The 54,363-nt window shown below is 67.3% G+C and carries 55 protein-coding genes and 1 pseudogene; 30 read left to right on the forward strand and 26 right to left on the reverse strand.

Annotated elements, in window-relative coordinates; translation table 11 throughout:
- Positions 1-234, reverse strand: a pseudogene (locus IPV08_RS20025) (PQQ-dependent dehydrogenase, methanol/ethanol family); the annotation flags it as partial.
- A gap of 364 nt (positions 235-598) precedes the next feature.
- Here IPV08_RS20025 and rpsF point away from each other — a divergent pair.
- The 12 genes from rpsF (at position 599) to IPV08_RS20085 (ending at position 13,122) form a co-directional block, all read left to right on the forward strand.
- Positions 599-1,066, forward strand: a complete 468-nt coding sequence (gene rpsF, locus IPV08_RS20030) for a 30S ribosomal protein S6 (RefSeq protein ID WP_018045048.1) — start codon at positions 599-601, stop codon at positions 1,064-1,066.
- Between the two features lie 3 nt (positions 1,067-1,069).
- Positions 1,070-1,357, forward strand: coding sequence for a 30S ribosomal protein S18 (gene rpsR / locus IPV08_RS20035; RefSeq protein WP_056432380.1), 288 nt, complete (start codon positions 1,070-1,072; stop codon positions 1,355-1,357).
- Between the two features lie 197 nt (positions 1,358-1,554).
- Positions 1,555-2,619: a hypothetical protein gene (locus tag IPV08_RS20040; protein WP_207413175.1), complete on the forward strand. Its 1,065-nt coding sequence runs from the start codon at positions 1,555-1,557 to the stop codon at positions 2,617-2,619.
- Between the two features lie 67 nt (positions 2,620-2,686).
- Entirely contained in the window at positions 2,687-3,250 is a 564-nt protein-coding gene (gene rplI / locus IPV08_RS20045) for a 50S ribosomal protein L9 (protein WP_056140488.1), read from the forward strand.
- 405 nt (positions 3,251-3,655) lie between these two features.
- Positions 3,656-5,143, forward strand: coding sequence for a replicative DNA helicase (locus tag IPV08_RS20050; RefSeq protein ID WP_056254796.1), 1,488 nt, complete (start codon positions 3,656-3,658; stop codon positions 5,141-5,143).
- A gap of 323 nt (positions 5,144-5,466) precedes the next feature.
- Positions 5,467-6,576, forward strand: a complete 1,110-nt coding sequence (alr, locus tag IPV08_RS20055; protein WP_207413176.1) for an alanine racemase — start codon at positions 5,467-5,469, stop codon at positions 6,574-6,576.
- A gap of 188 nt (positions 6,577-6,764) precedes the next feature.
- Positions 6,765-8,201 (forward strand): DNA repair protein RadA, encoded by a 1,437-nt coding sequence (gene radA / locus IPV08_RS20060; RefSeq protein WP_207413177.1) that lies wholly within the window; start codon positions 6,765-6,767, stop codon positions 8,199-8,201.
- A 130-nt stretch (positions 8,202-8,331) separates the two neighbouring features.
- Positions 8,332-8,931, forward strand: coding sequence for a CvpA family protein (locus IPV08_RS20065; RefSeq protein ID WP_207413179.1), 600 nt, complete (start codon positions 8,332-8,334; stop codon positions 8,929-8,931).
- 180 nt (positions 8,932-9,111) lie between these two features.
- A complete protein-coding gene (purF, locus tag IPV08_RS20070) occupies positions 9,112-10,602 on the forward strand; it encodes an amidophosphoribosyltransferase (RefSeq protein WP_207413181.1) in 1,491 nt (496 codons plus the stop codon).
- Between the two features lie 8 nt (positions 10,603-10,610).
- Complete coding sequence (locus IPV08_RS20075) at positions 10,611-11,354, forward strand: SDR family NAD(P)-dependent oxidoreductase (protein ID WP_207413183.1); 744 nt, start codon at positions 10,611-10,613, stop codon at positions 11,352-11,354.
- 180 nt (positions 11,355-11,534) lie between these two features.
- Positions 11,535-11,942: a dihydrofolate reductase gene (locus IPV08_RS20080; protein ID WP_056432367.1), complete on the forward strand. Its 408-nt coding sequence runs from the start codon at positions 11,535-11,537 to the stop codon at positions 11,940-11,942.
- Between the two features lie 55 nt (positions 11,943-11,997).
- Complete coding sequence (locus IPV08_RS20085; protein ID WP_207413184.1) at positions 11,998-13,122, forward strand: carboxylate-amine ligase; 1,125 nt, start codon at positions 11,998-12,000, stop codon at positions 13,120-13,122.
- Between the two features lie 3 nt (positions 13,123-13,125).
- Here the strand turns inward: IPV08_RS20085 and der are convergent, their stop codons facing one another.
- From der to IPV08_RS20100, 3 genes are all read right to left on the reverse strand, one after another.
- A complete protein-coding gene (gene der / locus IPV08_RS20090) occupies positions 13,126-14,484 on the reverse strand; it encodes a ribosome biogenesis GTPase Der (protein WP_056432361.1) in 1,359 nt (452 codons plus the stop codon).
- Positions 14,485-14,549: 65 nt separating this feature from the next.
- Positions 14,550-15,263, reverse strand: a complete 714-nt coding sequence (locus IPV08_RS20095) for a tetratricopeptide repeat protein (RefSeq protein ID WP_207413185.1) — start codon at positions 15,261-15,263, stop codon at positions 14,550-14,552.
- Between the two features lie 127 nt (positions 15,264-15,390).
- Positions 15,391-15,996 (reverse strand): NnrU family protein, encoded by a 606-nt coding sequence (locus tag IPV08_RS20100; protein WP_207413186.1) that lies wholly within the window; start codon positions 15,994-15,996, stop codon positions 15,391-15,393.
- Positions 15,997-16,104: 108 nt separating this feature from the next.
- Between IPV08_RS20100 and IPV08_RS20105 the strand changes: the two genes are divergently transcribed.
- Positions 16,105-17,274, forward strand: coding sequence for a hypothetical protein (locus IPV08_RS20105; protein ID WP_207413188.1), 1,170 nt, complete (start codon positions 16,105-16,107; stop codon positions 17,272-17,274).
- Between the two features lie 116 nt (positions 17,275-17,390).
- Here IPV08_RS20105 and IPV08_RS20110 read toward each other — a convergent pair whose 3' ends face one another.
- Entirely contained in the window at positions 17,391-18,404 is a 1,014-nt protein-coding gene (locus IPV08_RS20110; protein ID WP_246748085.1) for an OmpA family protein, read from the reverse strand.
- 169 nt (positions 18,405-18,573) lie between these two features.
- On the opposite strand from IPV08_RS20110, the gene IPV08_RS20115 reads away from it, so the two are divergent.
- Positions 18,574-18,873: a hypothetical protein gene (locus IPV08_RS20115; protein ID WP_207413190.1), complete on the forward strand. Its 300-nt coding sequence runs from the start codon at positions 18,574-18,576 to the stop codon at positions 18,871-18,873.
- Positions 18,870-19,301 (forward strand): PIN domain-containing protein, encoded by a 432-nt coding sequence (locus tag IPV08_RS20120; protein WP_207413192.1) that lies wholly within the window; start codon positions 18,870-18,872, stop codon positions 19,299-19,301. Before IPV08_RS20115 ends, IPV08_RS20120 begins: the two co-directional genes overlap by 4 nt.
- A gap of 99 nt (positions 19,302-19,400) precedes the next feature.
- On the opposite strand, the gene guaA is transcribed toward IPV08_RS20120, so the two are convergent.
- Positions 19,401-20,957: a glutamine-hydrolyzing GMP synthase gene (gene guaA / locus IPV08_RS20125; protein WP_056432343.1), complete on the reverse strand. Its 1,557-nt coding sequence runs from the start codon at positions 20,955-20,957 to the stop codon at positions 19,401-19,403.
- A gap of 180 nt (positions 20,958-21,137) precedes the next feature.
- Between guaA and IPV08_RS20130 the strand changes: the two genes are divergently transcribed.
- A complete protein-coding gene (locus IPV08_RS20130; RefSeq protein ID WP_056432338.1) occupies positions 21,138-21,365 on the forward strand; it encodes a hypothetical protein in 228 nt (75 codons plus the stop codon).
- A 154-nt stretch (positions 21,366-21,519) separates the two neighbouring features.
- Here the strand turns inward: IPV08_RS20130 and IPV08_RS20135 are convergent, their stop codons facing one another.
- Positions 21,520-22,821, reverse strand: coding sequence for an RsmB/NOP family class I SAM-dependent RNA methyltransferase (locus tag IPV08_RS20135; RefSeq protein WP_207413235.1), 1,302 nt, complete (start codon positions 22,819-22,821; stop codon positions 21,520-21,522).
- A 198-nt stretch (positions 22,822-23,019) separates the two neighbouring features.
- Here IPV08_RS20135 and IPV08_RS20140 point away from each other — a divergent pair, with 198 nt between their 5' ends.
- Positions 23,020-23,190 carry a hypothetical protein gene (locus tag IPV08_RS20140; protein WP_207413194.1) on the forward strand — a complete coding sequence of 57 codons (171 nt, stop codon included), beginning with the start codon at positions 23,020-23,022 and terminating at the stop codon, positions 23,188-23,190.
- 24 nt (positions 23,191-23,214) lie between these two features.
- Here IPV08_RS20140 and panE read toward each other — a convergent pair whose 3' ends face one another.
- The 4 genes from panE to IPV08_RS20160 all read right to left on the reverse strand — a co-directional run bounded on the left by panE (position 23,215) and on the right by IPV08_RS20160 (position 27,404).
- Entirely contained in the window at positions 23,215-24,153 is a 939-nt protein-coding gene (panE, locus tag IPV08_RS20145) for a 2-dehydropantoate 2-reductase (protein WP_056432332.1), read from the reverse strand.
- 83 nt (positions 24,154-24,236) lie between these two features.
- Positions 24,237-24,668, reverse strand: a complete 432-nt coding sequence (locus IPV08_RS20150) for an MAPEG family protein (protein WP_207413196.1) — start codon at positions 24,666-24,668, stop codon at positions 24,237-24,239.
- A 227-nt stretch (positions 24,669-24,895) separates the two neighbouring features.
- Complete coding sequence (gene guaB / locus IPV08_RS20155; protein WP_056432325.1) at positions 24,896-26,389, reverse strand: IMP dehydrogenase; 1,494 nt, start codon at positions 26,387-26,389, stop codon at positions 24,896-24,898.
- Positions 26,390-26,519: 130 nt separating this feature from the next.
- Entirely contained in the window at positions 26,520-27,404 is an 885-nt protein-coding gene (locus IPV08_RS20160) for a DUF3313 domain-containing protein (RefSeq protein ID WP_207413198.1), read from the reverse strand.
- 299 nt (positions 27,405-27,703) lie between these two features.
- Between IPV08_RS20160 and IPV08_RS20165 the strand changes: the two genes are divergently transcribed.
- Positions 27,704-29,104, forward strand: a complete 1,401-nt coding sequence (locus IPV08_RS20165) for a DHA2 family efflux MFS transporter permease subunit (protein WP_207413200.1) — start codon at positions 27,704-27,706, stop codon at positions 29,102-29,104.
- Here the strand turns inward: IPV08_RS20165 and IPV08_RS20170 are convergent.
- The 7 genes from IPV08_RS20170 to IPV08_RS20195 all read right to left on the reverse strand — a co-directional run bounded on the left by IPV08_RS20170 (position 29,101) and on the right by IPV08_RS20195 (position 32,978).
- Positions 29,101-29,625: a DoxX family membrane protein gene (locus tag IPV08_RS20170; RefSeq protein WP_207413202.1), complete on the reverse strand. Its 525-nt coding sequence runs from the start codon at positions 29,623-29,625 to the stop codon at positions 29,101-29,103. The two genes, IPV08_RS20165 and IPV08_RS20170, sit on opposite strands and share 4 nt — an antisense overlap.
- Before the next feature lie 118 nt (positions 29,626-29,743).
- A complete protein-coding gene (locus tag IPV08_RS20175; RefSeq protein ID WP_207413204.1) occupies positions 29,744-30,040 on the reverse strand; it encodes a type II toxin-antitoxin system RelE/ParE family toxin in 297 nt (98 codons plus the stop codon).
- Positions 30,037-30,300 carry a type II toxin-antitoxin system ParD family antitoxin gene (locus IPV08_RS20180; protein WP_207413206.1) on the reverse strand — a complete coding sequence of 88 codons (264 nt, stop codon included), beginning with the start codon at positions 30,298-30,300 and terminating at the stop codon, positions 30,037-30,039. The genes IPV08_RS20175 and IPV08_RS20180 overlap by 4 nt, the downstream gene beginning before the upstream one ends.
- A 158-nt stretch (positions 30,301-30,458) precedes the next feature.
- Complete coding sequence (locus IPV08_RS24970; protein ID WP_280136575.1) at positions 30,459-30,584, reverse strand: hypothetical protein; 126 nt, start codon at positions 30,582-30,584, stop codon at positions 30,459-30,461.
- Positions 30,581-30,868, reverse strand: a complete 288-nt coding sequence (locus IPV08_RS20185; protein WP_246748087.1) for a hypothetical protein — start codon at positions 30,866-30,868, stop codon at positions 30,581-30,583. The genes IPV08_RS24970 and IPV08_RS20185 overlap by 4 nt, the downstream gene beginning before the upstream one ends.
- A 30-nt stretch (positions 30,869-30,898) precedes the next feature.
- Positions 30,899-32,068 (reverse strand): multidrug effflux MFS transporter, encoded by a 1,170-nt coding sequence (locus IPV08_RS20190; protein ID WP_246748089.1) that lies wholly within the window; start codon positions 32,066-32,068, stop codon positions 30,899-30,901.
- Between the two features lie 316 nt (positions 32,069-32,384).
- The gene (locus IPV08_RS20195) at positions 32,385-32,978 is read right to left on the reverse strand and encodes a hypothetical protein (RefSeq protein WP_056432306.1); all 594 of its coding nucleotides are present in this window, start codon (positions 32,976-32,978) and stop codon (positions 32,385-32,387) included.
- A 260-nt stretch (positions 32,979-33,238) separates the two neighbouring features.
- On the opposite strand from IPV08_RS20195, the gene IPV08_RS20200 reads away from it, so the two are divergent.
- Both IPV08_RS20200 and adh read left to right on the forward strand, forming a co-directional pair.
- On the forward strand, positions 33,239-34,678 hold the full coding sequence (locus IPV08_RS20200; protein ID WP_207413208.1) for a serine hydrolase: 1,440 nt from the start codon (positions 33,239-33,241) through the stop codon (positions 34,676-34,678).
- 453 nt (positions 34,679-35,131) lie between these two features.
- Positions 35,132-36,652: an aldehyde dehydrogenase gene (adh, locus tag IPV08_RS20205; RefSeq protein WP_056432300.1), complete on the forward strand. Its 1,521-nt coding sequence runs from the start codon at positions 35,132-35,134 to the stop codon at positions 36,650-36,652.
- 77 nt (positions 36,653-36,729) lie between these two features.
- Here adh and thrB read toward each other — a convergent pair whose 3' ends face one another.
- The 4 genes from thrB to IPV08_RS20225 all read right to left on the reverse strand — a co-directional run bounded on the left by thrB (position 36,730) and on the right by IPV08_RS20225 (position 41,614).
- Positions 36,730-37,695: a homoserine kinase gene (gene thrB, locus IPV08_RS20210; RefSeq protein WP_207413210.1), complete on the reverse strand. Its 966-nt coding sequence runs from the start codon at positions 37,693-37,695 to the stop codon at positions 36,730-36,732.
- A 79-nt stretch (positions 37,696-37,774) separates the two neighbouring features.
- On the reverse strand, positions 37,775-38,770 hold the full coding sequence (ispH, locus tag IPV08_RS20215) for a 4-hydroxy-3-methylbut-2-enyl diphosphate reductase (RefSeq protein WP_056432293.1): 996 nt from the start codon (positions 38,768-38,770) through the stop codon (positions 37,775-37,777).
- Between the two features lie 124 nt (positions 38,771-38,894).
- Positions 38,895-40,121 (reverse strand): acyl-CoA dehydrogenase family protein, encoded by a 1,227-nt coding sequence (locus IPV08_RS20220; RefSeq protein ID WP_207413212.1) that lies wholly within the window; start codon positions 40,119-40,121, stop codon positions 38,895-38,897.
- Between the two features lie 95 nt (positions 40,122-40,216).
- Positions 40,217-41,614: a PLP-dependent aminotransferase family protein gene (locus IPV08_RS20225; protein WP_207413214.1), complete on the reverse strand. Its 1,398-nt coding sequence runs from the start codon at positions 41,612-41,614 to the stop codon at positions 40,217-40,219.
- A gap of 141 nt (positions 41,615-41,755) precedes the next feature.
- Between IPV08_RS20225 and IPV08_RS20230 the strand changes: the two genes are divergently transcribed.
- The 5 genes from IPV08_RS20230 (at position 41,756) to IPV08_RS20250 (ending at position 47,089) form a co-directional block, all read left to right on the forward strand.
- Positions 41,756-42,052, forward strand: a complete 297-nt coding sequence (locus IPV08_RS20230; RefSeq protein WP_207413215.1) for a DUF1127 domain-containing protein — start codon at positions 41,756-41,758, stop codon at positions 42,050-42,052.
- A gap of 236 nt (positions 42,053-42,288) precedes the next feature.
- Complete coding sequence (locus tag IPV08_RS20235) at positions 42,289-42,579, forward strand: DUF1127 domain-containing protein (protein WP_056432281.1); 291 nt, start codon at positions 42,289-42,291, stop codon at positions 42,577-42,579.
- A gap of 179 nt (positions 42,580-42,758) precedes the next feature.
- Entirely contained in the window at positions 42,759-44,666 is a 1,908-nt protein-coding gene (locus IPV08_RS20240; protein WP_207413217.1) for a monovalent cation:proton antiporter-2 (CPA2) family protein, read from the forward strand.
- Positions 44,659-46,113: an MATE family efflux transporter gene (locus IPV08_RS20245; protein ID WP_207413219.1), complete on the forward strand. Its 1,455-nt coding sequence runs from the start codon at positions 44,659-44,661 to the stop codon at positions 46,111-46,113. The genes IPV08_RS20240 and IPV08_RS20245 overlap by 8 nt, the downstream gene beginning before the upstream one ends.
- A gap of 118 nt (positions 46,114-46,231) precedes the next feature.
- Positions 46,232-47,089 carry a DUF937 domain-containing protein gene (locus IPV08_RS20250; protein ID WP_207413221.1) on the forward strand — a complete coding sequence of 286 codons (858 nt, stop codon included), beginning with the start codon at positions 46,232-46,234 and terminating at the stop codon, positions 47,087-47,089.
- A 36-nt stretch (positions 47,090-47,125) separates the two neighbouring features.
- Here the strand turns inward: IPV08_RS20250 and IPV08_RS20255 are convergent, their stop codons facing one another.
- From IPV08_RS20255 to IPV08_RS20265, 3 genes are all read right to left on the reverse strand, one after another.
- Positions 47,126-47,377 carry a hypothetical protein gene (locus IPV08_RS20255; protein ID WP_207413223.1) on the reverse strand — a complete coding sequence of 84 codons (252 nt, stop codon included), beginning with the start codon at positions 47,375-47,377 and terminating at the stop codon, positions 47,126-47,128.
- Positions 47,378-47,717: 340 nt separating this feature from the next.
- Positions 47,718-47,963 (reverse strand): DUF3072 domain-containing protein, encoded by a 246-nt coding sequence (locus tag IPV08_RS20260; RefSeq protein ID WP_082469922.1) that lies wholly within the window; start codon positions 47,961-47,963, stop codon positions 47,718-47,720.
- Between the two features lie 252 nt (positions 47,964-48,215).
- Entirely contained in the window at positions 48,216-48,779 is a 564-nt protein-coding gene (locus IPV08_RS20265; protein WP_207413225.1) for a TetR/AcrR family transcriptional regulator, read from the reverse strand.
- Positions 48,780-48,884: 105 nt separating this feature from the next.
- On the opposite strand from IPV08_RS20265, the gene IPV08_RS20270 reads away from it, so the two are divergent.
- Positions 48,885-49,577 (forward strand): glutathione S-transferase family protein, encoded by a 693-nt coding sequence (locus IPV08_RS20270; RefSeq protein WP_207413227.1) that lies wholly within the window; start codon positions 48,885-48,887, stop codon positions 49,575-49,577.
- Positions 49,578-49,959: 382 nt separating this feature from the next.
- Here the strand turns inward: IPV08_RS20270 and IPV08_RS20275 are convergent, their stop codons facing one another.
- Positions 49,960-50,847: a branched-chain amino acid aminotransferase gene (locus tag IPV08_RS20275; RefSeq protein ID WP_207413229.1), complete on the reverse strand. Its 888-nt coding sequence runs from the start codon at positions 50,845-50,847 to the stop codon at positions 49,960-49,962.
- Between the two features lie 204 nt (positions 50,848-51,051).
- Here IPV08_RS20275 and IPV08_RS20280 point away from each other — a divergent pair, with 204 nt between their 5' ends.
- The 4 genes from IPV08_RS20280 to IPV08_RS20295 all read left to right on the forward strand — a co-directional run bounded on the left by IPV08_RS20280 (position 51,052) and on the right by IPV08_RS20295 (position 54,129).
- Positions 51,052-51,669: a helix-turn-helix domain-containing protein gene (locus IPV08_RS20280; RefSeq protein ID WP_207413231.1), complete on the forward strand. Its 618-nt coding sequence runs from the start codon at positions 51,052-51,054 to the stop codon at positions 51,667-51,669.
- Position 51,670: 1 nt separating this feature from the next.
- Positions 51,671-52,396 (forward strand): response regulator, encoded by a 726-nt coding sequence (locus tag IPV08_RS20285; protein WP_056432261.1) that lies wholly within the window; start codon positions 51,671-51,673, stop codon positions 52,394-52,396.
- Positions 52,397-52,489: 93 nt separating this feature from the next.
- On the forward strand, positions 52,490-53,815 hold the full coding sequence (locus IPV08_RS20290) for an ATP-binding protein (RefSeq protein WP_244477902.1): 1,326 nt from the start codon (positions 52,490-52,492) through the stop codon (positions 53,813-53,815).
- A 122-nt stretch (positions 53,816-53,937) separates the two neighbouring features.
- The gene (locus IPV08_RS20295) at positions 53,938-54,129 is read left to right on the forward strand and encodes a hypothetical protein (RefSeq protein WP_056254034.1); all 192 of its coding nucleotides are present in this window, start codon (positions 53,938-53,940) and stop codon (positions 54,127-54,129) included.
- The last annotated feature ends 234 nt before the right edge of the window (positions 54,130-54,363 follow it).

Below are 54,363 nucleotides of genomic sequence, written 5' to 3' on the forward strand. Positions count from 1 at the left end.
CACGTACATCATGTTGCCGATGACGAGCGGCGAGCCTTCGTGGCCGCGCAGGACGCCGGTCGAGAACGTCCAGGCCACCTGCAGCTGCTTAACGTTGCTGGCATTGATCTGGTCGAGCTTCGAATAGCGCGTATTGGCGTAATCGACCGTCTGCAGCACGGGCTCGTCGGCGAGAGCCTGGCCCGACGCTGAGATGCAGAACAGGAGGGCGGCGGCTCGGTAGCTGTCCCGCATGGGCGATCCTCGAACATGGCGTGAGCGTTCCGGCGGCTCCTCTATCATCGGATGCGGATCGATTCGCGGGCTTCCTTGCCGCTGGGATCGGGGCGATCATGTCTACCGTCATCCTTGCCATCCCGCCCGAACTCGTCTATGCGCCGCAGCTCGCGTTCGCTCCGGCTGGGGGCTGAACGGACGGTGCCGGCTTGTCCGGCATGCGGAGTTCGCTCCATCGTCCCGTGTCTCCGCCTTCGATCAACCGCTCGGGCCTTCAAACGGCTCGAAGGGCTTGGCGCCGGGTGAAACGCGTTGAACCGGCCCGACGATCGACATCCGCACATCCGTGCCGTCGGGCCCCTTTTGCTATGAAGGGCCCGTTATGCCTCTCTACGAACACGTCTTCCTGGCGCGCCAGGACGTGACGGCCCAGCAGGTCGAGACCATGGTCGAGACCTACAAGGGCGTCATCGAAGCCAATGGCGGCAAGGTCGAGAAGATCGAGATGTGGGGCGTGAAGTCCCTCGCCTACCGCATCAAGAAGAACCGCAAGGCGCATTTCACGCTCCTCAACGTCGACGCCCCCCCGGCGGCTCTCGCCGAGATGGAGCGCCAGATGCAGATCTCCGAGGACGTCCTGCGCTTCATGACCGTCCGCGTCGAAGAGCTCGAGTCCGAGCCGTCGGCGATGATGCAGAAGCGCGACCGCGACGACCGCAAGGATCGTGAGCGCGGCCGTCGTCGTGACGACGAAGGCTTCGGTGGTGGTGGATTCGGTGGCGACCGGGATCGTGGCGACCGCGGTGATCGCGGCGACCGTCCCGAGCGCAGCTTCGGCGGGGAGAACTAAGCCATGGGTTTCGGTGCTGGACCTGGTGCGGCTCCTGCCGCTGGTGGTGGTGGTGGTGCGGGCGGCGGACGTCGTCCCTTCTTCCGTCGTCGCAAGACCTGCCCGTTCTCGGGCGCGAACGCTCCCAAGATCGACTACAAGGACGTCAAGCTCCTGTCGCGCTACGTCTCCGAGCGCGGCAAGATCGTGCCGTCGCGCATCACGGCGGTGTCGGCCAAGAAGCAGCGTGAACTCGCCCAGGCGATCAAGCGCGCCCGCTTCCTCGGCTTCCTCCCCTACGTGATCAAGTAAGACCATCGTCCTGGCTCGGTTCGATCCGGGCCAGGACGCCCGCCGCCCGCGCGGCGGCGCAGAATCTTCACTTCCGCTGCCACAGGTCGGCGGAAACATTCTTCGTATCGGCCGCATGCGCGCTGCCGGACGTCGTTGGGGCGAAATGAAACGCCTCTAACCCTGCCCTTTTCGGGGACAGCGGGACAGCGGGATCGATGACACAGTTTCTCGGTATCGGCATCGGCGCGGGCCTCGTCTCCGCACTCCTCTTCGGCGTCCTGCTGAAGGGCACTTTGCTGTCGATCGTTCTCTACCTGCTCGCCCCGCTCCCGATCCTGATCGTGGGCCTCGGCTGGAGCCACAAGGCCGCCCTCGTCGCTGCGATCACGGGCGCCATCGCGCTCTCCTTCCTGCAGCCCTTCCTCGGCCTCGGCTTCCTCGCCTATCTGGCGCTGCCGGCCTGGTGGCTGGCCTATCTCGCCCTGCTCGGCCGCCCGAATGCCGACGGCACCATGGAATGGTACCCGACCGGGCGGCTTCTCGCCTGGACCGCCGGCACGGCCGGGCTCGCCTTCGTCGCCATCGCGGTCATCGCGTCGCCGAACTTCGAGACCTTCCAGACCCAGTTGCGCGGGATGACGCGCACGCTGGTGACGATGCAGGGCAAGACCCGCCCCGCGCCACCCGCCGCTGCTCCTGCAGGAACCCCTTCGACGACGGGGAATCCCTCGGCCTCCGAGAGTCCCACGCCCACAGAGACGCCCGCGACCCAGGCGGAATCGGATACGAAGACGGCGCCCTCCGCCGAACCCGGCACCGACCAGCAGAACGCGGTGGCCGATGCCCTGGCGACGATCGCCCCCGGACTGGCGACGCAGGGTCTTGCCGTGCTGCTCACCTTCTATCTCTGGGCCGCGGGCCGGATCGTGCGCATTTCCGGCCGCTTGCCTCGGCCCTGGCCCGACATCCCCTCAACCGCGATGCCGCGCTCCGTCCTCGGCATCCTGGGAGCGGCCTTCGTGCTGGCCCTGGTGCCCGGCTATCCAGGCGTCCTCGGCGTTTGCCTCATCGGTGCGCTGACCGCCGCCTTCGCCATGCAGGGCCTCGCCGCCTTCCACGACCGCAGCCGTGGCCGGCCCGGACGCATGGCCCTCCTGTTCGGGCTCTATCTGATCCTGTTCTTCACGCAGGGCGTCGCCCTTTTCGCCCTGACGCTGTTCGGCCTCGCCGACACCGCCTTCAACCGGCGCCGTCCCAAGGAGGACGCCGGACGAACCTGAGGCCCGCCTCCCGCATCACGCGGCCGGATCTCTCTCGACACACCCCACCCCAGCAAGGACCAAGATCATGGAAGTCATCCTCCTCGAGCGCGTCGCCAAACTCGGCCAGATGGGAGAGACCGTGAACGTGAAGCCGGGCTACGCCCGCAACTTCCTTCTCGCCCGCGGCAAGGCCCTACGCGCCACCGCCGGCAACAAGAAGCACTTCGAGACCCAGCGCGCGCAGCTCGAAGCCCGCAACCTGGAGCGCAAGACCGAGGCCCAGTCCGTCGCCGAGACCCTCGAGGGCAAGAGCTTCGTGCTGATCCGTCAGTCGGGCGAGACCGGCGTGCTCTACGGTTCGGTCTCCACCCGCGATCTCGCCGAAGTCGTCACCGCCGAGGGCTTCACCGTCGGCCGCGATCAGTTCGCCCTCAACCAGCCGATCAAGACGCTGGGCCTGCACAACGTGCCGGTGGTGCTGCACCCCGAGGTCGAGGTGACCGTCACCGTCAACGTCGCCCGTTCGCCGGAAGAGGCCGAGCGTCAGGCCCGCGGCGAATCGACCACCGAGCGTGAGGCGTTCAACCTCGACGACCTCGGCCTGGAAGTCGGCGCCGCTCTCGCCGAAGCCGGCGACGACCGCGAGTAAGCATCCCCGCGAGAGCGGTGGAGAACGGGGATCGTCGTCCGAAGGGGTTGACTGGTTCCCGATTTGTTCCAGCATAGCGCCTGTCATCCCGAAAGGGGTGGCAGGCGTTTTTCGTGTTCGGACACACGCACTCCATCCCACCCGGCCACCTCATCCTGAGGTGCCGGAGCACAGCGGAGGCCTCGAAGGAGGCCTCCAGTTCGCGCGTCGGGTTCCGAAGCCCTCCTTCGAGGCCCGCTGAAGCGGGCACCTCAGGATGAGGTGAGAGGGTGGCGCGAAAGGCGCGTCGCGCGAATCGGCTAAGGTTCGGCTAACCATGCCTGGGCCATGGTCTTGCGGTAGCGGAATGATGCGGCGACGGAATCGCCGCGCGGTGTCGAAGAAGTCGGAGCCTCGAGTCAGCCCATGGCCCTGCCCAACGCCCTGACGGCAAACCTACAGAGCGTCACGCAGGAGTTCCGCGTCGCGCCTCACAACATCGATGCGGAACAGGCGCTGCTCGGCGCGATCCTCGTCAACAACGACGCCTATTACCGGATCTCGGACTTCCTCCTGCCCGAGCATTTCATGGAGGATGTCCACCGCAAGATCTTCGAGGTCGCCGCCTCGCTGATCAAGGTCGGCAAGCTCGCGACCCCGATCACGCTCAAGACCTATCTCGGTGACGCCGATCTCGGCGGCCAGACGGTGATGCAGTATCTCGCCCGCCTCGCGGCCGAGGCGACCACCGTCATCAATGCGGGTGATTACGGCCGCACCATCTACGATCTCGCCATTCGCCGCCGGCTGATCACCATCGGCGAGGATCTGGTCAACGGTGCCTATGAGGCGCCGGTGGAATCCTCGCCCCGCGACCAGATCGAGGGCACCGAGCGCCGGCTCTACGAGCTCGCCGAATCGGGCAAGTACGATGGCGGCTTCCAGAAATTCTCCGATGCACTCACCGCCGCCGTGGACATGGCCGCCAAGGCCTACCAGCGCGACGGCAAGCTCTCGGGTATCGCTACCGGCCTGTCGGATCTCGACGCCAAGATGGGCGGTCTACAATCCTCCGACTTGATCATCCTCGCCGGCCGCCCGGCCATGGGCAAGACCTCGCTGGTGACCAACATCGCCTTCAACGTCGCAAAGGCCTATCGGGGCGAGAAGCAGCCCGACGGGCGGATCGAGACCAAGAACGGCGGCATCGTCGGGTTCTTCTCCCTCGAAATGTCGGCCGAGCAGCTGGCCACCCGTATCATCGCCGAGCAATCCGGCGTGCCGTCCTACAAGATCCGCCGCGGCGACATCCGGCCGGAGGATTTCTACAAGATCACCGATGCCGCCCGGGACATGCAGACGATCCCGTTCTACATCGACCAAACCGGCGGCATCTCCATCGCGCAGCTCGCCGCCCGCGCCCGCCGCCTGAAACGCCAGAAGGGTCTCGACCTCCTCATCATCGATTACCTGCAGCTGCTCTCCGGTTCGGGTAAGCGCAGCGACAACCGCGTGCAGGAGATGACCGAGATCACCACCGGCATGAAGGCGCTGGCCAAGGAACTCGCGGTGCCGATCATTGGCCTGTCGCAGCTCTCGCGTCAGGTGGAGAATCGCGACGACAAGCGCCCGCAGCTCTCCGATCTTCGCGAATCGGGCTCGATCGAGCAGGACGCCGACGTGGTGATGTTCGTGTTCCGCGAGGAATATTACGTCAACAACAAGAAGCCGCGCGAAGGCACCGAGGAGTTCTTCGCCTGGGAAGCGGAGATGAACCGCGTCCATGGCAAGGCCGAAGTCATCCTCGGCAAGCAGCGCCACGGCCCCACCGGCACGGTGGAGCTGCAGTTCGACGCCAACATCACGCGCTTCTCGGATCTGGCCAGCGAAGACCGGATGCCGGAGCGCATGTAATCGGTTCCATACCGCCGAGTGAGGGTGACCCTCTTCCTTCTTGTGGGGAGGAGTTGGAGGCGGGGATCGGTCCCCTGGCCTCAGCCAATCGAGGGGCCCCCAATCACCCCCGCTCCTAACCTCTCGCCACAAGGCTGAGATGGACGCGGTCTGCTTGAAAGAGCGGATGTGAATCCCTTACCCCCGCAAGCGGGTGGGAAGCACGCTACAGAGACCGTCGACTCTATGGTCCAGCCTGCGAGAGACGGTAGACTCCGGTTCCTCACATGAGATTTGCAGGCAGCGGAGACTGCCCCATCACCGCGCTCGAACGAGATCCTGCAATGGCGATCGCTCATCCGGAGGCCGCCATCCACGGCGCCCGCCTCACCATCGACCTCGCGGCCATCGCCGAGAACTGGCGCCGGCTCGGCGCGCAGGCCCCGCATATCCCCTGCGCCGCCGTGGTGAAGGCCGACGCCTATGGCTGCGGTCTGGCCGTGGTCGCACCGGTCCTGTGGCAGGCCGGCTGCCGGACGTTCTTCGTCGCACATGCGAGCGAGGCGGTCATCGCGCGGTCGCTTCTGCCGGAAGCGGCGATCTATGTCCTCAACGGCCTGGCTCCCGGCAGCGGCCCCATCCTCGCCGCGCATACCCTGCGCCCGGTCCTCGGGTCGCGCGAGGAACTCGAGGAATGGGCGGCGCTGGCTGCAGAGGCGGGGAGACCGCTCGCCGCGGCCCTTCACGTCGATACGGGTATGAACCGCCTCGGCCTGACAATCCCCGAAGCCTTGGCTTTCGCCGGAGACCCGATCATCCCAGCGGCGGGGATCGACCTGCTGATGAGCCATCTCGTCAGCGCCGAACGGCCGGACGAGGCGATCAACCGACGCCAGTGCGAGGAGTTCGACACGGTACGCCGCGCCTTTCCGGGCATTCCGGGTTCGCTCGCGAATTCTTCCGGCTGCTATCTCGGCGCAGGCATCGCGAACGACATGCTTCGGCCGGGCTACGCCCTGTTCGGCGGCAACCCGATGCCGTGGCGGTCGAACCCGATGCGGCCGGTCGTCCGTCTCGAAGCGCGGATCGCCCAGATCCGCGACGTGGAGACGGGGGACAGCGCCGGCTACAATTCCCGCTGGACCGCTCCCGGTCCGCGACGGCTCGCCACCCTCTCCATCGGCTATGCCGACGGGTATCCGCGCTCGGCGAGCGGGCGCGGCCATGCCCTCGTCGGCGGGGTGCCCTGCCCCATCGTCGGCCTGATCTCAATGGACCTCATCATCCTCGACGTCACCGATGCGCCCAGCGCCCGGCGCGGCGAACGGGCGGTTCTCATCGGTGATTCCCTCGATGTAGACAGTGTAGGCCACGCCGCCGGCACCATCGGCTACGAAATCCTGACCGGCCTTGGTTCACGATATGTTCGTCGTTATGTAGAGTCTACCGACTGATCCGGCGATTCCAAATCCACCGCCTCATCCTGAGGTGCCGAAGCGAAGCGTAGGCCTCGAAGGAGAACTCCAGATGGCGCCGCCGGCCCTGGAGGTCTCCTTCGAGGCCCGCTGGCGCGTTCACCTCAGGATGAGGGCGCGGGTTGGATGGCCGCAGACTGTCGTCCGTGCTTCTTCAAAAGGCGATCATGGCCAAGATCCACCAGACCTTCGTCTGCCAATCCTGCGGCGCCGTCTACAATCGCTGGCGCGGGCGCTGCGAAGCCTGCAACGGCTGGAACACGATCGTCGAGGAAACGGGCGCGAGCGGCCCGCAGGCCGGGCCGGTCAAGACGCGGCCGAGCCGGGCGCGGGGGCGGGTGTTTCCTCTGGAAGGGCTCACCGGCGAGGCCCGCGAGGCCCCGCGCATTCCCTCCGGCATCGGCGAGCTCGACCGGGTCACCGGCGGCGGCTTCGTGCGCGGCTCGGTGATCCTGCTCGGCGGCGATCCAGGCATCGGCAAGTCGACCCTGCTGATGCAGGCCACCGCCGCCATGGCGCGCACCGGCGAACGGGTCGTCTATATCTCCGGCGAGGAGGCGGTGGCGCAGGTGCGGCTACGGGCCGAGCGCCTCGGCCTGTCGAGCGCGTCGGTGGATCTCGCCGCCGAGACCAATGTCGAGGATATCGTCGAGACCCTGAGCCAGGGGCGCCCACCGGCACTCGCCATCATCGATTCGATCCAGACCATGTGGACGGAGACGGTGGAATCCGCCCCCGGCACGGTGACCCAGGTCCGATCCTCGGCCCAATCGCTGATCCGCTTCGCCAAGACCACCGGGACGGCGGTGATCCTCGTCGGCCACGTGACGAAGGACGGACAGATCGCCGGTCCCCGCGTGGTGGAGCACATGGTCGATGCCGTCGCCTCGTTCGAGGGCGACCAAGGCCATCACTTCCGCATCCTGCGGGCGGTGAAGAACCGCTTCGGCCCCACCGACGAGATCGGCGTGTTCGAAATGACCGATCGGGGCCTCGCGGAGGTGCCCAACCCGTCGGCGCTCTTCCTCGCGGGACGCGACCATGCGGCACCGGGCACCGCGGTCTTCGCCGGCATGGAGGGCACGCGGCCCCTGCTGGTGGAGATCCAGGCCCTGGTGGCGCCTTCCTCCCTCGGCACGCCGCGCCGCGCCGTGGTGGGATGGGATCCCAACCGCTTGTCCATGGTGCTCGCCGTGCTGGAGGCTCATGGCGGCATCCGGCTCGGCACCCACGACGTCTATCTCAATGTCGCAGGGGGCCTGCGGATCACGGAGCCGGCGGCGGATCTCGCAGTAGCAGCCGCCCTGGTCTCATCGCTGTCGGGCGCGGCCCTGCCGGGCGAGACCGTCTATTTCGGCGAGATCGGTCTCTCGGGAGCGATCAGGCCGGTGGCGCAGGCACCGTCGCGGTTGAAGGAAGCGTTGAAGCTCGGCTTCGCCAAAGCCGTCACGCCACAGGGGCGTAACGAGGTCGGCGACAATTCCCTACCCACGGAAGCCCTGCGCCACATTGCGGATCTCGTGGCCGGCATCGCCAGCGGCGCGCCCAAACGCGGCCGGCCCGAGCGCAACCCAGCGCGATACGAATACGAAGACGACGAGTGAGGCTGGCGAAGGGAGGGCGTACCGGAGGGTGACGGCCGAGTTTCCGCACGATATACAGGCGCGGCGGCGAGGGGGAGCCGCACGAGCAGGCAATAGTCAGCCCCTCTGCCCCGTGCGACCATACCAATCAATGCCGTTTTCCGTTCTCGATCTGGCCGTTCTCGGCATCGTCGTCATCTCGGCCCTTCTGGCCGCCGTCCGCGGCGCGACGCGCGAGGTTCTCGCCATCGTCGCCTGGGTCGCCGCCGCCGCGGTCGCTTGGAAGCTCTATCCCCTGCTGCTGCCCACGGTGAGCCAGCACGTCTCCAATGCCACCGTGGCGCTGGTGGCTTCCATCGCCACCATCTTCCTCCTTACCCTCGTCATCGTGTCGATCATCACGGTGAAGGTCTCCGACATGATCCTCGATTCGCGCATCGGCGCGATCGACCGGTCCCTCGGCTTCGTCTTCGGCGCTGGGCGCGGCTTCCTCATCTGCGTGATCGGCTGGGTGTTCCTGGCCTGGCTGGTTCAGGGCAAGATGCCTGATTGGGCAGCGCAGGCCCGCAGCCGCCCGATGCTCGAGAAATCGGGCGACGCCCTGGTGGCGCAGCTGCCGGAGAACCCGGAAGGGTTCCTGAAGCAGTTCAAGAAGTCCAAGGGCGACGGCACGGCGGACCCGGTCGAGCCGGCCGGTGAGGGCGATACGGCGCCCGCGCAACGCCGGACGGAGTCGCCCACACGACGCTGACCTTCTCACGCAGCGCGTCTGATCTGCGTGGCAAGCCGCTTGGTTGCGGAACCAAGGCCGACTAAATGACGGCTTCTTGCAGGAAGCAGCCGTCGTCATAAAACGGTCGCAGGATGCAAGCCGGTCCGTGGACGGTGCCGAAACCGGCAGCGGCGGGCCACCTTAGGATCGCAGAACCAGATGTCAGCACGCAGCGCGAGCGCCCGCCATTCGGTCGACGTGGTGGATGGGCTGGACCGGGACGGGGACACGCTGCGCGAAGAGTGCGGCGTCTTCGGCATTTTCGGCCATCCGGACGCCTCCGCCATCGTGGCGCTCGGCCTCCACGCCCTCCAGCACCGGGGCCAGGAGGCGGCGGGCATCGTCTCCTTCGACGGGCACATCTTCCATTCCGAACGCCGGCCCGGCCTCGTCGGCGATTCGTTCTCCGACCGCTCCACCATCGAGCACCTCGAAGGCTCGGCCGCCATCGGCCACGTGCGCTACTCGACGACCGGAGGCACGATCCTCCGCAACGTCCAGCCGCTCTTCGCCGAACTCGCCAGCGGTGGCCTCGCGGTGGCCCATAACGGCAACCTCACCAATGCCCTTTCCATCCGCCGCGACCTCGTCCGCGACGGCGCCATCACGCAGTCGACCTCCGACACGGAAGTGATCCTGCACCTCGCCGCCCGCAGCCGCGCGCCCCTGATCGTCGAGCGCTTCACCGAAGCCCTGCGGCAGGTCCAGGGCGCCTACGCCATCGTGGCGCTGACCAACAAGAAGCTCATCGGTGCCCGCGACCCCCTCGGCATCCGCCCGCTGGTCATCGGCGAACTCGACGGCCGCTACATCCTCGCCTCGGAAACCTGTGCTCTCGACATTATCGGCGCGAAGTTCATCCGCGACGTGGAGAACGGCGAGATCGTCGTCATCTCCGAGGAGGGCATCGAATCGATCCGGTTCGCGCCGTCGCAGCCGATGCGCCCCTGTATCTTCGAGTACATCTACTTCGCCCGGCCGGATTCCGTGGTGAACGGCAAGAGCGTCTATTCCGTCCGCAAGAATATCGGCCACGAACTGGCCCGCGAATCCGCCACCGCCGCCGATGTGGTGATTCCGGTGCCGGATTCCGGCGTGCCGGCAGCCCTCGGCTTCGCGCAGGAGACCGGCCTGCCCTTCGAGATGGGCATCATCCGCAACCATTATGTCGGGCGCACCTTCATCCAGCCGACCCAGTCGGTGCGTGAACTCGGCGTGCGGATGAAGCATTCGGCCAACCGCGCCGTGGTGGAAGGCAAGCGCATCGTCCTCGTGGACGACAGCCTCGTTCGCGGGACCACATCGGTGAAGATCGTGCGGATGATGCGCGAGGCCGGTGCCAAGGAAGTGCATTTCCGCATCGCCTCGCCGCCGATCACCTATCCGGATTTCTACGGGATCGACACGCCCGAGCGCGAGAAGCTGCTCGCCGCCACCCACGACCTCGAAGGCATGCGCCGCTACATCGGCGCGGACTCCCTGGCCTTCCTGTCGATCGAGGGGCTGTACAAGGCCATGGGCGAGGAGAGCCGGAATGAATCCTGCCCGCAATATACCGATCACTGCTTCACGGGCGACTACCCGACCGGCCTGACCGACCTCGCCATCGCCGGGCCGAAGCGTCTCGCGATGCTCGCCGAAGCGGATTGATTCGACCGATGACGACGAAGCCCCTGGATGGCCGCATCGCCCTCGTCACCGGCTGCTCGCGCGGCATCGGCCGGGCGGCGGCCCTGGCCCTCGCCGAGGCCGGCGCGCACATCGTAGCCGTCGCCAGGACGCAAGGGGCACTGGAGGAACTCGACGACGCGATCCGGCAGGCGGGATCGAGCGCGACGCTCGTGCCCCTCGACCTGACCGATTTCGACGCGATCGACCGGCTCGGCCTAAGCATCTACGAGCGCTGGCAGAAGCTCGACGTGGTCGTGGGCAATGCCGGTATCCTCGGCAATCTGACGCCCCTCGGCCACGTGACGCCCAAGACCTGGATGCAGGTGATGGACATCAATGTCACCGCCAACTGGCGCTTGCTCCGCTCCGTCGACCCGCTGCTGCGGAGGTCGGATGCGGGCCGCGCCATCTTCGTCACCTCCGGCGCCGCGCAGAAATGCAAGGCCTATTGGGGGCCGTACTCGGTCTCGAAGGCCGCTCTCGACGCCCTCGTGCGCACCTACGCGGCGGAGACCGAGACGACGCCGATCAGGGCCATGCTGCTCAATCCCGGCCCCCTCCGTACATCCATGCGCAAGGCGGCGATGCCGGGCGAGGACGAGACGACACTGAAGACTCCGGACGACCTCGCCCCGCATTTCGTGCGGCTCGCGAGCCCGGATTGGGATCAATCGGGCAAGATCTACGATTTCCCCAGCGACCGGGTGCTGACGCCGCAGATGGCGGCTTAGCTTTTCTGTCACCCATAACCTGCCCGCGACCTCATCCTGAGGTGCTGGAGCGAAGCGAAGACCTCGAAGGAAGGCTCCAGGACTCGCAGTGCGGTCTGGAGCCCTCCTTCGAGGCCGCTTCGCGGCACCTCAGGATGAGGTCGGTGGCGGGAGTGACCCGCCTTCATTGAGGTTTCCATCATGATCGACGTTCGCTGCATCTGCGCCATCGGCCTGCGCGGCCAGTTGGGCCTCAACGGGCACCTGCCCTGGGAGGGCAACACCGATCCGCTCTTCGTCGAGGACGTGACGCGCTTCTTCGCGCTGACCATGGGGCACGTGCTGATCGCCGGGCCGAAGACCGTGGCCTCCGTGCCGGACTTCGCCTTCAAGGACCGCACCATCGACGTCATCCGCAGCCACGAGGACCCGGAAGAGGTGCTCAAGCGCTATCCGGGCCGGCGCATCTTCGTCGGCGGCGGCATCACGGTTTGGAACGTCTACGCCAAGTACATCCAGAACTGGGACATCACCCGCCTGCCCTATGACGGCGAGGCCGACCGCTGGTTCGATCCGGCCTGGCTGGTGGGTGGCGCATTGCGAAGCTGAGGAGCAACGACCTTTCGCCCTACGAGTTGATGGAGGTCGCTCGCAGGATGATGGCATGACCGCGCATAGCTACCGTTTCGGCATCGAGGAGGAATACTTCCTGGCCGATGCCGAGACGCGAGGGACGCCGCGGCGGTCGGTGAAGCCGTTCCATACCGAAGCGAGCGAGCGCCTGCCCGAGATCGGGCGCGAGATGCTGCAGTGTCAGGTGGAGGTCTGCACCCCGCCCTCCACGGAGTTCAGCGAGGCGCAAGAGATCCTGGCCGGGCAGCGCGGTGCCCTTGGCCGGCTGGCCAAGAAACACGAGCTTATGGTCTTCGCCGCCGGCACCCATCCGGTGGCGGATTGGGCGCGGCAATTGCCGACGAAGGGCGAGCGCTATCGCGGCATCCTCAAGGATGTGGGTCTCGCCGGCCGCCGCAGCCTGATCTGCGGCATGCATGTCCATGTGGAAGTGCCCGATCCCGCGGCCCGGATCGACCTGATGAACCGGCTGCTGCCGTTCCAGCCCCTGCTCTTCGCGCTCTCGGCCTCGTCGCCGTTCTGGCAGGGCAAGCCGACGGGGCTCACCGCCTACCGCCTGAGTGCCTTCGGCGAATTGCCCAGAACGGGGTTGCCGCAGCTCTTCTCCGGCCCGGAGGCATATGAGCGCTATTTGCGGATCATGACCAAGGCCGGTTCGATCCAGGATGCCAGCTTCCTGTGGTGGTCGCTTCGTCCGTCGATCAAGTTTCCCACGCTGGAGCTTCGCGTGGCGGATTCCTGCACCCGGCTCGAGGATGCTCTCACGGTGGCGGCACTCTTCCGCTGCCTCGTGCGCTGCGTCGTGCGCCAGCCGGACCTCAACGCCGATCTCGACGGCGTCTCTCTCGCCCTGGCCGAGGAAAACCTCTGGCGCACCCAGCGCAGCGGCACCGAGGCCGAGATCATCGACGAAACCAGCGAGGATGCCCTCCCCTTCGCCGACGCCCTCGACAAGGTCCTGGCTCTCATCGATGCGGATGCCGATGCGCTCGGCTGCGGTGAGGAGGTCGAGCGCGCCCGCACCATCGTGGCGAAGGGCACCAGCGCCGACCGCCAGATCGCCGTTTTCGAGGCCGCGCGCGAGAAGGGCCGCACCAACCGCCAGGGATTGGACGACGTGGTGGATTGGCTGAGCGAAACGACCTGCGGGTCGTGAGGCTCAGCCCTTGTTGTCCTTGTCGAACGGGTTCTTCGAGGTGCGCAGGGACAGCCGGATCGGCACGCCGGGCAGGTCGAAGGCCTCGCGCAGGTTGTTGACGAGATAGCGCGTGTAGGATTTCGGCAGGCCGTCGAGCTGGTTGCCGAACAGGGCGAAGTGCGGCGGGCGGCTCTTCACCTGGGTGGCGTAGCGAATCTTGATGCGGCGGCCGGCCACGGCAGGCGGCGGGTTGCGCTGGGTGGCCGCGCTGAGCCAATCGTTGATCTTGGAGGTGGAGACGCGGCGGTTCCAGACCTCGAATGTCTCGGTCACGGCCTTCATCAGCGCGTCGATGCCGTCACCGGCCAACCCCGACAATGGAACCACGGACACACCGCGCACCTGCGGCAGCAGGCGGGTGCAATCCTCCCGCAGCTTCTTCAGCAGGCCGGGCTGGTCCGCCACGAGATCCCACTTGTTGAGGCCGATGACCACGGCCCTGCCCTCGCTCTCGATGAGATCGATGATGGTCAGGTCCTGCTTCTCGAACGGGATCGTGGCATCGAGGAGCACCACCACCACCTCGGCGAAGCGCACGGCGCGCAGGCCGTCCGACACGGCGAGCTTTTCGAGCTTGTCGTCGATGCGGGCCTTGCGGCGCATGCCGGCGGTGTCGTGGAGCTTGATGCGGCGCCCGCGCCATTCCCAGTCGAGGGAGATCGAATCCCGCGTGATGCCGGCCTCGGGGCCGACGAGCAGGCGCTCCTCGCCGAGCATCCGGTTGATGAGGGTGGACTTGCCGGCATTGGGGCGGCCGACGATGGCGACCTTCAGCGAGCGATTCGACGGGTCGTCGTCGTATCCCTCTTCCTCGTCGTCGAGCTTGGGCAGAGCCTCCGTGAGCGCGTCATGCAGCTCGCCGATACCCTCGCCATGTTCGGCCGAGAACGGGATCGGGTCGCCGAGGCCGAGCGAGAACGCCTCGTAGGCGCCGGACAGGCCGGTGCCGCCCTCGGCCTTGTTGGCGACGAGCACCACCGGGCACCCGGCCCGGCGCACCAGTTCGGCGAAGGGCTGGTCGGCGGGGAGGATGCCGGCGCGGGCATCGATGACGAACAGCACGACGTCGGCCTCGAGGATCGCGGCTTCGGTCTGCGCGCGCATGCGGCCGAGCAACGAATCGGCGTCGGCCTGTTCGAGCCCCGCCGTATCGATGATGCGAAACACCAATCCGCCGAAGTTGACGTCGCCCTCGCGCCGGTCGCGGGTCACGCCGGGGCGATCGTCCACGAGGGCGAGCTTCTTGCCCACCAGACGGTTGAAGAGGGTCGACTTGCCGACATTCGGCCGTCCGACGATAGCGACGGTCGGCATGTCCATGGTGGTCTCGATTCAGTCGTCGTACGGAGAAAATTCGTCGTGCAGGCGTCGTGCCGAAATTCGGCTCAGCGCGTCACGGGCGGGGGTGCGGCCGGCTCGGAAGCGGGAGCCGCGGTCACCGTGACCGGACCGCCGGCCACGAGGGCAGCATAGACCTCGATACGCTGGCGCAGGTTCGCCGGCGTCTGCGGATCGGCGACGATCTGGTCGAACCAGCGCCCGGCGGCATCGTATTCGCCGCGCTTCAGCGCCACGAGTCCGAGCATTTCGCGAGCGGTGTGGCGGAACGCGCCGGTCGGGGCAGCGAGCCCCTGGAGACTGGCGAGCGTGGTATCGGGATTCTGCTGGTCGAGGCGGATCAGGGCGGCGCGCAGGCGGGCGAGGTCGCGCAGGCCATCGCTGAGCTTGGTGTCGGCGGCCAGCGCATCGTACTCGGTCGCACCGGCGGCGGCGTCGCGCTTGGCGGTCTCGGTGGCGGAGCGGAACCGGGCCAGCATCCGGTAGCCGCCCGGTGCATCGGCTTCCAGCGCCTCGAAGGCCTTGTCGGCCTCCGTACCCTTACCATCCTTGGCGAGACGATTGGCGGCCTCGAACTTCTCCGACGCCGCTTCCGCACGGACGCGCTGATCGTGCTGCCAGTAGCGATAACCGCCGACGCCGGCCACGACGAGAATCGCAACAGCGATGATCAGACCACTGTAGCGCTTCCAGATCCGGGCGACCTGATCACGGCGATAGTCTTCGTTGACCTCGCGGATGAACTCGTTGTTCTCGGCCATATCGTCTCACGCCGACCGCGATACGATCGACGGCCTTGAGGAAAATCCAAGCCCGGCGCGTAGCACAGCGCAGCCGGCTTGGCGACTGGATAGCTTGGAGAGCGGCGAGCGGTGAGTGCGGCCGGTCTCAGGCCTGCCCCGGCCAGGCCGCCACGCCGATGAGCAACGGGTGGAGATATTTGGCGAAGGCGAACCAGACGACGAAGCCGACAACGACCGCGATCGCATCGTTGCGCCAGCCGGCCGGGGCCGCGACGGCGCCGTGCTGGGCGGCCACCGCGCCAGCCGACAGGGCGCGGCGCTTGGCGTTGATCCTGGCGATCACTGCCCAGGCGAGGAAGCTACCGAACAGCAGGATCGAGCCGAGGTCGCCATTGGCGAGGAGATGGGCCGTCGCCCAGATCTTCACCGCCAGCAGCATCGGGTGCTTGGCCCGCGCCCGGATGTGGCCGGGCAGGTAGGCGGAGGCCAGAGCGATGAAGGCGAGGAGCGTCAGCAGCAGCGCGAGATGGCGCGTCCAGACCGGCGGGTTCCAGACCTGGATGTAGCCATCCGCGCGGTATTGTCCGAAACCATAGGCGATGAGCACGATGCCGACGATCGACAGCACGGTATAGCCGAGCTTGAACCGGCTCTCGCCCACCTCGTCGATGACGCCCGCGCGCTTCGTCCTCAACATGGAAAAGGCATGCGTGCCGAGGAACAGCACGAGACCGAGGATGAGGATGAGCATGAAGGGCCTTCGAATCGAGCCTGTGGATCGCGGGAGCCGCGCCAGGCCGGGTGAAGCAGACTGTAACGGTTCAAAACCCAAACCGGCGCGGATGTCCAGGCTCATCCGATGACGCGGCTTCTCGCGCTCCTCCTGCTCGTCCTGCTTCCTCAAGAGGTCGCGGCGCGGTCCGAACCGCCGCTTTCCGCCCTCACCCTGGTCGGAGCGCCGACGACGATCTTCAAGGCCGGTCGCGATGCCTGCGACGGGGCGGACGTGCCGGACGCCTCCGCCCGAGCCTTCCGCGACTCAGCGGGCGGCATCGCCCTGTTCGGCATGCATTACCGCAACCGGGCCCTGCGCGGACCGAGCCTCGACCAGTTGAAGCTCGACTGCGCCGTGGTGCTCGATTCCGGCGAGAAGGCCGATCCGGCGGCCTATGACGACCGCACCTGGATCACGGCCACATGGACCGACGACGGCAAGGCGGTCTCGGCCCTCCTCCACCACGAGTACCAGGCCAACGAGCACGAGGGCCGCTGCCGCTCGAAAGTCTATATCGAGTGCTGGTACAACACGATCGTCGCCGCTTCTTCCGGCGATGGCGGGCGCAGCTTCACCCGCGCCAGGCCGCCCGTCATTGTGGCGGGGGCGCCGTTCCGTCAGGAGGTCGGCCAGGGCCGGCAGCGGGGCTTCTTCAATCCATCGAACATCGTGGCGGACGGGCGTTGGCGCTATGTGCTGATCGCCACCACGGGCTGGTCTTCCGGCGGCAGCGAGCAATCCGCCGGGGCCTGCCTGTTCCGCACCGACACGCCCTCCGACCCGACGCGCTGGCGCGCCTGGACCGGGCTCGGCTTCACTGCCGCCTTCCCCGATCCCTACACCAAGCCGACCCTGCTCACCGAGCCCTGCAAGCCGCTGGAGCCGTTCGGCCTGCCCGTGGGCGCGGTGGTGCGCCATCGCGGTACGGGGGCCTGGATCGCCGTCTTCATGGCCGCGGCCGGCGCCAAGGTTCCGCAATCCGGCTTCTACTGGACGACGTCGCGGGATCTCCTCACCTGGGATCAGCCGCGTCTGCTCCTCGCGGGCTCCACGCTCTACGACGATCCCTGCACGGCCAAGGGCGACCTCATCGCCTATCCGTCGATTCTCGATCCACAGGCGACGGGCCGCAACTTCGACGATGTGGGCGACACCGCCCTCGTCACCTACGTGACACTGCGCCGGGAGGGCTGCCAGGTGACCTCGGACCGGGACCTCGTCCGCAGACCATTGGCGCTCAAGGTCTGGCCGTAAGGCGGAAGCGGATCGTCATCACGGCCGGCCCCTATCCGGTATGAGGTGGACTTCGCCACCGAGACCGTGCCGTTGGAGACGAACCTGCCGGCCCGGCGGCATCGCACGTCTCCGTGTCAGAACTTCACCAGTTCCACGCGCCGGTTCTTCGCCCTGCCCTCCTCGCTGCCATTGGAGGCGACCGGGCTGGCGGCCCCGAAGCCCTTGGCTCTCAGCCTCTCCTTCGCGACGCCCGACGCGATGAGCCTGGCCATGACCGCCCTGGCGCGGCCATCGGAGAGCGACTGGTTGTGCCCGGCGGACCCGGTCTCGTCGGTGTAGCCGTTGATCGCCAGCTTGAGACCGGGATTCGTCTTCAGCAGGCTCGTCACCGCTTCGATCTGAGCCGCGGAATCCGGCAGGATCGCGGTCTTGTCGGTGGCGAAATTGACATGGATCACCGCCCGCCCGGTCTTGTCGATGTCCTGTTTCAATTGGTCTGCGGGCAGCAGGCCCGCGGTCTGGGCGAAAGGCTTCGTCTCGAGGATGGTCCAACTCGCGTTGTTGCTGCCGGGCACGAAATGCACCCAGATCTGCCGGTCCGGGCGGCGGATCACCCATGTCTGCGTCCGTTCGGAGTAGACGTTACCGAGGCCTTCATACATGCCCATCTTGACCTCCTCCGGCAGGGTATCGGTCACTGAGGTGGGCATCTGGCTGTCGGTGAGCTTTCGAGCACCGGCCTGCGTCAGCACGGCCTCGATGTTCTTCTTCAGCTCATAGGACGAGTAGGTCTTGCCGTCCTCGGCGCCGATGAGGGACAGGAAGACCTTGCCGTCGACGTCGTGGAGCGCGGTGCCCGTCCAGAACGGAAAATGCCCGAATTCGCGCGTCTCGGGCGGGTTCACCGGCTGGTAGCCGGCGGGCAGCGCGAAATAGGGAAAGCCGCCGAGGGGCACGGTCGAGACGGGAATGTCGTCGAGCGCCACGGCGCCCAGCATGGTCCCGCCCCCGGGAGACGATGGACCCGCGACCGGCTCGGCCCTGCTTTCGCTCACAGCATAGGTGAGCGCCAACAGAATCCAGACCAGCTTCAATGCTATCATCATCCACTCCGGCACGATGACGACGCCGACAGACCGGGCCATCATCGACGGCCTCATGGGAAGGCGGGCCTTCAGGGGGCAAGAGATGCCACGCCGGCGCCCGGTGTCGAGTCGGACGGATGTCCGATGGACCCCAACCGCCCCTTTGCCGACCACGCGACCTTGCTGCCCTCGGCCGCACTGGCTATATTACTGGATACATCTGGAGCCGATCATGGGAAGTTCGCAGAATCGCGCCATCCGGAATTATCGCTCTCGCCTTGGCGAGCGTGGCCTCGCGCGTTTCGAAGTGCTCGGCCGAGATACCGATCGCGACCTCATCCGGTCGCTCGCCAGACGCCTGTCCGAAGACACGCCCGAAGCCTCGGAGCTTCGTGCGACCGTCAGCCAGTCGATCGCTGGCGCTCCGCCCAAACCGGGCGGCATCCTCGCTGCGTTGCGGCGTTCGCCGCTGGTGACTGCGGAACTCGATCTTTCCCGCCCCCGTGAAGAGGGACGCAAGGTCGACTTGTGACGCGCTATCTCTTGGACACCAACATCATCAGCAACGTCGTCAAGCCGCAGCCGTCGGACTCACTTCTGGCGTGGATGTCGACTCAGCGCGATGAGGACCTGTTCATTGCGTCATTGACCGTCGCTGAAATCCGTCGCGGGATTTTGGAGAAGCCACGGGGGAAAAAGCGCGAGGCGCTCGAGAGATGGTTCTCCGTACCGGAAGGACCCCAAGCGCTGTTTACGGGCCGTGTCCTCTCGTTCGACGACAAAGCAGGCCTGATCTGGGCACAGCTGATGGCGGCGGGGAAAGCGGCCGGCAACCCGCGCAGCGGGCTCGACATGATCATCGCCGCAATCGCCGGTGCGAATGACTGCGTGGTCGTCACCGACAACGAAAAGGATTTCGCCGGAGTCGAAATCCTCAATCCTATGCGCGGATCGATCTGATGCGGCGCCGGGATCCCGAAGGGTACGGAACGGCGAATTCTATCCCACTCTATCAGCGTGTCGTGGGGTGATCCGGCGCAACGTCGGCGACGCCCGAAATCACTCCCACTCGATCGTGCCGGGCGGCTTCGAGGTGATGTCGTAGGTCACCCGGTTGATGCCCTTCACCTCGTTGATGATGCGGGTGGCGACGCGGCCGAGGAAGGCCATGTCGAAGGGGTAGAAATCCGCCGTCATGCCGTCGACCGAGGTGACCGCGCGGAGAGCGCAGACATGGTCGTAGGTGCGGCCGTCGCCCATCACGCCCACGGTCTTCACCGGCAGGATCACCGCGAAGGCCTGCCAGATCGTGTCGTAGAGGCCGGCCTTGCGGATCTCGTCGAGATAGATCGCGTCGGCTTTCCGCAAAGCCTCCAGCTTCTCGGCCGTGATGGTGCCGGGGCAGCGGATGGCGAGGCCGGGGCCGGGGAACGGGTGGCGGCCGACGAAAGCCTCGGGCAGGCCGAGCTCCTTGCCGAGCACCCGGACCTCGTCCTTGAACAACTCGCGCAGGGGCTCGACGAGTTGCATGTTCATGCGCTCGGGCAGGCCGCCGACATTGTGGTGGCTCTTGATCGTCACCGAGGGGCCGCCGGTGAAGGACACGCTCTCGATCACGTCGGGGTAGAGCGTCCCCTGGGCGAGGAACGCCGCGCCGCCGATCTTCTTCGCCTCCTCGTCGAACACGTCGATGAACAGGCGGCCGATGGTCTTGCGCTTGATCTCCGGGTCGCTGACGCCTTCGAGCTCGCCGAGGAACAGCTCCTGCGCCTGAACATGGACCAGGGGGATGTTGTAATGGTCGCGGAACAGCCGCACGACCTCATCGGCCTCGCCCATGCGGAGCAGGCCGTGATCGACGAAGACGCAGGTCAGCTGGTCGCCGATCGCCTCGTGGATCAGCACCGCCGCGACCGAGGAATCGACGCCGCCCGACAGGCCGCAGATCACCCGCTCCTTGCCGACCTGCTCGCGGATCTTGGCGATGGCCTCCTCGCGATAGGCGCCCATGGTCCAGTCACCGGTGCAGCCGGCGATGTCGCGCACGAAGTTGCGGATCAGCAGGGCGCCGTGCGGGGTATGGGCCACCTCCGGGTGGAACTGGACCGCGTAGTAGTTGCGCGACTCGTCGGCCACCGCCGCGAAGGGCGCGTTCTTCGACAGGGCGACGGTGGTGAAACCGTCGGGGAGCTTGGTCACCCGGTCGCCGTGGCTCATCCAGACCGGATAATGCTCGCCCACATGCCAGACGCCCTTAAACAGGGGACAGTCCGAAATGATCTCGATCTCGGCGCGGCCGAACTCGGCATGGTGCCCGCCCTCGACCTCGCCGCCGAGCTGGGCCGCCATGGTCTGCTGGCCGTAGCAAATGCCGAAGACCGGCACGCCCGAATCGAACACCACCTGGGGCGTGCGGGGCGAGGCCTCGGTCGTCACCGATTCGGGGCCGCCGGAGAGGATCACGCCCTTCGGCTTCGATTCGGCGAAGGCCTCAGCCGCCTTGGTGAAGGGGACGATCTCGCAATAGACCCCCTCCTCACGCACGCGCCGTGCGATGAGCTGGGTCACCTGGCTGCCGAAATCGACGATGAGGATCTTGTCGTGGTCGGTATTCATGGATCGGAGTTAGACGAGGCCCCGCCATGGTGCAACGCGCAGCGTCCGCAGGGCACACGTCGCCCACATGCATCGGGCGTGGCCTCTGCCTAGCGAAGGACGGAAGGCGGGATAATTAACAAAGGATTCACACAATCTGCGCGATTCATCCCGCCCTTCCAACAGACAGGAGCTTACGCAATGAGAGCAACCCTCTTCGGATTGGCAGCCATCACCCTCGCCGGCATCGGCTCGGCATCGGCTCTACCGCTCGCCGGCATGACCCTTTCCGCCCCCGCCACCGCGATCGAGCAGGCGCGGGTCGTGTCGCGCACCGTCGTCAGGGGCCCCCGTTGCCGGACGGTCGTGACGAAGCGTCGGGGTCCGTATGGCCGGGTGACGATGGTGCGTACGCGCCGCTGCTTCTGAGCACCGACCTTCGCGCCATCGACTCGGTGGCGCGAAGGCGCCGCTGGAATGGCTCGCTCTCAGAGCCATTCCAGCGGCTTTCACGCCCGGAGGAAGCCACGATGGCGACGGTGTCGTCGGCCGCCCGGCGAGGAAGTCCGGCGGTCGAGGCGCATCAGCCGCGCCGTTCCAGGGTGGCGACGTAGAAGCCGTCCGTGCCCGTGAGGGCCGGGCTCATCTGCAGGCCGTGCTCGGTGAACCGCACTACCCCTGCGAGGCCCGGCGCATGCTCGGCAGCCACCCGCTCGGCCGGCAGGATCGTCAGCCCGCCATTGGCCCGTGCGAGGATACCGTCGATGGACGCGTCGTTCTCCTCCCGCAGCAGGGAGCAGGTGATGTAGGTGATCCGCCCGCCCGGCCGCACCAGGCGCGAGGCCCGGTCGAGCACCTCGGCCTGGTCGGTGACACGCGCACTGAGGGAGCCGGGGCGCAGCCGCCACTTGGCGTCGGGGTTGCGCCTCCATGTCCCCGAACCGGTGCAGGGCGCGTCGACCACCACCCGGTCCACGGTACCGTCGAGGTCGCCGAGCACATCGGCCCGCGCGCGTCCGGCGCGCGGGGTGCGGATCTCGGCCTCGGCACCCGACCGGCGCAGCCGATCATGGATCGGGGCGAGCCGGCGTGGGTCGTCGTCGGTGGCGATGAGCCGTCCGCCATTGCCCATCATCGCCGCGAGCGCGAGGGTCTTGCCGCCGCCGCCCGCGCAGAGATCGACCACGGTCTCGCCGGCGCGCGCGCCGCTCAGGGCGCCGGCGATTTGGGAGCCCTCGTCCTGAATCTCGTACCAGCCGTCGAGGAATTCCGGCTCAACATGCAGGGCGGGACCGCGACCATCCTCACCGATGGGAATGCGCAGGCCATTCGGGGCATGCGGCGTCACCGCCGGTGACAGATGCGCGAGCCCGGCCAGGGCCGTCTCGCGATCGCGCTTGAGGGTGTTGATCCGGATATCGAGGGGCGCGCGGCGGGCCAGCGCGCGCAGCTCATCGAGAAGGGTCTCGCCGAACAGGTGGCTGAGCGAGGGCAGGATCCAGTCGGGAACGTCTCCGGCCACATGGGGCGGTGCATCGGCGAGCGAGCCCTCGGCGATGGCCGTGCGTTCGACATCGGTCAGGGGGTCGGGCGCGAAGCGCTCGCCGGAGAACAGCTCGCCGATGGTGGGCGCCGCGAGTCCGTGCTGCAGCCGCAGCATGCCGATGAGGATGGCGCGCGGGGCCTCGTCCCCCATGATCCAGGCGGATGAAGCCCGGCGGCGCAGGGCGTCGTAGACGAGGCTCGCGATGGCCGCGCGGTCGCCGGAACCGGCGAAACGATGGGCGAGGCCCCAATCCTTGAGGGCATCCGCGGCCGGACGGCGTCGCCCAGCAATGTCGGCGAGCACTTCGATGGCGGCGGAGAGACGGGCGGGAGGGGTCAGGACGAAATCCTCGAGGTTAGGGAAGGGTGACCGCGGTCGATCGTCGCCGCGATACGGTCACGCTTTGAGCCGGGGTTGGACACATTACAGCCGAGCTTCCGGCGAGATCAGCCCTCAGACAGGCAGGGTGGCGGATCTGTCTCGTGGCCTTGCTGCGCCAGAGCCCACTGCGTCAACGTACGGAGCTTCGCAATCGTCATGTCGCCCATCATTCCCCTGACCCTCGCGGGCATCGTCCTCACGAGCGTCGCCGCCTGCTCCACCGCCCCCGCCGTCGATCTGACGCCTCCGCCCCAGCGCCCCTACGATGCAAAAACTCAGCTGGAATACGGCAACCCACCCCCGCCGCCGCCGGCCCCGCGCTACTGAGCGACCGACTTTCGGGGCCGCCGCTCAGGACGCCTCACGGGCGCGGCGGTTCTCGTAGGCCTTCAGATGCGTGTAGACCCGGTCGAGCATCGGGTGCGCGCCCTCTCGCCCGCGGGAGATGAGATCGCCGATGATGTGATCGGCCTCGATCCGCGCCTGGTTTTCGATGTCACGCAGCATCGAGGCGGTGAAGGCCGACCCCTGCGCGGTCAGCGTCGCCTGCGTGTTCCGCATCACCTTGTCCCGTGGCGCATATCCGGCATCCTCGGCGATCCCACGGCATTCCTCCATCAACGCCTCGATGAAGGCGAGACCGCCCGGCGCGGCGACGATGTCGCCGACCGTCGACCGCATCAGGCAGGTCGCCCCGGCGAGGGTCGCCAGGAACGTCCACTTCTCCCACATTTCAAGAACCATCGCCTCGCTCAGACGGGCCTGGAACGCGACGCCCTGCATCAAGGCTTCGATCCGCTCCACCCGCTCGGAACGGCCGCCGGCCCGCTCGCCATAGGTGAGGCTATGGAGCGGGCTCATCATGCGGATCTCGCCATCCGCCGTCACCGTCGCCGCGATGGCGCAGGAGCCGCCGAGAACCCGCTCCGGCCCGAAAGCGGCGTCGAGGATGTCGAGATGGCGCAAGCCGTTGAGGACGGGCAGCACAAGCGTCGTGGGACCGACGGCCGGTGCCACGTCGGCGATGGCGGCGTCGAGGTCGTAGGCCTTGCAGCTGAGGAGGACGAGATCGAAGCCACCGCCCTTCCCCGCCGCGAGATCGGCGGCCGTGAGCGTCGCCGGTTCGGCGATGTGGACGTCGCCCACCGGGCTTTTCACCCGGAGCCCCGACGCGGCCAGAGCCTCGGCCCGGGCCGGCCGCACGAGGAAGGTGACGTCCTTGCCCGCCTCGACGAGGCGCGCTCCGAAATATCCGCCGGTTGCACCGGCGCCGACGACGAGCACGCGCATGGAACGATCCTCAACCTCGATAAGTCTCCCTCTTTACCGGACGAGGGCGGCGACTTTCCAGGCGTGAACGGAAATTCCGAACCTCAGACCCCGATCGGAGCGAGGAAGACGCGCACCGCGAAGACGATCCACATCACCAAAAGCACCAGCGCCCCGAGCGTGTAGGCCTGGAAGCGGTAGGGGACGTGGTTCGAGGTGACGTAGACGCCCGCATGAATGGCGCGGGACGCGACGAAGATCCAGGCCAGGACCACGAAGAGAAGATCGGCCTTCTTCGTGTAGAGGGCCAGCGGCACCAGTGCGAAGAACAGCACCGGCAGCTCGAACTGGTTCGAGAACGCATTGGCTGCCTGCTGCGCGCGGGGCGGCCAGTTGCGCTGGCCCATCGAGACCTCGCCGGCCTTCACCGAGCCGGCCCTGACCTCCGCCAGGCGCACGCGGCCGAGCCAAAACATCAGCACGAAGATCAGCAGAACCTGCGCGAAGACGGGGGCGAGGATGGCCTGGACGGTCATGATGAAGCCTGTTGGTCCGCATCACCGGCCGAGGGCGGCAAGCGGACCGTCGCAGGGGAGGACGATGGCGGGCGGTTTAAACGGGTTGGACCATCGGGGGATGAGGCGCGCGACACTCGGCCATGCGTCTGACCCGATCAGCACGCCATCGAGGCCGAGTGCCAGTCCGATCCGCGCCGGGACCGGCCAAAGCCGGGCGACGGGACGGATCGGACTGCGTATCGCGGTCAGGCGCGGCTGGGGTAGTTCGGGCTTTCGCGGGTGATGGTCACGTCGTGGACGTGGCTCTCGCGCAGGCCCGCATTGGTGATGCGGACGAACTGCGCCTTGTCCTGGAACTCGGGGATGGTCGGCGCGCCGACATAGCCCATGGCCGCACGCAGGCCGCCGGCGAGCTGGTGCAGCACCGCCGCCACCGGGCCCTTGTAGGGCACCTGACCTTCGATCCCCTCGGGGACGAGCTTGTGGGTGTCGCTGACCTCGGCCTGGAAGTAGCGGTCGGCCGAGCCGCGCGCCATGGCGCCCACCGATCCCATGCCCCGGTAGCTCTTGTAGGAGCGGCCCTGATGCAGGAACACCTCCCCCGGCGCCTCGTCGGTTCCGGCGAGCAGCGAGCCCAGCATCGCCACCGACGCGCCGGCCGCGATCGCCTTGGCGAGATCGCCCGAAAACTTGATGCCGCCATCGGCGATGACCGGCACGTCGGCGCGGTCGGCCGCCTCTACCGCTTCCATCAGAGCGGTGAGTTGGGGCACGCCGACGCCGGCCACGATGCGGGTGGTGCAGATCGAACCCGGGCCGATACCGACCTTGATCGCATCCGCACCGGCATCGATGAGCGCCTGGGCGCCGTCGCGGGTGGCGACGTTGCCGGCCACGATCTGCACGGTGTTGGAGAGTTGCTTCACCCGGCGCACGGCGTCGAGCACCTTGATCGAATGACCGTGGGCGGTGTCAACCACGATCACGTCGCAGCCTGCATCGATGAGACGCTCGGCCCGCTCGAAACCGTTATCGCCGGTGGTGGTGGCGGCGGCGACCCGGAGGCGGCCCTGCTCGTCCTTCACCGCGCCCGGATAGGCCACCTGCTTCTCGATGTCCTTCACCGTGATCAGGCCGATGCAGCGGTAATGGTCGTCGACCACGAGAAGCTTCTCGATGCGGAACTGGTGGAGCAGGCGCTTGGCCTCCTCCTGGTTCACGCCCTCGCGCACGGTGATGAGCCGGTCGCGGGTCATCAGCTCGGCGACGGTCTCGGAGGGGTTCGTCGCGAAGCGCACGTCGCGGTTGGTGAGGATGCCGACGAGCTTGCCGCGCGAGCCGTTGGGGCCGCGCTCCACCACCGGAATGCCGGAGATGCGGTTCTGCTTCATCAGCGAGAACGCGTCCGCCAGGGTCTCGTCGGGATGGATGGTGATCGGGTTGAGCACCATGCCCGATTCGTACTTCTTGACGAGGCGGACCTGCTCGGCCTGCTCGGCCGGCTCGAGATTGCGGTGGATCACGCCCATGCCGCCGTTCTGGGCCATGGCGATGGCCATGGGCGCCTCGGTGACGGTGTCCATGGCCGAGGCCAGGATCGGCATGTTGAGGTGGATCGAGCGGGTCAGCCGCGACGCGATGCTGACCTCGGTGGGCATCACCGAGGATGCGGCGGGGCGGAGAAGCACGTCGTCGAAGGTCAGGCCCTCGATGATGGAATCCGCGGTGATACGAGCCATGTGCCAACTCCCGAAACGGTGAGAGGCGCCGGACTGGAAACAGCTGTCGGCGCCGAATGCGTTGGCACGGCGCAGTATCATGGGGCCGGACCCTGCGCAAAGGCAGGATCGCGGCATCGCAATGGAAAACTCAGTTGATCGGGTCGCGGGGGCCCTTGTCGGTCCATTCCGGCGGCAGGCCGATATAGTCGCCGACCATACCGTCGATGCCGGGCGCGCGGCCGAACTGCTCGCAATCCGGATCGAGCGGAGCCTCGCCGAGGGTGGTGATGCGGATACGATTCCAGCTCGGGATCGACAGCGGCTCCTTGAACGGGTCGCGTCCGGTCACGAGGAGCGTCCCGAAATCCTGGCCGAATTCACCCGCCAGATCGTAGGCGTCCCCGGCCGCCGAGAAGCGGGCCTGGTTGGTGAAGGCGTTGGCGCCGCCACCCCAGATCATCGCCGCCCGCTGCTGGTGACGGCTGTCGAGGGCTTCGGCCTCGATGGTGATGCTGCCGAGGCCGATGGGAATACGCGGGATCGGCACGCGGCCGACAGCAGTGGCGAAACCGACGCCGAGCTGGGACGCGACGGTGATTCCCGCCGAGGTGGCGATGGTCGCGCCGGCGGCCGGGACGTTGGTGAGTTCCACACGGGTGACGGCGGACCGGATCGTGAGATCGGCCTTCTTGGTGGAGACCACGTCGTAGCGCAGCGACAACTCGTAGCAGAGCGCACGGTCGGCCGCGTTGGCGATCAGGCGGCGCTCGACGCTGTTGAGACCGGGGCCGGAGATCGATTCCGGAAACGCCGCCGGGATGATGCGGACCGTCCGCGTCGCCGCGAGGGTCGGCTGATCTGCATAGAGTTTCGCCCCGGTCGCCACTTCGGTGCTTCCATTGAGGCGGTCGTAGCGGGTGAGCGACCCGCTTTCATTGAGAATGACGGTGCCGCAACCGGCGACCATGAGCAGCAGGCCCAGAGCCCCACCGATGAGGGGCGAGCGTCGACAGGTTTCGAACCGCGAGGGCATTCAATATCTTTCGCGCAAAATGGCGGCGGTGGCTCGCTCGACCGACGTGATACGAGACAGCCGAATTGTTGCTGAGCTTAAGGCCGTATCGACGCCCCCGAAAGCCGGCCATGCCGGCCTGACGACTTGAAGCCCGCACCTGTGGCTCGTGGGTCACGGTCGTCCACCACGTGCGACACCGCACGCCTCATCCACAGCCACCATCATTTGTGTGCATGTTCGTTCGAGAGCCGAGTTGCGCCCCCCTCGACGCCGTGACGGAACCGGGCAGCCTTAGCCGCGCTACCTACGCGATCCCCATGCGCCCATCCCAAATCGTCCCCCTCGTCGTTGCAACGGCCCTGTTCATGGAGAACACCGATTCCACGGTGATCGCCACGGCCCTGCCGGCCATCGCCCGCAGCCTCGGCGAGGATCCGATCGCCCTGAAGCTCGCGCTCACGGCGTATCTCGTCAGCCTCGCGATCTTCATCCCAATCAGCGGCTGGATGGCCGACCGCTATGGCGCGCGCACGATCTTTCGCGCCGCCCTCGTGGTGTTCATGGCGGGGTCGCTGGCCTGCGCCGCGTCCGATTCGCTCGGCGCCTTCGTCGCCGCGCGCGCGTTCCAGGGCATTGGCGGGGCGATGATGGTGCCGGTCGGCCGTCTCGTCATCCTCCGGGCGGTGCCGAAGAGCGAACTCGTCAGCGCCCTCGCCTACCTGACGATCCCGGCCCTGATCGGCCCGATCATGGGGCCGCCGCTCGGCGGGTTGATCACAACCTACCTCGATTGGCGCTGGATCTTCTTCATCAACATCCCGATCGGCCTGGCCGGAATCGTGCTGTCCACGATCTATTTCGAGAACATCCGCGAGCCGTCCCGGCCACCCCTCGACGTCCTCGGCTTCCTGCTCTCGGGAGCCGGCCTCGCCACCTTGATGCTCGGCCTCGCCTCCCTCGGGCGTCATCTCCTGCCGGATTACGTGTCCTGGGGCTGCCTCGGCGGCGGCGCGATCCTGCTCGCGCTCTACCTCGCCCATTCCCGCCGGGTCGAGCATCCGGTGATCCGCCTCGATCTGCTGAGATACCCGACCTTCCGGGCGGCGGTGACGGGCGGCAGCCTGTTCCGCATCGGCACCGGGGCGATCCCGTTCCTGCTGCCGCTGATGCTGCAGATCGGCTTCGGCCTCGATCCGCTGCAATCGGGCCTTCTCACCTTCGCCGCGGCGGCGGGCGCGCTCCTCATCAAGATCATCGGGCCGCGCATCCTGCGCGCCTACGGCTTCCGCCGGGTGATGCTGTTCAACGCCGTCGTCGCCTCTTGCTTCCTCGCGGTGAACGGCCTGTTCACGGCGCAGACGCCGCATTGGCTCATCATCGGCATCCTGCTGGTCGGCGGCTGCGTCAGGTCGCTGCAATTCACCTGCGTCAACGCCATCGCGTATGCCGATCTCGACAAGCGGGAGATGAGTTCGGCGACGAGCCTGGCAAGCGTGGCGCAGCAATTGTCCCTCAGCCTCGGCGTCTCCATCGGAGCCCTGGCCCTGGAGACGGCCGCCGCGCAGCATGGCCGCACAACCATCGAGGCCGGCGATTTCTCGCCCGCCTTCCTCACCGTCGCGCTGATCTCGTCCGCTTCCCTCTTCGCCTTCCTGCGGCTGAAGCCGGATGCGGGCGCGGAGGTGTCGGGTCAGCGTCTCGCGTCGAAGGGCGTTTAGGCCGCCGCGCGGCTCGACGGCCGGGCGGGGCTGCGCTTCGGTCCCTTCGCGGATTTCGCGTTGGCATTGGCGGATTGCGGCCGGGCAGGCGCGCGCACGGGCGCTTCGCGGCTGGATTGGCGCCAACCCTGCCAGCTCCAAGCCCCCGGACCGGTGAGGGCATAGATCAGGAAGCCACCGGCCAGGCCGAGATCGGCCAGGAACAGGGTGCGCTCGGTCATCGCCGCCGCGCCGGAATAGGCCCAGAACCCGTGCAGCAGCACCGCCATCGCCACCGCGAACCCCGCCAGGGCGAAACCGGTGATACGCGGCAGGACGCCGAGGATCAGCGCCAGCGGCCCGAAGACCTGAACCACCACGGCCGCCGTGGCGACGGCGTTGGGAGACGGCATCCCGGCCCCGGCCAGCGCCAGCGCGAAGCCCGAGACGTTGAGCGCACGCGCGATGCCGGTGGGCAGCAGCGCCGCCGCCAGCAACAGGCGCGACGCAAGGAGGATTCCGTCCTGGCTCCGACCGAACACGCGCGAACTCCGTCCCTGACCCATCGAGATCGGGAGAATGCGTGAGACCGGCTGAAGACGGCGTTAAGGGGTGTCAACCGGGCTCATTCACCTGGGGAAACAGGCGAATCGGACATGGCTATGGAGAGGGGAACAAGATCGGCCCGTAATCCTGGGCGCCATGCAGGATGTGGACGATGTCGATCGTCGCGGCACCGACACGATAGAACATGAGATAGTTTCCATACGTCCGGACCCGGATGCCCCTGCACTCGTATCGCCGCACAAGAGGCAAACCATTCGCATCGGCCAGACGTTCGCAACAGGCGATCAACGCCTGGACGAAAGCGGCGGCGCGAGCCGGATTGTCGCTGGAAATGTAATCGCCGATCCGTTCCAGATCCGCTTCGGCGGTTTCGGCGCAGACGACGATCATGCCTCGGTGACGGTCGACCGGTTGCCGTACCGTGTCGCCAGACGCGCGGCGACTTCGCTTGCCGGGTTGAGCCGGCCTTCGTCGGCATCGGCAAGTCCGCGCTCGATGGCAGCGTCGAGCGCCGCCAGTCGATTCTCCCGCTCCTCCAGGAGGCGCACGCCCTCGCGCAACACGTCGCTACGGGATTGGAAGCGCCCGTTCTCCACGAGTGTTGAAACGTAGCTCTCGATCCTGGGGCCCAGGTCGGCACTTGTCGGCATCGCCGCCGCTCCCTGTCTACCGGAGGTCATGGTCTAGGACCGGTCATCGCCCGATCATCGCTATCAGGTATCCCCTATGCAGCGAAGGACATTTCGCCGACGCGCCGCTCCCCCCGACGAAACCGGCTGAAGACGGCGTTAAAGCTTGGAGCCGGCGCTCACTCGCCCGGGGAGCGACGCTCCGCCTTCGCCAGCGAGCGCTCATGCAGCAGAACTGCGAGCCAGCCGACGCCGACGGCGAGTAACGGCGTGAAGACGAAGGCGATCGCGTAGGAGGTGCTCATTGATCGAGCCCTTTCAGGACACGGCGTGCAGCCAGATGTAGGCCTCCGGCGCCGAGAATCCAAACGAGGACGCCGCCGATCATCTCGAACGGCCCAGACAGGGCTCGAAAATTTCCTACATTGTACAGGAAGCCCGCGACCGGCGTGGCGATCCCGACCGTGAAGCACGCCGTCGAGGCCCGGTCCAACGCGTTGGCGAGCAGCTTCGTCTGCTCGATCATAGATGGCTTCATCGGATCGCCCGCTTTTCCATCAACGACAAGCGTGGCAGACTCGAAGTTCAACTTATGGTCGCCGTCGAACCGGTGCGTTCCTCACCCCGACACCCCACCCCGGAACAACCGCCCGCGCTCGGTCCAGGCGACGACGAGAAGCGCGGAGCCACCGAGTCCGGCATAGCCGATACCGAGGGGAAGCACGGTGCCGTCGAAGGCCTGGCCGATGACGAAGCCGCAGAAAGCGCCGAGGATCGTCGTGTAGAAACCGAGGAAGGACGAGGCCGTGCCGGCGATCTCGCCGAGGGGCTGCAGGGCCAGCGCGTTGAAGTTCGGCATGGCGAAGCTGATCATGAACTGGTTGCAGGCGAGCACCGTCAGGAACAGCCACAGCGGCGGATGCCCGGCATAGGCGAGCCCGATTGCGACCTGGGCCAGCGCCACCCCCACGAACAGGGTGAGCCCCACATGCGAGAGCGGCCGCATCCCGAGCCGCCGCACCAGGCGGGCATTGACGAGGGTCGCCGCCCCCATGGCGCCGGCCACCAGGGCGAAGGCGAGCGGGAACAGCGCACCGAGCCGGTAGAGCCCGGTATCGAAGACCTGCTGGGCCGAGCCGACATAGCCCATGATACAGCCGGTCAGCAGCCCGAGGGCGGTGGCGTAGCCGACCGCCACGCGGGTGCGAAAGGTCAGGGCGACCGCCTGACCGATGGAGCGCAGCGAGAGCGGACGGCGGTGCTCCGCGTGCAGCGTCTCCGGCATGCGCCAGGAGAACCAGAGGGTGAGGATGCCGGCCAGGGCCAGCATGGACACGAAGACATAGTGCCAGGAGCCGAGCAGCAGCATCGCCCCGCCGATGGCAGGCGCGATCATCGGCACGATGAGGAACACCATCATGATCAGCGACATGACGCTGGCCATTTCGCGCCCCGAATAACGGTCGCGAACGATGGCGGTGGAGAGGACACGCCCGCCCGCCGCCCCGATCCCCTGGATGATGCGGGCGGCCAGCAACCACTCGAAGGACGGCGCGACCATGGCGAGCGCCGTGCCCGCCCCGTAGACCGCAAGGCTGCCGAGCAGCACGCGCCGACGCCCCAGCGCATCCGAGACCGGCCCGTAGACGATCTGGGCCACGCCGAACCCGATCATGTAGACATAGACGAGAAGCTGCAGCGCATTCGGATCGGCGACCGAGAACCGCGCCTGGATCGCTGGAAAGGCCGGCAGCAGGTTGTCGATGGAGATGGCGGTCACCGCCATCATCAGGGCGACGATGCCGACGAATTCGCCGAAGCCCGGACCGTTCCAGACCGGTCCGACGGGCGGGAGAGCCCGTGCCGATCCCGGCTGATCGCCCGGCGGAACCGGCCTCGAGGGTACAGTCACTCGTCTTGAGCCTCTTTGCGATCGTCGGCTCCCGGGCCGGCGATGTCATGGTGGAAAGTGCGCGGCCGGACCTTCGGTTGCGCGCCCCTTCGCTGGGATGCGCGTTCGAGACGAGGCTCCGTACCGGCGGCGACGATGGTCACCCGATCGCATCCCGGTTGCCCGGCATCGTCGCCCGCCATGCCGAGTGGCGTTACTGGCTGCCGCCCGCCACCTGACCGAGCTTGTCGATGTTCTGGGTGACGAGGGCGATGTTGCCGTCGGACGGCTTCTTCGGCTCACCGGCGGCGATCGCCTCGTTGATGTCCTTCAGCGCGGCGGCCTTGTCCTTCGGCTTCATCTTCTTGTCGGCCTCGACGGCGGTAAGCTGCTTCTTCAGCAGGGGCACGACGCCGACATAGGTCTTCGTCTCGGGGTCGATGCCTTCCAGCACCGCCTCGACGCTGTCGGCCGCGTCCTGCAGGTCGTCGACGCTGGCAAAGCCGTTCTTCTTCGCGATCGCCACGGCCTGGGCCTGAACCTTCGGATCGGGCTTGTCCGCGTTGCCGCCAGGGAGTTTCGCCAGTTCGGGCTGCGCGGCCACGAGGCCGTCGATCAGCGCCTGGGTCAGGGCGACCTCCTTCTGCTCCTCGGCCTCGGGGGCCTGAGCGGGAGCGGCGGGGGCTGGAGCGGCCTTGGCGGGTGCCGGCGCCTTCTGTGGCGCCTGGGCGAAGCTGACCTGCGAGACCAGGGCGGAGGTACCGAAGGCGAGGGACGCTGCCAGCAGGGCGCGAGTGGTGCGGCTCATGGATGTCTCTTCCTGTTGCATGGTTGGGGAAGGGCCGTCATCGGCGGAGCGGGTCCGACCGTGACGGATGGCTTCGTCCGTCGGCACGAAGGCGGGCCATGTTGCCGAGCTTCGGGGCGAAACAGTGATCTCGGCGCCCAGGCCGATCACGGTTTCGCGGGAATGCCGGTGATGTCGACCGGGGGGTGACGCTCCCGCGCAACCACGCCACATTCCCGCGCAACCTTGGCAGGATCGCAGCCGACGGATCACCGCGCCCTATGCTCTCACGCTTCCTCGCCGGCGCTTGCGCCCTATTGATGCTGCTCGGCGCGGCGACCGCGCAGGAGCCGGCTCCCGGCGCGGCCACCGACGGCGAAACGGAGGCGTTCTCACGCAAGGCCGCCGCTTTGATGGAATCCCATGCGGACGGCGGCGTCTTCTCGGGTGCCGTGATCGTGGCGCGGGACGGCATCCCTCTGTTCCGCCACGCCTACGGCATGGCCGACCGCGAATGGGCGATCCCCAACACGCCGGACACGGTGTTCCGCATCGGCTCCATCACGAAGCAGTTCACCGCGGCGGCGATCCTGAAACTCGCCGAGGCCGGTTCCCTCTCCCTCGACGATCCCGCCATCCGCTACCTGCCCGAACTGCCGCCGGCCTGGGCGCCGATGACGATCCGGATGCTGCTCAACCACAGTTCCGGCCTGCCCAACGTCACCGCCCTGCCGGGCTATGCGACGCAACTCGGGCGGATCGAGCGCTCGCCGATGGAGACGGTGGCCCTCCTCTACCGCGAGGACCTGCTGTTTCCGCCGGGGAGCGGCCACGAATACAGCAATACCGGCTACATCCTCCTCGCCGGCTTGATCGAGCGGATCACCGGCCAGAGTTTCGCGCGCTATCTCAACGACGCTGTCCTGGGGCCGGCCGGATTGGCCTCGACCCGGGACGCCGATCCCGGCGCCATCCTCCCCCGGCGCGCCAACGGTTACCGCCGCGTCTCTGGCGAATGGCGCCACGCCCTGCCCCTGGCCGCCAGCGCCCCGTCGGGTGCCGGCATGCTGGCCTCGACCCTCGACGACCTCGTCGCCTGGGACAGGGCGCTGTTCTCCGGCCCTGTCCTGTCGGAGGCGTCGCGCCGGCCCATGGTGACGGATTACGGCCACGGCTACGGCCTCGGTTTGTATATCGGCACGGCCTACGGGCACCGTCTGTGGTCGCATGGCGGGTTCATCAGCGGGTTCAGCGCGATCAAGGATTCCTACCCCGATCTCGGCCTCACCATCGTGGTGCTCGGCAATTCCGAGATCGTGCCGGCCCAGGCCCTCTCGCGACAACTCGCGGCCCTCTATCTGGGCGAGCCGGCGCGCACTGAGATCAACGTGAGCCAGACCGTTCTCGACCGCTATGTCGGCTTCTACCGGACCGGACCGCGCTCGGTCCTGGGCATCACCCGCGACGGCGACCGCCTGACGGCACAGGCGGTCGGTCAGGGATCGACCGAGTCCCGCATCACCCTCGTCGCCGAGAGCGACAGGGCCTTCGTGGCGGAGAACGGCGCGATCCGCGTGGCTTTCGACATCGAACCTGACGGACGCGCCACGGGCGTGATGATCCACCGCGACGGCATCGAACGGGCCGGCCCCAGGATCGATCGGGCCATCGCCCGGCGGATCACCGCACGCCGCTTCACCCGGCTGCCGTCGGGACGGTGAGTGCCTTGCCGAGCTTGTTTGGGCTGCTCGTCCAAGGCTTCACCTCATCCTGAGGTGCCGCGTAGCGGCCTCGAAGGAGGCCTCCAGTCGACGCGCGATCCCTGGAGGGCTCCTTCGAGGCCCTTTGCCCAAGCAAAGGGCACCTCAGGATGAGGTGATCTGATCGGATGATCGATTTTGGCAGAACTCCCGCTGCGGAACCGCACTCCAAGGGATAATTGCCGGTGATCGGGAGTTTTGCGAGGCCCTCCAAACCGCCCGCCCACGGCATCGCCAGACCGCCGCAGAGGGGCTAGACTGCCTCAGCGCGTAGCTCCCCGCCACAGAAGCGGGACCACGCGCCGACCCGCTCGATGCCGTCGATCCGAGCCGGTTAGGCCAAAAGTCTATCTTGATTTGGCAATCCGCCCGGCTTCTGCTGGCGCACACAAGAACAACACGGAGGAAACGCACATGAACAAGCCAGAATTCCTGTCGTCAGGTACCAAGGCGCCGTTCTCGGCCCGTTACGAGAACTTCATCGGCGGCCAGTGGGTCGCCCCCGTCGCCGGCCGGTATTTCGAGAACACCTCACCGGTCACCGGCCGCGTCATCTGCGAGGTCGCCCGTTCGGACGCGCAGGACGTGGAGAAGGCCCTCGATGCGGCCCATGCCGCCAAGGAGGCCTGGGGCCGCACCTCGCCGGGCGAGCGCGCCCTCATCCTCAACCGCATCGCCGACCGGATGGAGGAGAATCTCGACCTGATCGCCCTCGCCGAGACCTGGGACAACGGCAAGCCGATCCGCGAGACGACCAACGCCGACATCCCGCTGGCCATCGATCATTTCCGCTACTTCGCCGGCTGCGTCCGTGCCCAGGAAGGCTCGATTTCCGAGATCGACCACGACACCGTCGCCTACCATTTCCACGAGCCGCTCGGCGTCGTCGGCCAGATCATCCCGTGGAATTTCCCCATCCTGATGGCGGTGTGGAAGCTGGCGCCCGCGCTCGCCGCCGGCAATTGCGTGGTGCTCAAGCCCGCCGAGCAGACCCCGGCCTCGATCCTCGTGGTCGCCGAGCTCATCGCCGACCTGCTGCCGCCCGGCACCCTCAACATCGTCAACGGCTTCGGCCTGGAATGCGGCAAGCCGCTCGCCTCCTCGCCCCGCATCGCCAAGATCGCCTTCACCGGCGAGACGACGACGGGCCGCCTGATCATGCAATACGCCTCGCAGAACCTCATCCCGGTGACGCTGGAACTCGGCGGCAAGTCGCCGAACATCTTCTTCGCCGATGTGGCCAACGAGGATGACGACTTCTTCGACAAGGCCCTCGAAGGCTTCACCATGTTCGCCCTCAACCAGGGCGAGGTCTGCACCTGCCCGAGCCGCGCGCTGGTGCACGAATCGATCTACGACCGCTTCATGGAACGGGCGATCAAGCGCGTCGAGGCCATCGTCCAGGGCTCGCCCCTCGACCCGACCACGATGATCGGTGCCCAGGCCTCCGGCGAGCAGCTCGAGAAGATCCTGAGCTACATCGACATCGGCAAGCAGGAAGGCGCCAAGGTCCTCACCGGCGGCGAGCGCAACACCCTCGAAGGCGATCTGGCGGAAGGCTTCTACGTGAAGCCCACCGTGTTCCAGGGCCACAACAAGATGCGCATCTTCCAGGAGGAAATCTTCGGCCCCGTCCTCTCGGTGACGACCTTCAAGGACGATGCCGACGCGCTCTCCATCGCCAACGATACGCTCTACGGCCTCGGCGCCGGCGTCTGGACCCGCGACGGAACCCGCGCCTACCGCTTCGGCCGCGCCATCCAGGCCGGCCGCGTCTGGACCAATTGCTACCACGCCTATCCGGCCCATGCGGCCTTCGGCGGCTACAAGCAGTCCGGCATCGGCCGTGAGAACCACAAGATGATGCTCGACCATTACCAGCAGACCAAGAACATGCTGGTCAGCTACTCGGCCAAGAAGCTCGGCTTCTTCTAGGCCCTCACGAACGAGACCACCTTGCCCCGGCCGGAAACGGCCGGGGCTTTTTCTCGGCCCCGACCTCTGCGCGGGCGCTATTCGCGCCAGCCGTAATCCCGCGCCTGCGTCGCCGCGCGGTGGAACACCAGCCGGCGGTCGTATTCCAGCGGGTCCTTCGGCTGGACCAGGGCGCCGGGGGGCACGTTGAGCCAGTCCACCAGGCGGGTCAGCATGAAGCGCAGGGCCGCGCCCCGGCACAGAATCGGCAGCGCCGCGACCTCGTCGTCCTGCAGACGACGCACGGATTGGTAACCGGCGATCATCGCCTCGCCCTTCTCGGGGAAGAACGTGCCGTCCGCCTCGAAGCACCAGGCATTGAGGCAGATGGCGAGATCGTAGGCGAAGGCGTCGGTGCAGGCGAAATAGAAGTCGATCAGACCCGACAGGTCGTCGCCGATGAAGAACACGTTGTCGGTGAACAGGTCGGCATGGATCACGCCGGAGGGCAGGCCGCGCGGCCAGCCGGCCTGGAGCACCGCGAGATCGCCGCGCACGCGCTCCGTCAGCCCCTCGGACACGCTGTCGGCGGCTGGGCCGGCGGTCTCGAACAGCGGCTGCCATGCCTCGACGGAGAGGTTGTTGGCGCGGGTCATGCCGAAATCGCTGCCGGCGCGATGCAGCCCCGCAAGGGCGACGCCCAGCGCCCGGCAATGGTCGGGGGTCGGCCGCTTGACCGACACGCCCTCCAGGAAGCTCACGATCACCGCTGGACGGCCGCAGAGCGTGCCCAGCGCCACGCCGTCGCGCCGCGCGATCGGCTGCGGGCAGGCGAGTCCGCGCGCGGCGAGGTGCTGCATCAGGTTGAGGAAGAACGGCAGGTCGCCGGCATTCACCCTCTTCTCGTAGAGGGTGAGAATGTAGGAGCCCGCCGTGGTGTGCAGGAAGAAGTTGGTGTTTTCGACGCCCTCGGCGATGCCCTTGTAGGACAGGAGCGTGCCGATCTCGTATTCGGAGAGGAAGGCGGTCAGCGCCTCGTCGGAGACCTCGGTATAGACGGCCACGGGCTTCGCTGAGGTTCGAGGGCGGAAACGCGAAGGGGCGCCCGCAGGCGCCCCCGGATAGAGAGCCGGTGCGGCCGTGTTACTCGGCGGCTTCGCTGCGCAATTCGCGCGGCAGCGGGAAGGACATGTCCTCCACCACCGTGGAGACCGTATCGACGGTGACGTCGTAGCGGGCGGCGAAGGCGTCGATGATCTCTTCCACCAGCACCTCGGGCGCCGAGGCGCCGGCGGTGAGGCCGAGCTTGCGGATGCCTTCGAAGGCCGGCCAGTCGATCTCCTCGGCGCGGAGCACGAGGCGGGTGATCGGGCAGCCGACGCGCTCGGCCACTTCGCGGAGACGCTGCGAGTTCGAGGAATTCGAGGAGCCGACGACGATCACCGCATCCACCAGCGGAGCCACCTGCTTCACCGCTTCCTGGCGGTTGGTGGTGGCGTAGCAGATGTCGTCCTTGTGCGGCCCGGTGATGGTCGGGAACTTCTGCTTCAGGGCGGCGACGATGTGGCGGGTATCGTCCACCGACAGGGTCGTCTGCGTGACCCAGGCGAGGTTGTCGCGATTCTCCGGCTCCAGGGCCGCGATCTGCTCCAGATCCTCCACCAGGGTGATCGAGCCCTTGGGCAGCTGGCCCATGGTGCCGACGACTTCCGGATGGCCGGAATGGCCGACCAGCAGGACGTGGCGGCCGCGCTTGTGGTGGATCTCGGCCTCGCGGTGGACCTTGGTCACCAGCGGGCAAGTGGCGTCGATGGTGACGAGCCCGCGATTGTCGGCATTGGCCGGCACCGTCTTGGCGACGCCGTGGGCCGAGAAGATCACCGGGGCGTTGCCGTCCGGCACCTCGTCGAGCTCACGCACGAACACCGCGCCTTTGCGCTTCAGGCTCTCGACCACGTATTTGTTGTGGACGATCTCGTGACGCACATAGACCGGAGGTCCGTAGATCGCCAGCGCCCGCTCCACCACGTCGATGGCGCGAACCACACCCGCGCAGAACCCCCGCGGTGCGCAGAGCAGGATCTCCAGCGGCGGCTTGGCCGAACCGTCGGGAAAGGTCTTCGAAAGAGGATCGCTCATGATAGCCGGGATGTGGCGAGGCGAGGCCGCCCCTGTCAACCTCCTATAGCGTAAAATGCGCGGCGGTGTCAGGGCGGAGGGGGCACACCGGGGCAGGATCGGATGCGTCCCTCCCTTGCGTCACTTACCTGCGCCCCAGCATCCGGTCGCTGATGATCCGCCGCTGGATCTCGCTGGTTCCCTCGAAGATCGTGGTGAGCCGCGCGTCGCGCCAGTAGCGCTCCACCCGGCGTTCGGTGGTGTAGCCGTTACCGCCGTGGAGCTGCATCGCCTGGTTGGTGACGCGCACCGCCATCTCGGTGGCCAGCAGCTTCACCTTGGCGGATTCGCTCTCGGCCGCCTCGCCCTCGTCGAGAAGGTGGGCCACCTGTTGCCAGTAGGCGCGGGCCTGATCGACCTCGGCCGACATGTCGGCCAGCGCGAAGCGCAGGGCCTGGAACTCGCCGATCGGATGGCCGAACTGCTGGCGCTCCTGCAGGTAGAGCTGGCAATCCTCCACCGCCGCGCGGGCGACGCCGACGGCGCGGGCGGCGGTGTGGACACGGGCGATGTTGAGGCCGCGCTGCACCGAGGCGAAGCCGCCGGAATCCGCATCCGCGCCGCCATCGCCGTAGAGGCCGGTGAGGCGGTCACCCTCGGGCACGCGCACGCCATCGAGTTCGAGCTCGAAGGTGAGGAAGCCGTGATAGCCGATCTTGTCGATGACATGGCCCGTCATGCCCTCGGGGAAGGTGCCGGGCTTCTTGACCACGAGGAACGGCTCCAGCCCGGCCGAGCGCGGCTCGCCCGGCTCCGGCTCGCGGGTGCGGGCCAGGACTTCGATGAAGTCGGCTGCGAGCGCGAAACCGGCCCAGCGCTTGGTCCCGGTGAGAACCCAATCGTCCCCGTCGCGCACCGCGCGGGTCTGGACGCCGGCGAGATCGGAACCGGCGGTGGGCTCGGACAAGGCGATGCCGCCGATCCACTCGCCGCGGGCCGATCTCTGCAGGAGAGCGCGGCGGCGCTCCTCGTCGAGGGTCTGGGTGCCGAGCCCCTGCCCCCGCGCCAGAATGCTGCCGACGGAGAGCCAGGCGCGGGCGAGCTCCTCCGAGACGAGGCAATATTCGAACACGCCGAGGCCGAGCCCGCCATGCTCGGCCGGAATGGTGATGCCGAACCAGCCCTTGGCCGCCATCCGGTCGATGAGCGAGCGCGGCATCTCGGCTTTCTGCCGGTCGAGTTCGTCGGCGAGCGGCAGCACCACGTCCCGGGCGAAGTCGCGGGCCTCCTGCTGAAGCCTGGCGCGCGCCTCCGTGCGCCAGGGGGAGAACAGCTCCGGCGGACGCGGCTGCTTCAGCTCCGACTTCGACATGGTTCCTCCCGAGATTTGTGTTGGGCGTCGCCCTTATCCAGCAAAGCTTCGCTTCGGCTCAGGGGTTCCACCTGGCGCGGTGCACCAGAAAGTCGTCAGGCCGCCGCCATGCTCTCCTCCAGCACGCGAAACAGGCGCGGATCGGCGCAATGGGCAACGTTGAAGCGAAGGAAGTCACGCCCGCTTGCGCCGATGCTGAAGGCCGCGCCGGGGGCGAGGACCACGTCCCGCGCCAGGGCGTTGCGGGCGATATCGGCCGAATCGAGCCCGTCCGGCAGGCGCGCCCAGAGGAAGAGGCCACCGCGCGGCTCGGTCCAGAGCGTGAGGCCGCAGCGCTCCAGCCGCCGTGCGGTCTCGCCCATGGCGCGGGCGAGTTTTTCGCGGATTTCCGCGAGGTGGCGGCGATAGGCCCCGTCGGTGATGAGACGGTGCATCAGCGCCGCGGAGAGATGACCGTTGCCGAGGCTGAGGGCGAGCTTCAGGTCGATCAGCCCCTCCACCCAGTCGGGGCGCAGGGCGATGTAGCCGCAGCGGATCGAGGCCGAGAGGGTCTTCGAGAAGCTGCCCACCGCGATCACCCGGTCGAGCCCGTCGAACCCCGCCAGACGCGGGGCCGGGTCGGCTTCGAGATCTCCGAAGATGTCGTCCTCGACGATGAGCATGTCATGCGCCTCGGCGAGCTTGAGGACGCGGTGGGCCACGGCCGGGGCCAGGGTGGCGCCGGTGGGGTTATGGAGCGCGGAATTGGTCAGGTAGAACCGGGGCCGGTGCTCGATGATCAGCCGTTCGAGCTCGGCGACGTCCGGCCCGGCGGGGGTGAAGGGTACACCCACGACCTTCGCGCGGTTCGCCCGCAGCAGCGCATGGTAGTTGAAGTAGCAGGGGTCATCGACCAGCACGGCGTCGCCCGGGTCGAGGAGGAACCGGCACAGCAGGTCCACGGCTTGGGTCGCCGAATCCGTCAGGACGATCTGGTCGGCCTCCGCCTCGATCCCCTTCTCGGAGAGACGCCGGGCGATCTGGCTCCGCAACGGCGGAAAGCCGAGGGGCTTGTCATAGCAGATCACGTTCGAATTGGCGTCGCGGGCGATGTGGCGCAGGGCGCGCCGGACCGCCTCCTCGGGCATCCATGACGAGGGCAGCCAGCCGGAACCGGGTTTCAGCAGGTCCGGCCCGGATTGCATCGATTGCCGGGTGATCCAGAGCGGATCCACGGCGCGGTCGAGCTGCGGCCCGATCTCCTTCAGGCAGAGCGGGCGGGTCTTGCCCGCCACATAGAAGCCCGAGCCCCGGCGCGCGACGATGGCCCCTTCGGCGCCGAGGCGCTCATAGGCCTCGACCACGGTGGATTTCGACACGCCCATGGATTCGGCGAAAGCCCGCACCGAGGGCAGCCGCGCGCCGGGCATGAGCTGGCGTCCGGCGATCCGCTCCATGATCGCGGACGACACCGTATCCACCAGGGTGAGCGTGGTCCGCGCCGATCCCGCCATCTGTACTGATCCTTCGCCCGGACAATTCAGCCAAAGCGTACTGGACTGTCCCTGTCTCCGCCAGCGGGACGGGGCCATCCCTGCCCTCCGACGAAACGCCGTCAGGCCCGCGCGGCAGGCCGGCGAAGGAAAGGCCTATCGATGACGACGATCCTGCAGCAGCGGAACACCACGCGGACGGGCGATCTCGCTCGGCGCGTCTCCCTCGCCGCCGCCCGGCTGTTCACCGGACTGGCCGCCGAGCTGTCGCGCCAGGCGATCAACCGGCGGGTCCTGCGTAAGCTCAGTGTCATGACCGATCGGGAATTGAAGGATATCGGCCTGATCCGGCAGGACGTGATGGATGCAGGCGCTGTTGAGGCCGACGCCTCCCAGTTCCTGCTGGTCCGCCAGGACGAGAGAAGGGAAGCACGCCGCACCCAAAGCGTTAAGATCTGATCAAGATGGCGGAACGTGCATTATTGAGCATGACTTCGAATTCGGCATGCCGCCAAACTGGTCATTCGGTTGGTGATTGAGGTTTATCCGTGGTCCGGTTCTACCAGACCTGCAGGCACCGCAAGTCTATTTGGGCTAAGTGCTCGATCGCACGTCTTTCAGGGCGGAGGGGGCGCACATCACCCTCATCACCTTCGCCGCAAAGATCGTGCGTCGAGAATTTGGAACTCAGGATCATGAACAGCACCCTCAACTGGACCCCGGGCGACGCGGCAGCCGAACAGGTCGGCCGGGCCACCCGCTTCATCGGCAACCTCTTCTCCAAGGCCGCGTCCCTGGTCTCGCGCAACGACGCCGACAAGCGCGGCCTCGTGGAGCTCGGCTCCCTTTCCGAGCGCGAATTGAACGATATCGGCCTCACCCGCTGGGACGTCCTGGACGCCTACGACGCGCCCTCGCCTTCGGACGCCACCAAGGTGATCCTGGCCCATCGCGCCGTCCGCCAGGTCACGCGCCGCTTCGCCTGACACGTCACGCGCCGCTTCGCCTGAACCGCGTGCCGCTGCGCACCGGTAGTGGATGCGACACGGCCCATCCACCACATGCAGGCGTGGCGGGGGCGATGCCCCTGGTCTAAGAGGAGAGCACGGCGACGCGCTCGCGGCACCGGCCGCGGGCGACCCCACTCCTCATAGACCGGATCGACATGGCGAGCGCCTCCACCCATGTGAGCTTCCTGCCGCCGGTGCTGACCTTCCTGTCGGCGGCGGTGATCGGCGTGCCGATCTTCCGTCTCATCGGGCAGAGCGCGGTACTCGGATATCTCGTCGCCGGGGTCATCATCGGCCCCTTCGGCTTCTCGCTCATCGCCGAGCCGGAGACCGCCGCGAGCGTCGCGGAACTCGGCGTCGTACTCCTTCTCTTCATCGTCGGGCTCGAACTCGAGATTTCCCGGCTGATTTCGATGCGGCGCGACATTTTCGGGCTCGGTGCGGCACAGCTGCTCCTCTGCACGATCCTGCTTGCCGGCGCCTGCGCCCTGTTCGGGCTCACCCTGGCCGCGAGCCTCGTCATCGGCGTCGCCCTCGCCCTGTCGGCAACCGCCGTCGCCCTGCAGCTCCTGGAAGAGCGCGGCGATCTCGGCACGCCCTATGGCGGACGCGCCTTCGCGGTGCTGCTGTTCCAGGACATCTCCGTCGTGGCCATCCTCGCCCTGATGCCGCTTCTCGCCTCCAGCGGCAGCACCGGAAACGACGAGTGGCTGGGACACGCGCTGGCCTCCACGGGAACCGTCGGGGCGGCGATCCTGGCCGTGGTGCTGGTGGGCCGCTACGGCCTCAATCCGTTCTTCAGCATGCTGGCGGCCAGCGGCGCGCGCGAGGTCATGACGGCGGCGGCCCTCCTCGTGGTCCTCGGCACCGCGATGCTGATGGAGCATGTCGGCCTGTCCATGGCGATGGGCGCCTTCCTCGCCGGCGTGCTTCTCGCGGAGTCGAACTTCCGGCACCAGCTCGAAGCCGATATCGAGCCGTTCCGCGGCATGCTCCTCGGCCTGTTCTTCATGAGCGTGGGCATGTCCATCGACGGCGGCCTACTGAAGAGCGCATGGCCCGCCCTGCTCGGCGCGACGGCGGCCGCCATCCTGCTCAAGGTCGCCATCGTGGCCGGCCTGTTCCGCCTGTTCGGCTCGCCCTGGCTCGATGCCGTGCGCGGCGCGGCGATCCTCGCGCCGGCGGGCGAATTCGCCTTCGTGCTGCTTCCCGCCGGGTCCGAACTGGGGCTGATCGACCAATCCTCCACCCGGTTCGCCGTGGCGCTCGCCGCCCTGACCATGCTGGTCGGCCCCGTCGCCGCCAAGGCCCTCGACGGCTACCTGTCGCGCCACCGGCCGGACGCGGTGGAGCACGCACCAGACCAGATCGAGAGCACGGAGGCCCGCGTCCTCGTGGTCGGGTTCGGCCGTTTCGGACAGATCCTGACCCAGGTGCTCCTGGCCGAGGGAATCAGCGTCACCGTCATCGACAAGGACGTGGAGCAGATCCGTTCCGCCTCGCGCTTCGGGTTCCGCATCTATTACGGCGACGGCACGCGCCTCGACGTGCTGCGCGCGGCCGGAATCGGCCGGGTCGAACTGCTCTGCATCTGTGTCGACGATCCCCAGGCGGCGCTGAAGATCGTCGATATCGTGCATGAGGAATTCACCGGAGTGCGCACCTATGTCCGCGCCTTCGACCGGATGCATTCCGTGGAGCTGATGAACCGCGACGTGGATTATCAGCTTCGCGAGACCGTGGAATCGGCCATCGCCTTCGGCCGCGCGACCCTGGAAGGGCTCGGCATTTCGGCCGAGGCCGCCGCCGCCACGGCGCAGGACGTGCGCAAGCGCGACGTGGCGCGCCTCGTGCTGCAGCAGGCCGGCGCCCTTCCGGAGGAAACGCGCTATATCGGCGGCAGCCCCGAGATCAAACCCGAACCCTTGACCCGTCCGCAGCGCCCGTCGCGCGCCCTCAGCGCCGAGACCAGAGATATTATCGGCCTGGAACAGCGCGAAGCCGCGACCCGCACGTTGCAAGTCCAGGATTCCCCATTGCAGGACACGCCAGCGGATGCCTGAAACGAGCGCGGCGGCGGTGAAACCCGCCGCCCGACGGGAGACGGGCCGTTTCGTCACGGGATCGATCCTGCGGCACGTCGTGGTGATGAGCGGGACGGGCTCGATCGGGCTGATGGCGATCTTCGTCGTCGACCTGCTCTCGCTGATCTACGTCTCGAAACTCGGCGACCCGACGCTCACGGCGGCGGTGGGCTTCGCCACCATCGTCCAGTTCTTCGCCATTGCCATCAATATCGGCCTGATGATCGCCGCCGGGGCCCTGGTCTCACGGGCCATCGGCGCGGGCGACGAAGCGGGCGCGCGGCGGCTGGCCACCTCCGCCTCGATCCACGGCATCATCGTCTCGGGCATCCTCGTCCTCGCGATGCTGCCCTTCCTGCCGACCATCCTGTCCTGGATCGGCGCCGACGCCGAGACGCTGCCCGTCGCCGAGCGCTTCCTCTGGATCGCCCTCCCCTCGAACCTGCTCATGGGACCGGGCATGATGTTTTCGGGCCTGCTTCGCGCCGTCGGGGCGGCGCGCCAGGCGATGTACGTGACGCTGGGCGGCGCCATCGTCACCGCCGGTCTCGATCCCCTCCTCATCTTCACGGCGGGGCTGGGGATCGACGGAGCCGCCATCACCACCTGCGTGGCGCGGGCGACCTTCGCCCTCGTCGGCCTGTGGGGCGTGCGCCAGCACCGGATGCTCGCCACGCCGAGTGTCGCGGATGTGATCTCGGACGCGCCCATCGTCTTCAGGATCGCCCTGCCCGCCGTACTCACCAATCTCGCCCCCTCGGTGGCGAGCGCCTTCATCGCCCATGCGCTGGCCAAGTTCGGCGCCGTGGCGGTGGCCGGCAACGTGGTGATCGACCGGCTGACGCCGGTCGCCTTCGGCGGCCTCTTCGCCATGTCCGGCTCCATCGGCCCGATCCTCGGCCAGAATTGGGGAGCGGGGCGGTTCGACCGGATGCGAGGCGTGCTGAGGAACGGCGCGCTGGTCACGGCGGTCTATGTCGTGGTGGTCTGGGCCGCCCTGATCGCCTTTCACGGGCCGTTGACGGGCCTGTTCGAACTCACCGGCACCGCCGCCGACCTGTTCGTCTTCTTCTGCCTCGTGAGCGGAGGCGTGTGGTTCTTCACCGGGCTACTGTTCCTCGCCAACGCCTCGTTCAACAATCTCGGCTTTCCCTTCCTGTCGACCTTCCTCAATTGGGGCCGTGCAACCATCGGAACCGTGCCCCCGGCGCTTCTCGGCGGCTATCTCTATGGCCCCGAGGGCATCATCGCCGGGGTGGGGTTCGGCTCCGTCGCCTTCGGGGCGATCGGCATCGCCCTCGCCTTCAGGACGGTGACGCAGCTCGAGCAACGGGCCGGTTTCGCTCGCGAATTGGCCTCGGAGGCCGATGCGGATGCCTCCGGGGGCGATATTCCGGCCCCAGAGAGGCCGAACGCACTGGTTTAGAGCCGGGACGGGCATGATCTCGGGCTGGTAAGTACGACTGGGATGCGACAGAGTTCGCGTCTCGACAGCAGGCCGAAGCAATTCGGCCTGGCCGCGATGGGATCAAGAGGCTGCCGCCATGTTCAACCTGTTCGATCTCTTGCAGGCGCAGGGCGGCATGGACCCCAATGGTTTCCTGGGCGCCAACGGTTTCGGCCAGCAATTCGGATTGTCGCCGGACCAGACCCGTCGGGCCATGGAAGCGCTGATGCCGGCCCTGACGCTCGGCCTCCAGCGCAACGCCGCCGCCGATCCCACCGGCTTCACCCAGATGTTCAGCTTCATGGACCCGGCCGCGCTCACCGCCCCGCAGGCCAAGCCGCAGATGGATGCCATGATGCGCCAGCTCTTCGGCTCGCAGCATCTGAGCCAGGCCGTCCTGCAACAGGCGGCTGCGGTGAGCGGCGTGGCGACGCCCGCCCTCCGGCAGATGCTGCCGCTCATGGCCGGCATGGTCGTGGCGGGGATCGTCCACGTGATGATGAATCCGGGGCAGCCCGCTCCCCAGCCCGCGCCTCTCCCGCCCTCGCCCTTCGGCATCCCGACCCATCCCTATTGGACCGAGATGATGAACGGCTTCATGAAAGCGAGCGGTGCGATGCTGTCTTCGCCGATGCAGGCAGGCCCCCCTGCTCGCACCGCCCCGGCACAGAAGAGCCTGCCGCCCGCACGCCTGTTCCCGGCGGCCCGACCGGCGCAGGATTCCACCTCCGCGCCCGAATCCCGTCAGGCCTCGGCCGGCGCGCAGCAAGGTGCTGCGCTGAACCCGTTCGATCTGTTGCAGCAGATGTTTCAGTCCGGGCTGGAGGTTCAGCAGGAAAACGCCAGGACGATGCAGAGCCTGTTCGACAGCCTGTGGCGTGACGGCATGGCGTCCGTGGGCCCGTCGAAAGCCAACAACCCGACGCCGAACCGGCCCGGCCAGACGCGGCGCTGAAGCCGGCGCCGTCCGAGACGCGCGGGGCACGAACCCTCAAATACTCCGGGTGAAGGCCTGCGCGACAGATTCGTAAAGCTCGCGGACCCGGTTGGTGTAATTCAGCAGCGCCGTGACGATCCCCAGGACGATCACGCTGGCAATCAGCGCATATTCGATCGCGGACGTCCCGCTTGTATCTCCGGCGAACCGCGAAGCGCTTCGTGAAAGACGGGACGAAGGGCCAGCCGAGGACGCGATCGGCTTGGCGACCGTAGATGTCACATGGTTTTTTTCAGAAATCGTCATCGAGCGAGGCGATCCCTGAAGAAGCAGCGCCCGCCTTCCTACGACGAAAATCATTGCCGACGGTTTAAACAAATACCGGCGAAACGCCGTCGGACTTCCAATGGGTACGTGCCCCTCCGCCACCGCGAGCAGGGGCTCGACATCCGGTTCGATGTCCCACGATCCGGCAGCGACGGCCCGGCGCTTTCACCGCTCACATCGTCATTCCGCGTCACCGGGTTGCCCGGCCCCGAAGGGCCGAGCCAAAGGCGCGCTAGACATCACTATGCAGGACGAGACGGATCGGGTCTCGCCCTATCGAAAACGCGTGCCGCAAGCCCGCGACCGGGGCTGCCGTCCATCAAGCTTTTCCGGATTCCTTGCGCAGCGCGTCGATCCGTTTGGAGGCCTCGGCCTTGTCCAGATCCGGCTCGAACGAGTCGGGTGATTTCGCCTCCTCCGACAGGGTCTTGAGATAGGAAGCCTGCGCGCCGGTCATCGGCTCGTCGCCCGTGGTCCATTCACTCGGATCCTTGATCCGGTTCGATGCATCGCCACCCGCCGTCTTCGGGTTCTCGTTCTCGTCCGTCGCCTGCTTCTTCGTCATCGCTCGACCTCGTTCATGAATTGTTCTCTCCATAACGAGGCGGTCGCCGATGAGTTCCGAACCCTGACTATCCCCGGGATGCGGGGTGTAAGCCTCACTCCGCCACGATCCTTCGTTCCGGCAACCGGCGGCCATATCGTTGGTGCCCCGCTAGAGCTGCGCCCGACCACGTTGGGTCGGGACACATCTCCAGGCCTTTGTTTTGCCGCGCTCTTTTTCGCCGAACCGGGATCCACTTCGGCGGAGAGCGCTCTAGCCCGGCAGAAGTCCCGCCTGACGGTAAGTGTCGATCGCCGCATCGTAGGCGGAGAGATCCGACCGGCTTCTCGCCAGAAGTTGCGCGCCGGCGATGGCCGCGAAGATGCCCCAGGCTCTCGACGTGGCGGTCTCGGCGGTGACCGGGGATGCGGCGGTCAGCTGTCTGCCGATCCAGGCCACGTTCACCTCGGCGAAAGCTCGCACCTCCGCCTTCACGTCGTCCGGCAGGTCGTCGTGCTCGGCGGCCATCATGCTGCCGAGGCACATTCGGTTGTCATTCTGGAGCGCCGCGCGGAACGTGTCGGGGTAGCGCCGCAGACAGGCGACCGGATCCGGACATGCGTCCGATAGGGCCTCCAGGGCAGCGAACGCATCTTCCCGGTAGCGCCGCGCCACCGCCGCCCCCAGGGCAGCCTTGCCGGGGAAATAATAGTGGATGCTCGCCGCCTTGATTCCCACCTCCTCCGCGAGATCACGGAAGTTCAGGCCGCCATAGCCGCGTGCCTGCGCGGTCAGCCTTGCGGCGTTCAGGATCAGTTCCCGGGTGCTCTCACTCATCCTCCGCTTGTACACCTGCATTCTATCGATTGGCAGGTAGACGTTGACGTGTCGTCATCGACCTGCATGGTATATCTACCAACTGGCAGATAGAGAGCGTTGCCCATGAAAATCTACGACCGGGAGGCGGGTCCCCACCCCGCACGAATCCGCATCGTTCTCGCCGAGAAGGGGCTGGAGGAAAGGGTCGAGTTCGTCAGCATCGACCTCATGGCCGCCGAGCAGAAGCAGCCTGGTTTCCTGGCGATGAACCCGATTGGGAAGGTCCCGGTCCTCGAACTCGATGACGGAACGATCATCACCGAATCCACGGCGATCACGGAATATCTCGACAACCTGGACGGCCATCCGACCCTCACGGGTACGACACCGCGTGACAAAGGCGTCATCCACATGATGCAGCGGCGCGCCGAGATGATGCTGATCGATGCCGTCGACGATTATTTCCATTACGGCACCCCCGGCCTCGGCGGCGCGCTGCGGCCATGGCGGATGCCGGATTGGAGCGGGGCCAAAGAATGGGGGCAGCGGCGCGGCGCCTATGCCGTAGCCAACATGCCCTATTTCAACGATCTGCTGGCGAAGCAGCCCTTTCTCGCCGGAGAGGGCTTCTCGATGCCGGACATCACCTTGTTCGCCGGGCTGATGTTCGCCGAGATCGTCGGCCTGCCGATCGCCCCGGAACTCACCGCCCTTCACGACTGGCGCGGCAAGGTCGCCGATCGTCCGGCCGTGAAGAACCGCAGCGGACAGGTCCCGAGGCCGGAAGACCTGGCGCGATACGGCGACGCGGCTTAGGGCCTGTTCGGGCTGTTTTTCCAGGGCTTCGCCTCACCCTGCTGAGGTGCCGCGTAGCGGCCTCGAAGGAGCCTTCCAGGGATCGCGCGACCACTGGAGGCCTTCTTCGAGGCCCGCTGACGCGGGCACCTCAGGATGAGGAAATCTGCTGGGATGTTCGATTTCGGTTAGGATCGTCCGCTGAAAAATCCGAGCAGGCAGGTGTCTGGGAGCCGCAGGCTTCCACACCGGGACCGTCCATCGCGCCCGCCTGCGTGATGGACGGCGAGCCTCGTCACGAAGGACCAGCTCGATGTGAATCCCCGGTGAGCGAGGGCAAGGCGTCGTTCACGCCTCGTCCCCGCAAGCGCCCGCGACGTGGCCCCGCGAAGTGCGGTCCGAATTACGCCGCCACCGCCTTCGGCTGAACCTCGGCGGTGTAATCGTCCATGAGCGTCTTGGTCATGGCGGCCGGCGTGAAGCGGTAGGGACCGATTTCGGAGACCGGCGTCACTTCGGCAGCGGAGCCGGTGATGAAGCACTCGGAGAAGCCCTCCATCTCCTCGGGCTTGATCCGCCGCTCGATCACCTCGAAGCCACGCCGGTGGGCGAGGTCGATGACGGTCTGGCGGGTGATGCCGTTGAGGAAGCGGTCGGCGAGCGGGGTGTGGACCACGCCGTCCTTGATGAAGAAGATGTTCGCACCGGTGCATTCGGCGACGTAATCCTCCCAATCGAGCATCAGGGCGTCGGCATAGCCCTTGTTCTCGGCCCGGTGCTTCGAGATCGTGCAGATCATGTAGAGGCCCGCCGCCTTCGAGGCGGAGGGAATGGTCCGCGGATCGGGCCGGCGATAATCGGCCATGTCGAGGCGGATGCCCTTCATCTTGGTCTCGGGATCGAAATAGCTCGGCCATTCCCACGCGGCGACGGCGAGATGGATGGTGTTGTTCTGGGCCGAGACGCCCATCATCTCCGAACCGCGCCAGGCGACGGGACGCAGGTAAGCGTCGGTGAGGCCGCTGGTCTTGAGCACGAGTTCCTTGGCCGCTTCGATCTCGGTGACGCCGTAGGGAATCGTGAAATCGAGATACTGCGCCGAGCGGAGCAGGCGCTCGGCATGCTCGTGGCTCTTGAAGATCCGTCCACCATAGGCGCGCTCGCCCTCGAACACCGCTGAGCCGTAATGCAGGCCGTGGCTGAGCACGTGGATCTTGGCCTCGCGCCACGGCACCAGCACGCCATCGAACCAGATGGTGCCCTCGCGTTCGTCGAACGGGATCACGGACATGACGAATTCCTTGAATCCGCGGGCTCGCATCGTCGCGCCTGCGGGGTCGATCGATCGGGTTGGCGCGATGGCCAGGCAATGCCCCGCGCAGTATCCGCGGGGACGGAGGTCCGCAAGACGGCCGTTACGGCGAGCCGGCCCCGGGGAGGCTTGACGGGTATCAACGCCCCTGAGATATGTCAACAACACTGACGTATATTGAGGATGTCGCCGGACGTGACGCGCCAATCGACCCTGGCAACGAGCCCGCCCCCCATACCCCCGTCCGGGGAGGATGACGGGCTGGCGGATTCAGGTCTCGCGCCCGAAGGCGTGCGCGTATCCGACAACGGCATCACCAACGATCTCGTCGAACTGCTCTTTTTCGCCTACCGCGATTTCGTCGGCGATCCGGACCGGATGCTGGCCGAATACGGGTTCGGGCGGGCGCATCACCGGGTGCTCCATTTCGTCTACCACTATCCCGGCCTGACCATCGCCGAACTCCTCGACATCCTGCGGATCACGAAGCAGAGTCTGAACCGGGTTCTCAAGGATTTGATCGAACAGGGTCACATCGTGCAGAAGACCGGCCGGAGCGACCGCCGGCAGCGTCTGCTCTATTGTTCGGAGACGGGCGCCACCCTCACGGCCGAGCTGACGCGGGTGCAGGTACGGCGGGTCGCCCGCGCCATCGCGGACCCGGTGGGGGATGGTCCGAAGGACGCCCGGGACAAGAGCGGATTTGCAGCGGCACAGGGGTTTCTCATGGCGATGATCGAACCCGAAGAGCGCGCGGCGGTGACGAGCCTGATGGCGCGGCGCGCCCGGAGCCGTCGCTGACATGGCATCGCCGGAACTGAAGGTCCGCGCCGAGCTTCCCGACCACGCGCCGCATATCCTGGTAGTCGACGACGACAGGCGCGTGCGTGAATTGCTGTCGCGCTATCTCTACGAGCAGGGCTTCCGCGTCACCTCCGCCGGAAATGTCGAGGAGGCCCGGCAGCGGGCACAGAGCTTCGTCTTCGACGCCCTCGTCCTCGATGTGATGATGCCGGGCGAGAACGGTTTCGATTACGCCCGGCAGGTGCGCGAGACCTCGCGGGTGCCGATCCTGATGCTCACGGCCCGTTCCAACCCCAACGACCGGGTGATGGGGCTCGAGATCGGGGCCGACGATTACCTGCCCAAGCCCTTCGAGCCGCGCGAGCTGATCCTGCGCCTCAACAACATCATCAAGCGCCGGCCGGACGGCGCGCCGCCGTCGGACCGCACCATCGCCACGGTGACGTTCGGGCCGTTCTCCTACCGGATCGACCGGGGTGAGCTGCGCCGCGACGAGGAGACCATCCGCATCACCGAGCGCGAACGCGAGATCCTGACGATCCTGGCCGAGGCCAAGGGCGGCAATGTCGACCGCGACGTGCTGGCCGGGAATGGCGGCCTCGCCGCCGAGCGCACCATCGACGTGCAGATCAACCGCCTGCGCCGCAAGACCGAGGTCGATCCGGGTAATCCCCTCTTCCTCCAGACGGTCCGCGGCATCGGCTACCGCCTCGCGATCGATTAGACAGGACCCGCCATGGCCCTCGCCGGCCTGAACCTGTCGCGGATCAGAACCAGCACCGCCGCCGCCTGGCGCGCGAGACCGCATCCCCGTCGGATGTGGAAGAGGCTCGCCCGCGCCATCGGCAACGCCCTGCCGAAGGGGCTCTACGCCCGCTCGCTCATCATCATCATCGCGCCGGTGGTGCTGCTGCAATCGGTCATCGCCTACACCTTCATGGAGCGGCACTGGCAGCTCGTGACGCGCCGCCTCTCGGCCGCCGTGACGGCCGACGTGGCGGCGATGATCGACGTCTATGAAAGTTACCCCCAGGACAAGGACGCCGACACCCTCACCCGCATCGCCGGCACGCGGCTGAACCTCGACCTCGACATCCTGAAAGGGGCGAAGCTCCCCCTGCCGGGGCCGCGCCCGTTCTTCTCCATCCTCGACGAGACACTCTCCGAGGAACTCGCCAAGCAGATCGGCCGGCCGTTCTGGATCGACACGGTGGGCCGGTCCAGCCTCATCGAGATCCGCGTCGAGATCCCGGACGGGGTGCTGCGGGTGACCGCGCGGCGGAGCATGGCCTATGCCTCGAACTCGCACATTTTCCTGCTCTGGATGAGCGGTTCGTCCCTGGTCCTGCTCGGCGTCGCGATTCTGTTCCTGCGCAACCAGATCAAGCCGATCCTCCGGCTGGCCGACGTGGCGGAGAGTTTCGGCAAGGGCCGCGAGATCGAGTTCCGGCCGCGCGGCGCCCGCGAGGTGCGCCAGGCCGGCCACGCCTTCATCGAGATGAAGCGGCGCATCGAGCGGGCGATGGAACAGCGCACGACCATGCTCAACGGCGTCAGCCACGACCTTCGCACCATCATCACGCGGTTCAAGCTGTCGCTCGCCCTGGTGGAGCAGACTTCGGAGGTGGAAGACCTCCAGCGCGACGTCGACGAGATGAGCCGGATGCTGGAGGCCTACCTCGCCTTCGCGCGCGGCGATTCCGGCGAGGCCGCCGTATCCACCGATATGCGGGCGATGCTGGACGACCTGCGCACCGATGTGGAACGCCTCGGAGCCCATGTGGCCGAGGTGGAGTTCGACGGCCGCGCCATGGTGACGCTGCGGCCGGACGCGTTCCGCCGCTGCCTGTTCAATCTCGCCGCCAACGCCGCCCGCTACGGCGAGACGGTGGCGATCCGGGGCCGCACGGAGGCACGCTCCTTCGTCGTCTCCATCGACGATGACGGCCCCGGCATCCCTCCCGAGAGCCGCGAAGAGGTGTTCAAGCCCTTCGTCCGCCTCGACGATGCGCGCCAGGATGCCGGCGGGTCGGGCCTCGGCCTCGCCATCGCCCGCGACATCGCCCGCGCCCATGGCGGCGACGTCGCCCTTCATGACAGTCCGCTGGGGGGATTGCGTGCCACCGTCCGCATCCCGGCGTGATGGTGGAGCGCCTGTGAATTTTGTTGCGTTCGGGGTGTCCCCTCGGGCGCAGTCCAATGCTATGACCGGTGCCGCTTTCAAGAGAAGGGCCGAACCCCGGTCCCGATACACGCGAGTACGCCATGAACCCGCTGGGTCCCGTCCTGATCGTCCTGCTCCTCCCGATCTCCGCCATCGGCCTCCTGCTCTACACCGATACCGGGATCGAGCCGGCGCTGTTCTCCGCCACGGTGAAGACCTTCGTCGCCCTGTTCGCCATCGCCGGGATTCTGTCCTACGGCGCGAGCCGGCTCGCCGCCCGCTCGGAAGGCTGACAACCGCGCCTCCGGATCGGCCCCATGGCGGGGCCGGTTCCCCGGTGACGCAACGGTGACGATGGGATCGAGGACGACATGAAGGCCGCCCTCGCTCGAATTCCCCTGCCCGGCCGGCCATGGACGGCGCTCGCCCTCTGCCTCGCGGCGGGCCTCGCTGCGCTATCCCCACTGGCCCTGGCCGCCGAGGAAAAGTCGGCTTCTCCGCCCGCGTCGATGCCGGAGCCGCCGGTT

It is taken from the genome of Methylobacterium sp. SD274 (genome assembly GCF_017355285.1).
Lineage (GTDB): Bacteria > Pseudomonadota > Alphaproteobacteria > Rhizobiales > Beijerinckiaceae > Methylobacterium.

Bases quoted from the DNA above. Each gene is read 5' to 3' on its own strand.
- IPV08_RS20150 (WP_207413196.1), bottom strand. From the start codon at position 24,668: ATGACCGTCCAGGCCATCCTCGCCCCCGTCTTCGCGCAGGTTCTGCTG.
- alr (WP_207413176.1), top strand. From the start codon at position 5,467: ATGGCGATCGCTCATCCGGAGGCCGCCATCCACGGCGCCCGCCTCACC.
- IPV08_RS20085 (WP_207413184.1), top strand. From the start codon at position 11,998: ATGACCGCGCATAGCTACCGTTTCGGCATCGAGGAGGAATACTTCCTG.
- IPV08_RS20235 (WP_056432281.1), top strand. From the start codon at position 42,289: ATGAACAGCACCCTCAACTGGACCCCGGGCGACGCGGCAGCCGAACAG.
- IPV08_RS20240 (WP_207413217.1), top strand. From the start codon at position 42,759: ATGGCGAGCGCCTCCACCCATGTGAGCTTCCTGCCGCCGGTGCTGACC.
- IPV08_RS20050 (WP_056254796.1), top strand. From the start codon at position 3,656: ATGGCCCTGCCCAACGCCCTGACGGCAAACCTACAGAGCGTCACGCAG.
- IPV08_RS20080 (WP_056432367.1), top strand. From the start codon at position 11,535: ATGATCGACGTTCGCTGCATCTGCGCCATCGGCCTGCGCGGCCAGTTG.
- rplI (WP_056140488.1), top strand. From the start codon at position 2,687: ATGGAAGTCATCCTCCTCGAGCGCGTCGCCAAACTCGGCCAGATGGGA.
- IPV08_RS20190 (WP_246748089.1), bottom strand. From the start codon at position 32,068: ATGATGGCGGTGACCGCCATCTCCATCGACAACCTGCTGCCGGCCTTT.
- IPV08_RS20195 (WP_056432306.1), bottom strand. From the start codon at position 32,978: ATGAGCCGCACCACTCGCGCCCTGCTGGCAGCGTCCCTCGCCTTCGGT.
- ispH (WP_056432293.1), bottom strand. From the start codon at position 38,770: ATGAGCGATCCTCTTTCGAAGACCTTTCCCGACGGTTCGGCCAAGCCG.
- IPV08_RS20160 (WP_207413198.1), bottom strand. From the start codon at position 27,404: ATGCCCTCGCGGTTCGAAACCTGTCGACGCTCGCCCCTCATCGGTGGG.
- IPV08_RS20295 (WP_056254034.1), top strand. From the start codon at position 53,938: ATGAACCCGCTGGGTCCCGTCCTGATCGTCCTGCTCCTCCCGATCTCC.
- IPV08_RS20040 (WP_207413175.1), top strand. From the start codon at position 1,555: ATGACACAGTTTCTCGGTATCGGCATCGGCGCGGGCCTCGTCTCCGCA.
- IPV08_RS20265 (WP_207413225.1), bottom strand. From the start codon at position 48,779: ATGAGTGAGAGCACCCGGGAACTGATCCTGAACGCCGCAAGGCTGACC.
- guaA (WP_056432343.1), bottom strand. From the start codon at position 20,957: ATGAATACCGACCACGACAAGATCCTCATCGTCGATTTCGGCAGCCAG.
- rpsR (WP_056432380.1), top strand. From the start codon at position 1,070: ATGGGTTTCGGTGCTGGACCTGGTGCGGCTCCTGCCGCTGGTGGTGGT.
- IPV08_RS20140 (WP_207413194.1), top strand. From the start codon at position 23,020: ATGTCGCCCATCATTCCCCTGACCCTCGCGGGCATCGTCCTCACGAGC.
- der (WP_056432361.1), bottom strand. From the start codon at position 14,484: ATGGACATGCCGACCGTCGCTATCGTCGGACGGCCGAATGTCGGCAAG.
- IPV08_RS20275 (WP_207413229.1), bottom strand. From the start codon at position 50,847: ATGTCCGTGATCCCGTTCGACGAACGCGAGGGCACCATCTGGTTCGAT.
- adh (WP_056432300.1), top strand. From the start codon at position 35,132: ATGAACAAGCCAGAATTCCTGTCGTCAGGTACCAAGGCGCCGTTCTCG.
- IPV08_RS20095 (WP_207413185.1), bottom strand. From the start codon at position 15,263: ATGGCCGAGAACAACGAGTTCATCCGCGAGGTCAACGAAGACTATCGC.
- IPV08_RS20180 (WP_207413206.1), bottom strand. From the start codon at position 30,300: ATGCCGACAAGTGCCGACCTGGGCCCCAGGATCGAGAGCTACGTTTCA.
- radA (WP_207413177.1), top strand. From the start codon at position 6,765: ATGGCCAAGATCCACCAGACCTTCGTCTGCCAATCCTGCGGCGCCGTC.
- IPV08_RS24970 (WP_280136575.1), bottom strand. From the start codon at position 30,584: ATGAGCACCTCCTACGCGATCGCCTTCGTCTTCACGCCGTTACTCGCC.
- IPV08_RS20245 (WP_207413219.1), top strand. From the start codon at position 44,659: ATGCCTGAAACGAGCGCGGCGGCGGTGAAACCCGCCGCCCGACGGGAG.
- IPV08_RS20225 (WP_207413214.1), bottom strand. From the start codon at position 41,614: ATGGCGGGATCGGCGCGGACCACGCTCACCCTGGTGGATACGGTGTCG.
- IPV08_RS20280 (WP_207413231.1), top strand. From the start codon at position 51,052: ATGTCGCCGGACGTGACGCGCCAATCGACCCTGGCAACGAGCCCGCCC.
- IPV08_RS20165 (WP_207413200.1), top strand. From the start codon at position 27,704: ATGCGCCCATCCCAAATCGTCCCCCTCGTCGTTGCAACGGCCCTGTTC.
- IPV08_RS20115 (WP_207413190.1), top strand. From the start codon at position 18,574: ATGGGAAGTTCGCAGAATCGCGCCATCCGGAATTATCGCTCTCGCCTT.
- IPV08_RS20065 (WP_207413179.1), top strand. From the start codon at position 8,332: ATGCCGTTTTCCGTTCTCGATCTGGCCGTTCTCGGCATCGTCGTCATC.
- purF (WP_207413181.1), top strand. From the start codon at position 9,112: ATGTCAGCACGCAGCGCGAGCGCCCGCCATTCGGTCGACGTGGTGGAT.
- IPV08_RS20285 (WP_056432261.1), top strand. From the start codon at position 51,671: ATGGCATCGCCGGAACTGAAGGTCCGCGCCGAGCTTCCCGACCACGCG.
- IPV08_RS20105 (WP_207413188.1), top strand. From the start codon at position 16,105: ATGACGCGGCTTCTCGCGCTCCTCCTGCTCGTCCTGCTTCCTCAAGAG.
- IPV08_RS20260 (WP_082469922.1), bottom strand. From the start codon at position 47,963: ATGACGAAGAAGCAGGCGACGGACGAGAACGAGAACCCGAAGACGGCG.
- IPV08_RS20075 (WP_207413183.1), top strand. From the start codon at position 10,611: ATGACGACGAAGCCCCTGGATGGCCGCATCGCCCTCGTCACCGGCTGC.
- IPV08_RS20230 (WP_207413215.1), top strand. From the start codon at position 41,756: ATGACGACGATCCTGCAGCAGCGGAACACCACGCGGACGGGCGATCTC.
- IPV08_RS20200 (WP_207413208.1), top strand. From the start codon at position 33,239: ATGCTCTCACGCTTCCTCGCCGGCGCTTGCGCCCTATTGATGCTGCTC.
- IPV08_RS20290 (WP_244477902.1), top strand. From the start codon at position 52,490: ATGTGGAAGAGGCTCGCCCGCGCCATCGGCAACGCCCTGCCGAAGGGG.
- IPV08_RS20255 (WP_207413223.1), bottom strand. From the start codon at position 47,377: ATGACGATTTCTGAAAAAAACCATGTGACATCTACGGTCGCCAAGCCG.
- IPV08_RS20175 (WP_207413204.1), bottom strand. From the start codon at position 30,040: ATGATCGTCGTCTGCGCCGAAACCGCCGAAGCGGATCTGGAACGGATC.
- IPV08_RS20250 (WP_207413221.1), top strand. From the start codon at position 46,232: ATGTTCAACCTGTTCGATCTCTTGCAGGCGCAGGGCGGCATGGACCCC.
- panE (WP_056432332.1), bottom strand. From the start codon at position 24,153: ATGCGCGTGCTCGTCGTCGGCGCCGGTGCAACCGGCGGATATTTCGGA.
- IPV08_RS20220 (WP_207413212.1), bottom strand. From the start codon at position 40,121: ATGTCGAAGTCGGAGCTGAAGCAGCCGCGTCCGCCGGAGCTGTTCTCC.
- IPV08_RS20270 (WP_207413227.1), top strand. From the start codon at position 48,885: ATGAAAATCTACGACCGGGAGGCGGGTCCCCACCCCGCACGAATCCGC.
- IPV08_RS20130 (WP_056432338.1), top strand. From the start codon at position 21,138: ATGAGAGCAACCCTCTTCGGATTGGCAGCCATCACCCTCGCCGGCATC.
- IPV08_RS20110 (WP_246748085.1), bottom strand. From the start codon at position 18,404: ATGATGGCCCGGTCTGTCGGCGTCGTCATCGTGCCGGAGTGGATGATG.
- IPV08_RS20100 (WP_207413186.1), bottom strand. From the start codon at position 15,996: ATGCTCATCCTCATCCTCGGTCTCGTGCTGTTCCTCGGCACGCATGCC.
- guaB (WP_056432325.1), bottom strand. From the start codon at position 26,389: ATGGCTCGTATCACCGCGGATTCCATCATCGAGGGCCTGACCTTCGAC.
- rpsF (WP_018045048.1), top strand. From the start codon at position 599: ATGCCTCTCTACGAACACGTCTTCCTGGCGCGCCAGGACGTGACGGCC.